Consider the following 57,671-nt stretch of genomic DNA (forward strand, 5'->3'; position numbering starts at 1 on the left):
CTGATTTTCGATGACTGCCTTTTACCTCTTACCCTTATCACGACAATCGTGTGGGTATTCTACAAAAAGTAGTGTAGCGGTTTCCCCGACTCTTTCTCCACGATACATGAAAAATTTCCTGCTCTTAGCTTGGCTGTTGGTGCTGACTGGTGTTGTGCGGGCCCAGGTGGTCTCAACCGCTCCGGCTTTCTTTGCGGCGACTGACCCAGTTACTCTGTCCTTTGATGCCACGCAAGGCAACCAGGGCCTGAACAACTTTACCGGTGACGTGTACGCTCACATCGGGGTTATCACTAACCTTAGCGCTTCACCTTCGGATTGGAGGTATGTGAAATTTACCAATTTTACCGCTCCTGACCCCTCGGTGCTGCTTACCCGCACCGGCCCTAATACCTACGCGTTAAGCATCACGCCCAGCGTGCGGGCCTGGTTCAACGTGCCGGCCGCCGAGCAGGTTCTGAAGTTGGCCATGGTGTTTCGCAACGCCGCCGGCACCCAGGTCGGCCGGGCCACCGGTGGGGCTGATATCTTCGTGGACGTAAGCCAGAGCAGCGCCCTGGCCGTGCGCCTTACTGCCCCAGCAACGGGTCAGAACCCCATCTTTATCAGCTCGGGGGCACCGGTGAACGTGGCGGGTGTCGCCTCTCAGGCCGCGACTCTAACGCTGCGTCTTAATGGCACCCAGGTCGGCCAGCAATCCAATGCCACGAGCTTTACCGGCAGCGTGACGCCCACCCGGGCGGGCCGCAACGTCATCCGCCTCACAGCTACCCTGGGCACCACGTCCGTGTCGGACTCGGCCATTGTGTACGTGCGCCCGGTTGTAACCACTGCCGCCCTGCCCGCCGGCGTACGCGACGGCATCAACTACTTGGCTGGGGGAGCTTCCGCCGTGCTGGTGCTCACGGCCCCGGGCAAACAGTTCGTGTACGCCCTCGGCGAGTTCAACAACTGGCAGCCCGACCAGCCGGCCTACATGAACCAGACGCCCGACGGCAACCAGTGGTGGGTGCAGCTCAACGGCCTGACGCCGGGGCGCGAATACGCCTACCAGTACCTGGTGGATGGCAGCCTGCGCGTGGCCGACCCGTACGCTGAGAAAGTGCTCGACCCCAATAACGACCGCTTCATTCCGGCCGTAACCTTCCCCAACCTAAAGGCTTACCCCACGGGCCAGACCTCGGGCATCGTGTCGGTGCTGCAAACCAATCAGCCGGCGTACACCTGGCAGGTGCCTACCTTTCAGAAGCCGGCAAAAAGCAAGCTGGTCATCTATAAGCTGCTGGTACGCGACTTCATGGCCCGCCACGACTACCAGACCCTGGTGGACACGTTAGGCTACCTGCAGCGCCTCGGGGTCAACGTCATCGAGTTGTTGCCGGTGGGCGAGTTCGAGGGCAACGAGTCGTGGGGCTACAACCCCTCCTTTCACCTGGCCCCCGACAAGTACTACGGCCCCAAGAACGAACTCAAGCGCTTCATCGATTCCGCCCACGCCCGCGGCATCGCCGTGACGCTGGATATGGTGCTCAACCACGCCTTTGGCCAGAACCCGATGGTGCAACTGTACTTCGACGGGACAGCCGGCAAGCCGGCCGCGAACTCACCCTGGTTTAATGCTGACGCCACGCACCCCTTCAACGTGGGGTACGACTTCAACCATGAAAGCGCTTTCACCAAAACGTACGCCAAACGGGTGATGGAATTCTGGCTGCAGGAATATCACCTGGATGGATACCGCTTCGATCTGTCCAAAGGCTTCACCCAGACCGTTTCCGGCACCAACGTGGGTCAGTGGAGCCAGTACGACCAGTCCCGGGTGAACATCTGGATGGAGTACAACAATTTCATTAAAACAGTGGACCCGAATGCGTTCGTTATTCTGGAGCACTTTGCCGATAATACCGAAGAACGGGTGCTGGCCAACGCGGGCATGCTGCTGTGGGGCAACCTTAACTACAACTACAACGAGGCTACCATGGGCTTTCTGCCCAACTCCAACTTCAGCGGGGGCTACTACGGCAGCACCGCCCAGGGTGGCCGCGGCTGGGCGCAGCCGGGCCTGGTGACCTACATGGAAAGCCACGACGAGGAGCGGCTGATGTACCGCAACCTCACCTTTGGCAACCAATCCAACCCCGCCCACAACGTGCGCGACCTCACCACTGCTCTGGCCCGCAACGAGGCCGCGGCCGCGTTTTTCTTCACCGTACCAGGCCCCAAGATGCTGTGGCAGTTTGGCGAGCTGGGCTACGAGGTGAGCATCGACTTCAACGGGCGCACCGGCAATAAGCCTATCCGCTGGAACTACTACCAGGAACCCGCCCGCCGTAAGCTCTACGACACCTACCGGGCGCTGATAGCCCTGAAGAAGAGTCAGGCCGTGTTCGACAACCCCACCAGCTATACCCAACAGCTGGCCGGCGCGGGCAAATCCATCCACCTGGGCGATGCCACGCAGCAAGTGACCGTTCTGGGCAACTTCGACGTGACCAGTATCACCATTGACCCAGCCTTTCAACGGCCCGGCAAGTGGTACAACTACCTCAGCGGCGACAGTATTACCGTGACCAACGTGAATGCCCAACTAAACCTGCAGCCCGGGGAGTACCGCGTGTACACCACGCAGCGGGTGCGGCGTGCCGGTATAGTGCTCAGCACCAGGGGGGCGCAACAAGGCACCGCGCTGAACTTGAGCGTCGCCCCGAACCCGGCCGGTACTCGGGCCACCGTGCGACTGACTACGCCTGTTACGGCCCCGGTGACGGTGAGCGTACGTAACCTGCTCGGCGGTGAAGTACACCGGGTACAGTTGTCCCCGCGTCCTGCCGGCACGGTCGTGGAAATACCGCTGAAACTCGATAGTTTGTCGGCTGGAGTATACTTAGTTAACGTGGTAAGCGGTAACCTTACGGCCACTACGCGACTTTTGATCCAACCCTAACAAACAGGCTTTTCTACTACCTTATGGAATGACCATCACAATTTGGTGGCACTGTTCGTAGGGGATTAAACTAGACTCACGGGGCTGAAAAGACTCCAACTACTTGATCCTAACGAAATAGTTCATGGTATGAACTCTCCTGCAAATCATATAAGCCCGAAGCGCAATTCTGTACCCCTGGCGCCGCACTGGGGTCTATTTTTGTGCGTTGTACACCCAGTACCGACTAGCTCGGCGACCTTACTTCTTCTTCCCATGAAAACTCTGCAATTCAAGACCAACATTAACTGCGGCGGCTGCATTAAAGCCGTTACGCCGACCCTGAACCAAGAAGCTGGCGTGGGTAACTGGCAAGTGGACACGACTAGCCCCGACAAGATTCTCACCGTCACCTCCGACCAGCTCACGGCGGAGCAAGTGGTTCAGGCCGTTGAGAAAGCCGGCTTTAACATTGCGGCTGCTTAAGCGCCTTCGTTGTCTGCACGTAAAACGCCCGGTTCTGCCGGGCGTTTTTGGTTTTCAGGGTGCCTAGCACTGGAAAGCATGGAAATTATGTAGGCTGCGCGCGCAATAGCAGCAAACACGCCCCCACCCACTCTGCGTAAAGCGAACCGCCGGTCACGTCCTGCTAGCCTGCTGGCACAGCAACACGACTTCTCTGATTTGCTTCGTCGTGGCCGGGAAAAAGCGGCGCTGCACTACCGGAAAATGTTGCGGCGCCGGGAATCCGGAAAGGGCTCCGCTCTTTCGGCGGTTTTCTGCTGTTCAATTCTTTGCCTGCCTCTATGTTCTCAGATTTTCCCAACCTGCACCCCCTGGTGGTGCATCTACCTATTGTCCTGCTGCTGCTCAGCGCGGGCCTGCAGGCGCTGAACGTGTACAAGGACTGGCCACCGGTGAAGTGGATTACCATGGCCGTGATGGCCGGCGGCTTTCTGGGAGCTCTGGCCGCCAGCACCGTGTTTCATGCCATGCCCATGGGTCTGGCACCCCGGGCCGCCGCCGTTTTTGAAGCCCACGAAAAGTTCGCGGGCTACACCCTGTGGCTTTCCGGCATTACCTTGCTGCTGACCGGTGTCGGCACGTTTTTCAAGATTCAGCGGCGGGCCTACGAAATCCTGGTGCTGGTGTTGGCCATAGCCACGGCCGGGGTATTGTCGGTGGCTGGGCACCGTGGGGCGCAGCTGGTGTACGTTGAGGGCGTGGGGCCACAGGGCCGCCTGCTTGATAAAAGCCACGGCCATGGGGGCGGGGAAGCCATGCCCACTATGGAGATGAAGGCCGATACGCACAACGAGGCGGCAGGGGGCAACGACCACAACGCGAACCAGACTCCCGCTTCGCCCAACCCACTCGCGGCCCCGGCTTCAGCTGATATGCCCGGCATGGATATGAACGGGCCCGCCTCCACCAGCAAGGACAGCCGCCCGGCCCCGGGCGCGATGGACAACAGGGCTATGCCCGGCCGCCAGCCGGCTGGTCCGCCAGCCCCCGCTAACAGCACCATGCCGGACATGCCGGGCATGCGCATGCCCGCTGAAAAGATGACTCAGCCCATGCCCGCGGGCATGGATAGGAGCCGCCCGGCCCGGCAGAAACCCATGAACGATATGCCCGGGATGGAGAATATGCCCGGCATGAGCCCGCCGAAATCAGGTGCCAAAAAGCCAGCCAAAGCCCCATCCGGCATGGCGGGCATGGGCACTATGGCCGATATGCCGGGCATGAAGGCGCCGGGTTCAAAGCAGCCCAAGCAAGCCACGCCGCCAATGGACAACATGAGCGATATGCCCGGTATGGAAAAAGGCCAGCCCATGCCCGCCATGGGCCCGATGCCGGGCATGCGCATGCCCACCAACCCCCTGGACAAGTTCCGCTTCGAGGACAACAACCCCGCCCGTAACAAACCCAAGCATGCTAACCAGTAGCGACCCGATGAGATTATTTGCCCTTCTACTCTTTCTGCTTGGTTCGCTTTCCCTGGCCGCCCAAACGCCCCAGCACCAGGCCATGCCCAAAAGCAAGGCCGCCAATGGCCCGGCCACCCCGCCCCCGGATCAGGACCTGCGGGGCCACGTGGTGGCGCCCCGCACGGGCCACGCCGGCCACCGGGTCGAATATGACCTGTACGTGGATGAGCGGGAGGTAAGCTACACCGGCAAAACCCGCCTGGCTATTGCCATCAACGGGCAGATTCCGGCCCCCACGCTGCGCTTCACTGAGGGCGACACGGCTATCATCCGGGTACACAACCAGATGAGCGTGGAAACCAGCATTCACTGGCATGGGCTGCTGCTGCCTAACGACCAGGACGGGGTGCCCTACCTTAACACGGCCCCCATTGAGCCGGGCGGCATGCACACCTTCACGTTTCCGCTGATCCAGAGCGGCACCTATTGGTACCACTCCCATACCATGCTGCAGGAGCAGAACGGGCTGTACGGCTCCATCGTCATTCAGCCCAAGCAGGTGAAGTACGAGCTCAAGGAGTACGTGCTCCTGCTCTCCGACTGGACCGACCACCCACCCAAGGAAGTGCTGCGCTACCTCAAGCGGGCCGGCGAGTGGTTTGCCGTGCAGAAAGGCGCGACGCAGAGCTACGGGGAGGCTATTGCGGCCGGCTATTTCAAGGACAAAGTCCGGCAGGAGTGGGGCCGCATGCCGGCCATGGACCTCACCGACATCTATTACAACAAGTTCCTCACCAACGGCCGCGAGCAGAGCTACTACCCTGACGCCAAGCCCGGGGAAGTGGTGCGCCTGCGCGTCATCAACGGCAGCGCCTCCTCCTACTTCTACCTGCAGTATGCCGGCGGCCCCATGCAGGTCATCGCCGCCGATGGCATCAACGTGGAGCCCTTTCCCGTCAGCAAGCTTGAAATTGCCACGGCCGAAACCTACGACCTGCTGGTGACCATTCCACCCGCGGGCGCGGCCGAACTGCGAGCCACCGCCAACGACATCACGGGCTACTCGTCCAGCTTCTTTGGAGCCGGCGAGCCGATGAAAGCGCCCGATTTGCCGCGCATTAACTACTTCCAGATGATGCGGGAAATGGGCAGCATGGGTAATATGACCGGTATGGACATGGGCGGCAACGGCCAGATGGACCCTAACGGCGGCATGAAGGGCATGGATATGAAAGGGGGCAGTGGGGAGATGAAAGGCATGAACATGCCGGCCGGCCGGCAGTCTACGCAGCCCGCGGACCCCTCTATGAAAGGGATGGATATGAAAAACGGAACCATGCCCGCCAGCACGGCCCCCTCTCCCCAAAACCGGCCCATGAACATGCAGGAAAAGAGCGGTAAGAGCATGGGCAATACGCAGGACATGGGTAGTATGGCCGGCATGGACATGGGCGGTGGAATGGCCGGCATGAGCATGGGGGGCGCGGGCGGCGACTTTAACTACAACCAGTTGCGGGCCCTGAATCCGACCACCCTGGATTCTACCCGGCAGTGGCGCGACATCAAGCTTACGCTCACCGGCAACATGCTGCGCTACATCTGGTCGTTTGACAACAAAACCTTGTCGGAAGCCGACAAAATTCCCATCCGCCGGGGTGAGAACGTGCGCATGACCTTCACCAACCTGACCATGATGCGCCACCCGCTGCACCTGCACGGGCACTTCTTCCGCCTGGTCAACGCCCAGGGCGCTTACTCGCCCATGAAGCACACCTTCGACATCCCGGCCATGGGCACGGTGACTATCGAATTTGAGGCCAACGAGTACCAGGACTGGTTTTTCCACTGCCACATCCTCTACCACATGATGGCCGGCATGGCCCGCATCATCAGCTACGACGCCAGCCCCCAGAACGAGTACGCGAAGGGAAATTACAAGATGCTTAAGCGCGAGGACAATGCGGTCTACCCCTGGCTCGATTTATCGGTCCACTCTCAGGGGGCCTTCCTGGAAGGCAATCTTTCCAATAACCGCAACGCGCTGGAATTCGAGGGCCGGGTCAACTACCTGGGGAACTACGAAACCGAAACCCACTTGCTGCGCTACCTCGATAAGCGGCAATTCTGGGCGGCCTTCGTGGGCTATGATTTTCGGGACAACAAGACGTTACGTGGGTCGCCCCTGGAAAAAGGCCGTCCTCGAGACAACAACATCAATTTCCGCCGGCAAACCGAACTCGGCGTGTACTATCTGCTCCCCCTACTTGTGCGCGCAGAGTTACGCTCTGATCTGACTGGTCAGGTGCGTCTGCAACTCGAGCGCCGGGATTTGCCCCTGAGTAATAATGTGTTCATGGACATCCGGGGCAACACGGACCGGGAGTTTACGCTCGGCTTCCGCTACATGGTCAGCAAGTACGCCTCGCTGAGCACCAACTACGATAACCAGTATGGCTGGGGCGCCGGTCTGACCTTTCATTACTAGCAAAGCGCCCCTCAAGAGCGTTGCTTTGCCCGCTGCCTCCTGAGCCGCTACTTGAGTGGTCTATCCTGGCGCGGCTGATTTACCCCATTATGTATATTCGCAAGCACATTCATTGGCGCGTTATCTGGCGCCATTCCTGGAAGGACGTGCTCCTTTTCCTGACTTACGATCTGCTCTTGGCCGTACTCTACGGACCGCTGCACTGGCATTGGCTGGACGTGCCCTGGCAGCTGGTCAGCATCGTGGGCGTGGCCGTGTCGTTCTACGTGGGCTTCAAGAACAGCAGCTCATATAGTCGCTTTTCCGAAGCCCGCCAGCTGTGGGGCGGGATTGTCAACCGCAGTCGCAGCTGGACGATGCTGGTGCTGGGCCATACCCAGCCGGCCAACCTGGTGACGACCACCCTAGCGCAGCTGGCGTTTCAGCGACAACTGGTGTACCGGCAGCTGGCCTGGGTCAATGCGCTACGCCTGCACCTGCGTCGTCAGCCTGAGCGCTGGCAGGCGGAGGTGGCACCCCTGCTCGACCCGGCCGAGGCCACGCAGCTGCAACAGCTGGCCAATCCACCCGCTCAGCTGCTGCTGCGGCAAACGCAGGCCCTGCGCGAGGCCGAAGGGCTGTTCAGTGAGTTGCAGCTGCGTACTCTGTGTGAAGAGCTACGCGAGATGACCAACCTGCAGGGCGGCTGTGAGCGCATCAAGAATACGCCGTTTCCCCGGCAGTATGCTTTTTCCAGTCTGGTGTTCGTGTGGCTCTTTATTGCCCTACTGCCCCTGGGCTTGCTGGCCGAATTCGAGAAGCTGGGTCATGGCCACTACTGGCTGACCGTGCCGTTCTCCGTGCTGGTATCCTGGGTGTTCATCACCATTGAGCTGGTGGGCCACATCAGCGAGGACCCGTTTGAGAACCGCATGAACGACGTGCCCATGACGGCGCTCTGCCGCAGCATCGAGATTGATTTGCGCCAGATGCTGGGCGAACAGCAGGTGCCCGCGCCCGTGCAAGCTGAACACGGCATACTTTACTAGCCGCCCGTACTACACCCTGCTTTCTCCTTGCGCCTGACAGTAAGGCCCATATCCCTACGGACTGTAGCTACTCCACCTGCTAAAAGCTGTTTAAAGTCCGAAGATTAACCACAGAGGGACGCTTGCCAAAGCAAGCCGGTTCACCGGTCCGGCTTCGGGTACGTCGGCTGTTGAGGCCAGGGCTTGTAAGCCGGTCTACCTGCGGTGGCAATTAGCGCAGGCAGGCCTGGTATCGGATACACCATCCCCGGAATTTGTTGCATAGTTTATCGTTAGGCAACCGGGAAGGGAGCGTAATGCGAGTAGCTCTATAGCAGGCTTCCTTTTCCGCGTACTCTCCTTACTATTGACCCTTCCCTGTATGAAGATCAAACAGCTTGAAAATGTATTGTATAGTCTGGCTGCACGGGAGGCCAACGTATCAAGGGCAGAGATAACCAATGGTTGGCAGCAGTTAGAACCCCGCCTCGATGCACTGCAACTATCTACTCAGAATGGTGAGCAGGTAACTCAACACTACGTGGACCGCCCAGGGCCGCACGGCAGTCTGTCGAGTAAGGAAAAAACCGGTGCTGGTACCCCTTACCCACTGAATGCAGGCAAGGGGTGGAAACCTTTATTGACAGGACTGTAGCAGTGCCGTTACGCTGAGCGTAGCGGTTGCATCGGTCGTATAGTTGTCATTGTTCACGCACACGTAGAGGCGACGGGTACCGGCCGGCAACGCAAGGGGGCGGGTTTCCTGGGGGGTATTATCTGCTGCCCGAAAGCACACTTTGTCCTGGGTAATGGTGCCCTTGGTAGCGAGAAACTGCTGGGCCGCGCGCTCGTCGGGGGTAATATACCAGTGGCACTTGGTGCTAACCGTGGGTGGAGCATTGTTGCCTTGCTTGGTCAGGGCCGTGGCTGCGGTGCTCAACAGGGCGGGAGCCGCGGTTCCTCCACTGCCGGCTACCGCTGCCACCGCCAGTGCCGTTGACCAGGAAATAGGAGGCTGGCCTTCGTCGCGTACGTCCAGCTTATAGATAATACCGACTGTGCCGACCGGCAGGTCTACCGTGAATACTTTCCGGCTGGTGTGCATGCAGTTGCTGCAGTGGATGGAAGCTGTGCTCAGGGGCAGCGCGTCCTGCAGCACGGATGTACACTTGATTTCGCGGCCGTCCTCATGCCAGCTGCGAAAATCAGCTTGTTGTAGGCCATTTATGTACGTTCCGCGAAAACTCATCTGGCCGTTTTCGTGCCAGCCGCAGCACAGCCCGGTGGGCTTGTCCGGGGCTTCACTGGCCATTTTTCCTTCCCACTGCTTTTTCCAGGAAGGATAGAAGTAGTCGCGCACGGTGCCCACCGTTTTGCCGGCAGCATCATGGCGGGCAATCCGAGCATAGGAAATCTCTTCCAGGGTCTCGGTGCGCTCCCAGTCACGGTCAAAATACACGGTGTCGGCCGGTGGTAAGCTGACAGCTGCCGGCTTGGGCCGCTGCGCCAGTGCGGAAGTCAGCGATAGAAGCAGAAGAAGGACGTACAGAGCGCAGCGTTTGGCCATAGAAAACCGGAGGATGGATAGCAAATAGAATTACGCAGGGTAAAGATAAAGCCTTGATCACCGCTACCAAATCCACACAGCCAGCCAGCAGCTTTTAATAAAAACAACAGCATGTAGCTTCCCTATTTATTTAGATCCTTTACAAAAAAACTTTGCCCTTATTTGGAATAATAACAAATAAGCTATTTACCTTTGGGTACCATTTGACCTCCTTCGCTAATCCCGTTCCCATGACGTTTAAGTACGTTCCTGCTACGCTGCTGGCCCTGACCGTAGCTCTGAGTTCCTGCGACAAGAATGACACCGAGTCGGCTCCAGTACTGCGCGCCAAAATGGACGCCGGCACGCTGACGGCCTCTTCCAAGTACACGGAATCATTCAAGGATGCCAGCGGGCAGTCGACGGTGGAGTTGACAAGCTCGAACCAGCGCCTGGATATGTTTTCGGAGCTGAATTCGTACATGGCGCTGGTGGCTGTGGCCGCTCCTGCCACCCCTTCCACGCTGGACGTGACCAAGCTGCGCGGTTACTACGCCAACACCGGCGGCTACTTCACCGGCACCGGCCTGAATGCCTCGGGCCTGTCGTTGCGAACCACCACGGCGGCCTCCTTCCCCGCCACGAACGCCGAAACGGTGCGCACCTACGTGGACACCAAGCTGACTCAGCTGGCCACGGCCAGCCAGTCGGTGAATAACGTGGCCACGCCCGGCTCAGCCGGGCGCCTGGGCCGCTACCTGGTAGACGGCAACGGCATCGAGGTGAACCAGGTCATTCAGAAGGCGCTGATTGGCGCGTTGCTGCTCGACCAGATTGACAACGTGCTGCTGACCGACAACGCCCTGAAGGCAAACAACAGCAAAGTAGTAGACGGCAAGTCCTACTCCGAGCTGGAACACAACTGGGACCTAGCCTACGGCTACCTGACGGCCAACGCCATCATGACCACTGACATCAGCCTGACGCCCCGCGAGCGGTTCCTGGCCGGCTACCTCAACGAGAAAAACCCCACGGCCTCGCCCGCGGTGTACATGGCTTTCCTAAAGGGCCGTGCGGCCATCGTCAACAACGACGCGGCCGGCGTGAAAACCCAGGCCGACCTTATCCGCACGGAGCTGGAGAAAACCATTGCACTGGCGGCGGTGTCTTACCTGAGCAACTGGAAGTCGGCTTCCACGCTCGACGTGAAAGCCCACGCCCTGGGCGAAGGTCTCGGCTTCATCTACTCGCTGCGCTTCTGCACCAAGTACGGCGCCGACGCGGCGTTTTCCGACAACCTGCTCACGGACCTGACCTCGGGCACCAACGGCACCTGGAGCCTTACCAACGCCCAGGCCGACGTGGCCATCAACGCCATCAAAACCAAGTTTAGCATTTAACATTTTTTGGCCCGCTTGCCGCAAGCGGACCCAAGGCCAACGAATCAGGCAGCCCCGGCTGCGTGGTCCGTTGGCCTTCGCCACGAAAAATTGCCCCGATGAAAAAGACCGCTTTGTTTGCGCTGCTGCTCCTATTTACAGCCGTGGGCATCTTCAGCTGCCAGAAAGACTCCGGCGTGGACCCGGCCGGATCCGACGCGACGGTGGACCGCAAAGCGCTGCTCACGCAGTGGGCCGACAGCCTGGTAAAACCCGGCTACCAGCGCTTTAACGACAAGATGGCGGTGCTCAAAACCAAGACGACGGCCTTCACGGCGGCGCCCACCCCGGCTACGCTGCTGGACGCGCGCCAGGCCTGGCAGACGGCTTACCTGGAGTGGCAGAAGGTGGAGCTGTTTGAGTTTGGCCCGGCCGAGTCGGTGAGCCTGCGTAACCACTTCAACATCTACCCGGCCGACGCGGCGGGCATCAACCGCAACATCATCACCGGCACCTACGACTTTGAGGTGGCCACGGCTATTCCCCAGCAGGGCTTTCCCGCGCTGGACTACCTGCTCAACGGTGTGGCCATGGGCGACGCGGCCATCGTGCAGCAGTACGTGGCCTCCGCCGGCCACCGCCGCTACCTCACCGACGTGGTGGCCAAGATGGACCAGACGTTTGGCACGGTCTACTCCCAATGGAACAGTTCCTACCGGGACACCTTTATCAACAACGCCGGCACCGACGCCAGCTCATCGCTCTCGCGCGTAATCAATGCCTATTCGCTCTACTTCGAGCGCTACCTGCGCGCCGGCAAGGTGGGCATTCCGGCCGGCACCATGACCGGCACGCCCCGCCCCGAAAAGATTGAGGCCTACTACCTCAAGGGTACGCTGCCGCTGCAGCTGGCCACCACGGCCCACGCCACCGTGCAAAGCTTCTTCAACGGCCGTGCGGGCCGGCCCTCGCTGAAAAGCTACCTCGATGCGCTCGGCGCCAAGGACAGCCGCTCGGGCCAGAGCCTGACGAGCATCGTCAACACGCAGTTTGGCGTTTCGGCCCAGCAGCTCAGCTCCCTGGGCCCCGACTTGTTCACCACCATCACGGCCCGCAATGCCGATGCGGTGGCTTCCTACAACGAGATGCAAAAGGCCGTGCGCCTGATTAAGGTGGACATGACCTCGGCCCTGGGCATCACGGTGACCTACGTCGACAACGACGGCGACTAATGCAGAGCAGTCCGCTGCAGCGCTACCTCCACCGCTATACCCCAGCTGCCCCGCTGGCTACGTTCCGGATGGCCTTTGGCCTTTTGGTACTGGCCAGCGTGGTGCGTTTCTGGGCCAAGGGGTGGATTGCGGAACTCTACCTGAAGCCTAAGTTTTTCTTCGCCTACTACGGCTTCGAGTGGGTGCGGCCCCTAGGTCCCTACACGTACGGGCTGTTCGTTTTCTGCGGGGTGTGCGCGCTACTCGTAACCCTGGGCTACTGGTACCGCACGGCCGCGGCGGGCTTGTTTGTGAGCTTCACCTACATCGAGCTCATGGACAAAAGCACCTACCTCAACCACTACTACTTCGTGAGTGTGGTGGCCCTGCTGCTGCTGGTGCTGCCGGCCGGCCGCTACTTTTCCCTGAATGCCCACCTGAATCCGGCCCGCTGGCGCAGTGAGGTGCCCCGCTGGACGGTGGACGCGCTACGCCTGCTCATGGGCATTGTGTACTGCTACGCCGGCCTGGCCAAGCTCAACTCCGACTGGCTGGTGCATGCCATGCCGCTGCGCATCTGGCTGCCGGCCAAAAACGACTTGCCCATTATCGGCCCGTTGCTGGACCGGGTGTGGGTGGCCTACGCCTTCAGCTGGTTTGGGGCCTTCTATGACCTGACGGTGCCGTTTTTCCTGCTGAACCGCCGCACCCGGCTCTGGGCCTACGTCACGGTGGTGGTCTTTCACGTGCTCACGGCCGTGCTGTTTCCCATCGGCATGTTTCCGTATGTGATGATGGTGGCGGCGCTGGTTTTCTTTCCGGCAGAGGCTCATGAACGGTTTCTTGCCCGGCTGCGCGGCTGGTGGAATACGACCCCGGCGGCCCGACCTTCGATGTCCCTGGTGTATGCCCCGCGGACCCGGCAGGCCCTGCTACTGGTACTGGGCGTGTTCTTTGTGGTGCAGCTGCTGCTGCCCTTTCGTTACCTGCTTTATCCGCACGAACTGTTCTGGACCGAAGAGGGCTACCGCTTTTCCTGGCGGGTGATGCTGATGGAAAAGATGGGGCAGGTGCAGTTCAAGGTCGTGGACTCCGCTACCGGCCGGGCCCGACTGGTGAATAACTACGAGCACCTGAGTGTGCTGCAGGAAAAGATGATGAGCACGCAGCCCGACATGCTGGTGCAGTTTGCCCACTACCTGCGCGACTACTACGCCCGGCGCGGCGTGCACAACCCAAAAGTTTACGCCGATGCTTACGTGAGCCTGAACGGGCGTCTGGGCAAAAGCTTTATTGACCCCACCGTAGATTTGGCCCGCGTCACCGACGATTTACGGCCCAAGCCCTGGATTTTACCCTTTGACGATGAGATTTCCGGTTTATAGCGTGGCCCTGGCCGCGAGCGTGTTGTCCACCCTGACGGCCGTGGCCCAGCAAGCCAGCCTGCAGGGCCGGGTGCGCGAAACCGATACCGGCCGGCCCGTGGTGGGCTGCGAGGTGTACGTGCGCGGCTCCCGCCAGATTGCCCGCACCGACTCGGCCGGTCTGTTCACCATTGCGAAGCTCCCGGCCGGCCGCCAGCAGCTGCAGTTTTCCTCCATCGGCCACGAGCCGTTGAAAACGGAGGTGGACGTGCCGGCCGACGGCAGCCTTGTAGACTTTACGCTTCAGCGCCGCGAGCGGCAACTCAAGGAAGTGGTAGTGGCGGCACCGCAAACACGATTTGGGCCGCAGCGCCTGCGTGAGGTGGAGGGCACGGCCATTTTCGCGGCCAAGAAGTCGGACGTCATCGTGCCCGACAACTTAGTGGCCAACCTGGCTACCAACAACGCCCGGCAGGTGTATGCCCGGGTAGCGGGGCTCAACATCTGGGAAAGCGACCAGGGCGGCCTGCAGCTCAGCATCGGGGGCCGGGGCCTTGACCCCAACCGCACCAGCAACTTCAACGTGCGGCAAAACAACTACGACATCTCGGCCGACGCGCTGGGCTACCCCGAGAGCTACTACACGCCGCCCGTGGAGGCCATCAAACGCATTCAGCTGGTACGCGGAGCCGCCTCCCTGCAGTACGGCACCCAGTTCGGCGGCCTGCTCAACTTCGAGCTGCGCGCGCCGGAGCCGGATAAGACCGTCAGCGTGGTGTCGCGGCAGACGGTGGGCTCCTACGGGTTTTTCAACTCGTTCAACAGCGTGAGCGGCACGGTGAAGAAGCTCAGCTACTACGCCTTCGCCCAGTACAAGGGCGGCGACGGCTGGCGCCCCAACTCGCACTTCGACTCCAAAACGGCCTACGCCGACGTGCGGTACCAGTTCGCCGAGAACTTCAAAGTCGGCGCTCAGGTCACCCACATGGACTACCTGGCCCAGCAGCCGGGTGGGCTGAGCGACGCGCAGTACGCCCAGAACGCCCGGCAGTCCAACCGCGAGCGGAACTGGTTTGCCGTGGACTGGAACCTGTTCAACGCCTCGGCCGACTGGAAGCTGACGCCGCAATCGAATATCAACGTGCTGGCTTTTGGGCTGCGGGCCACGCGCAAGTCCCTGGGCTTTCGGCCCAACCAGGTGGCGCTGCCCGACAACAACACCTACCTGCGTGACCTGATTACCGGAGAGTTTCAGAACTACGGCGTGGAAGCCCGCTACCTGAACCGCTACGCCCTGGGCACCGGCAGCAAAAGTGGCGTGCTGCTGCTGGGCAGCCGCTACTACCACGGCTATAACCATAGCGTGCAAGGGTTTGGTCCCACGGGCCGCGGCGCGGACTTCCGCTTCGTGGGTCCCGAGGGGGTGACGTTCGCCAACGGCTTCTCGGACTTCGAGTTTCCCAACCAGAACGTGGCCGTCTTTGCCGAAAACATCTTCTACCTGAGCGATAAGGTTTCGGTGACGCCCGGGGTGCGCTACGAGTACATCCGCACTACCTCCAAGGGCACTTACGGCACCGTGATTCGCGACAACGCCGACAACATCGACGCCATCACCCAGAACAACGAGCAGCGCCTGAGCCCGCGCGGCTTCGTGCTGGGCGGCATCGGCGTGAGCTACAAGCCCGTGGAAACGCGGGAGCTCTACGGCAACATCTCGCAGAACTACCGTTCCATCACGTTCTCGGACATGCGCATCGCCAACCCCTCGGCCGTCATCGACCCCAACCTGCAGGACGAGCGCGGCTACTCAGCCGACCTGGGCCTGCGCGGGGAGCAGGGCCAGTGGCTGACCTACGACGTGAGCTTGTTTGCCCTGCAGTACGGCAACCGCATCGGCGAAGTGCAGACCTACGACGCCGCCGACCGGGTGCTGCGCCGCCGCAGCAACGTGGGCCGCGCCCTGATTCTGGGGGTGGAGTCCTACGCCGAAGTGGACCTGCTGCGGGCCCTGCGCCCCACGGCCGAGCCGGGCTGGTGGTCGCTGGCCACCTTCGGCAACCTGGCCCTGATTCGGGGCCGCTACACGCAAAGCGACATAGCAGGGGTGAAGGGCAATCCGGTCGAATTTGTGCCCGCTATCAACCTCAAGGCCGGTGCCCGGGTGGGGGTTGGGCCGTTCAAGGGTTCATTGCAGGCCACCTACTTGTCGAAGCAGTATACCGACGCGACGAAAGCCGAACTAGGGGGCGTATCGGCGGTCGTGGGCCGCATTCCGGCTTACACGGTGCTCGATGCCTCGGTTTCCTGGGAGCGGCGCTGGCTCAAGCTGGAAGGCAGCGTGAACAACCTGGCCAACGCCGTCTATTTCACCCGCCGCGCCACCGGCTACCCCGGCCCCGGTATCCTGCCTTCCGACGGCCGCAGCTTGTTTCTGACGGTAGCCGTAAAGTGGTAACGGATAGCCAGGCCTTACGCACATGAAACCAGCAACTATACCGATAGACCGGGTGCTGCGGGCGTGGCCCCAGCTGCGCGGCCACTTTCGCGACCGTCCGCAGATTTCGGAAATGGAGCTGCTAGCCTTTTTCCAAGGGGCGGTGCCCGAGGTCACGGCCGCCGTTTGGCCAGCGGTCCGGCAGAGACTCATACGCAGCCAGCTATTGCACGAAGCAGCACCGGGCCTGCTCTCGTTTGAACCAACCCCCATTGCCAATGCCCTGAAACCGATGCTGGCGCCCGAATGGCTGGCGTTGTGGCAGCAGCTGCAAGCTAGGCTGTCCTTGCCAGCGGGTTGCCTGTGGTCTACCCGCTGGCTGCAGCCGTTTCTCCCCAATATGCCTGCCCTTCTCGTGGTGGAAGTGCGCTGGGCCGAACTCCGCTGGGCTGAACGCCTGCTGACTACTTTCCCGCTGCCAGACCCCGTGGTAGCACGGGCCTGGCAGCGGTTTTCACCCGTGCGGCAGGTGCGGGGCATTCCCACGGCCCGCCTGGAAAAAATGCTCGTCGACGCAGCCCTGCTGCCGGAGCTGGCCGCGGCTACTTCGGATATGGCACTTACGGCGTCGCTGGCCACGCTACTCCCCCATCAGGGCCTCAACCAGCCGCTGCTGCTGCAGTACGCGGCCCGCTGTGGTATCGAACCCCGCTGGACGGCGTTGCTGAATGCGGCCTTAAACCCGGCTTGAGCGCGCCGGCGGATTTTCGCGGCGCCCGGAAATGCTGCTGCGCCTGCGGGCCGACCCGATGAGAGCGGGAATTGGTATCCTGTTTAGTCGTCCACCTTACGGCCCAGTAGCTTTCGCATTCCCTTGCGCAACGAGTAAATACGGGAGTTGAGGTAGCACGCGTGACAGTGGCTGAAGTTCCACAAGCAATCCACCGTATCCGTGAATAGGTGGAACAGCAGGCCTACAGCGGCAATCCGCGTGACTGGTAGCAGTAGCAGCAGCGCATACACCGGGATGGCATAAAAAGAGTGGAGCGGGTGATACCCGATGCTGCAGCGCAAGGGGTCGAAGATAGGCTTGGCCAGCAGGTGATCTAGGTCCATGATCATGGTGGCAAGCATGATCAGGTAGGCGGTTTGCCACACCGCGGGAAAGAAAACAAGCGCCAACACAGCCGGAAAAAGAAAGTGCAGCCCATAATGCACCAACGTTTGGACGCTGAAGAAATTGGGGGAGGCGTACTGCCGGGGCCTGCGCGAAACCAAGGGCTGAGTGGTGCCACTTACCGTGTCCCTAATCGTTGGCTTGGGCTGAAAGCTACCCAGCCGATTCGGCTGCCCCCTTTTTTTCGGAGGGGGGTGGGCCGAAGTGTTTGTGGTCGCAGGTTGGACTTCAGGCTGTACCCGCTTCTGCGGCGCAGAGGGGAGTTCAGGAGCTAGGAGGGAGTTCGCCGTGTCGCAGTGCTGTACCGGCCGCGGGGAGTGGTACCCGGCCGTAGCCGCAAACTTAGGGGGCAGAGCGGATGACCGGCAACCAGCAAGTGCCAACATCAGGCCGGCGGCGCTATAGCGAATAAAGCTGAAAACAGGCAAGAGAAGCAAGGAAGCGTGTTGGGGACGAGTAAGCAGGCTTATCCCGAGCAACCATCCTGCGGGCGGCCTCGTGGCTCGGCACCATCGAAGCAGCATAGTTGAAGATGGAATCATCCGTTTTGAGCGGGGCATCCAATGTTGTTACCCTGCTTGCTACGATGCCTATATGGAAACTCTTGTGCTTCAAAATGTCCTTACCGGGTTTAAAATACCCAGGTTGTGAATAGATTGCTGCTATCCCCTCCGGGCAGGAACGGCAACACAGAGTCGGCTATTCGGTGGGAACGACCAGGTGAGCTTACGCACTTCGCCCGTGCATCGTGTGGCCGATTTACTTGCATAATTTCCAGGTCCTGAACTGCCTCGAGGCAGCGTGGCGGTTTAAAAAAAATATTCGGCCAAACTGAGAAGTATACACGAACAGGAAAGGCGGTGATTAAGCACTGCACTCCTCTCACGGATGGAGTTTAATTCACCGTTGCTCGATAGATAGGCCTGCAAACAGTGCTCTTCGTCTGCCAGCCGGTCAGGCAACGGGTTGTCGCAGGTGGCAATACCCCGAGCAATACGGGCAACACTAGGAGCAGGCTACCATGGGCCTCCACTCATAGCATGAAGTGTTGCCAGAAACATATTTTATATTTTTAGAAACGATTTTTAATATTTTAGAAACGATTTTAGTATATTTGAGTACGTATAAAGCACTCATGTTCACAGAAATCATAAAAATCATTGAGGGTGGCCTCACCAAGGACCCGCAGAAGGTGCTTAGTTACGCCACGCTACTAGCCGAAAACCTCCGCAAAGCCGGTGACACGAAAGCGGCTGACCGCATCCTGCGCGCCTTGCACAGCAAGCAGGCCCAGCCTGTGTACCTCGACCAGCTTTTGACTGCTCCGGTTGATCAAGAGACCCGCATGAACATTGCTGACCTGGTGATGCCCCAGCCAGGGTTGGATCTTCCAGTTATTCTTTCTGATAACCTGCGCCATAAGCTCGACGGCTTTGTGAATCGATTGCAGCATCGTTCTGAACTCCAGGCCGCAGGCATAGCTCCGCAGGCTTCTCTTTTGCTGTACGGCCCCCCCGGCGGCGGCAAGACTACCATCGCCCATTACATCGCTCAGCAAATGCAGCTCCCGCTGGTGGTGGCTCGGCTCGACTCGCTGGTTTCCTCGCTGCTGGGTAATACGGCCAAAAACATCCGCAAAATTTTCGAATTCGCCAGTCGCCAGCCCTGCATCCTGTTTTTGGATGAGTTTGATGCCATCGCCAAGGCCCGGGACGACCAGCACGAACTCGGGGAACTGAAGCGGGTGGTCAACAGCTTGCTGCAAAACATTGATGAGTTTGTGGAATCCAACATCCTGATCGCGGCCACCAACCATCAGGAATTGCTGGATAAGGCCATTTGGCGCCGGTTTAACAGCATCATCGACGTGTCCCTGCCCCAGCCGACCGACATTCAGCGTCTGCTACAGCTATTTCTGAAGTCCGTGGAGTTGGGATTTGACCTGGACAGCAAAAAAGGGGAGGCCCTGGCCGAACTGCTACAGGGCAACAGCCCGGCCGACATCAAGTCCATCTGTCAGAATGCCATTGCTCAGAACGTGCTGGCCAAAAAGCCAAAGCTGGAGTACGAACACCTGCTGCTGCAATTCTACTACTACAAGCACCATGAAGCAGCCTCTCAGGAAGCCCTGCTCGGCTTTTTGAGTGCCCATGGGGTATCACAGGCCGCTATTGCGGAGTTACTCGACATTTCTCTACGCCAGGTGCGCAACTACTTTAATCCGAAAGGCTAGGTATGGAACCCAAGAATCTTCCCATTAAGCTGTTCAGCAAGCGCGGCACCCAGGACGAGCGCAAAACCGAAGCTGGGGGCGGCGGCCCCCAGCCCAGCTGGCTATTGCCCGAAGACATGCTGGAAGCCCGGGCCACCGAGTTTCGGCAATCATTGGGCGCTACGGCCCAATCTATTGCTGCGCGGCGGCCGGAGCGCAGCTTTATTCCGGCCGTGGTACAGGTAACAGTGCGGGAAGATGCCATGGCCAAGTCACACCGGGGCGAGGTAGGTAAACTCTTCAACCGCAAGGAAGAATACAACTTTATCGGGCTGTCCGAAGACCTCGACTTTCTGGTTAAAGTGGACTCGCCGGAGCACGTGGCCTTTATAGAACATAACCTGGAGCGCCCGCTGGCTTTCTCTATTGGCTTATCCGCCATTGACGAGATTCGACCTTTCCAACCGCGCATCGATTTGCCCCAGGACATCGCCACCCCACTGAAGGTCAAGTTGGTGAACTACCAAGACCGGCAAATGAATGCCCAGGTGGAAAGTGCCTTTGAGCAGACCCTGCGTGAGGGCCAGATTGCCTACCGTAAAACCCGCTACACTTCCGGGTTGACCGTTTTCAAGCTGGAGCATGTTCGGCCCGATTCCCTCGTGACGGTGCAGGAATTTGAGGCGCTGTATTCGATCGACCCCATGCCGGCTTACCGCATCACGCTCGACGAGCTGAGCAGCGGCCTGGAACTGCCGGTAAAAACCCCGGTGCCGGGACAGGATTACCTGACGGTAGGCGTGCTGGATTCTGGCATCGCCCCCATTCCGCACCTGGCCCCGTGGCTGGATACGCGGCGTTACTCGGCCTACAACGAACCGGAAGTGGACCGTTCCCACGGCACCTTCGTGGCTGGTGTGCTGCTCTACGGCGACGAGCTGGAGCAGCGCAGCTGGGTGGGGGTGGGAGAATTCAAGCTGCTCGACGCTACCGTGTTTCCGCGGCCGGGGCTGGAAATTGACGAGGATGAGTTGCTGGAAAACATTCAGAACGCGGTGCTGGCCCACCCCGACGTGCTGCTGTGGAACTTGTCGGGCGGGGGCACGATGGAATGCAGCGCCCGGGACTTCTCGGACTTCGGCAAGTCGCTCGACGAGCTGCAGCAGCGCACGGGCGCCCTGATCTGCAAATCGGCGGGCAACTGCACCAACTTCGTTTCAGCTGCCCCCAAGCGACGCATTCCTGTTTCGGCCGATTCCGTGCGCTCCTTAGTGGTGGGCAGTGTAGCACACAGCCAGGGGCCGGACGACCTAGTGCCCGAAGGCCACGCCTCGCCCTTCTCGCGCTCGGGATTTGGTCCCAACAAGCTCATCAAGCCCGAACTGGTGCACTACGGGGGGAATGGTGGCGTCACGGCCGGCGGGCGCATGAAACTGACCGGCGTCAACTCCTTTTCCCTCACCGGGGGCGTGGTGCAGCAAGCCGGCACGAGTTTTTCCACCCCCCGGGTGTCAGCGCTGATGGCCGGCCTCTCGCACCGCGTGGCCGGCGACTTCAACCCCCTGCTGCTGAAAGCCCTGGCCATTCACTCGGCTAAATACCACCCGGGCCTGAGCCTGAGTCCGAGCGACCGACTGCGCGAATTGGGCTTCGGCTTGCCGGGCTCCGTGGACGACATCATCTTCAATTCGCCCCACGAAAGCACGCTGATCCTGCAGGACAACATCGTGCGCGGGGGCTACATTGAGATCCTCGACTTTCCATTTCCCGACGTCTTACTCAACGACGAGGGCCAGTTCTACGGGGAGGTTACGGTCACCTTGGTCACCGACCCGCGCCTGGACGGCAACCAGGGCGCCGAGTACTGCCAGTCCAACATTGACGTGTCTTTCGGCACCTACGACCGGATTCGCCTGCGCGACACGACCAAGCGTACCGTCTCCAACCCCATCGGCAAGCTTAATCCCTACAATCTGCTGCTCTCCAGCAACTACGCCGCCAAGTTCCAGCGCTACATCGACCACCCGTTCACGGCCGAGCGGCAACTGCGCGACGACTTGGGCAAGTACCACCCGATTAAGAAATACGCCATCAACCTGCAGGAAATGACCGAGGCGCACCGGGTACGCGGGCTGACGGCGCCCAAGAAGTGGTACCTCGAGCTCAAGGGCCTGTTTTCGCACGCGGCGGAAGCGGCGGCCGCGGCCGACGGCGAGGTGCTCTCCCAGGAGTTCTGCCTCATTGTGACCATCCGCGATCCCCTGCAGCGCCACGACGTGTATAGTTCCGTCACCCGCAGCCTAACGCTTAACAACTTCCAGCATAACAACATACAGCTGCGCAACGAGGTCAGTTTGAACTTACGCAACACCAGTGGCGGTTCGGCTCCCGAGCCAGCCCCCGAATAAGCCAAGTCAATACCTGCATTACTTAAATGCCCTGGCTAATCCACCAACTCATGTGGAGGCATAGGATTTTTTTCACTGTTCATATTTTTTCTAGTTATGGCAAACGCTACCATAAAATACTACCCCGTCGGCAACGGCGATTGTTCGCTGGTTACTCTTGTTGACGGTACCACGATGCTCGTCGACTGCAACATCCGTGAATCAGCTTCGGGTGACACGGACGATACCAAGTTTGATGTAAAACAGGACTTGCTGGCCTCGCTCAAGCGTAATACAGCGAACAATCCTTTTGTCGATGTGTTCGTGCTCACCCACGGTGACCAAGATCACTGCCGGGGTTTCGCAAAGAACTTCTTCCAAGGTGACCCAGCTACCTATAGCGCCGACGATCGTGAAGCTGGTCGCATTCTTATCGATGAAATTTGGTTTTCGCCAATGGTTGAGGAAGTAAGCACCAACCCAGACGAGGACGTATTCGAAGCCGAGGCCATGCGGCGCGTCAAGCTCCACCGCGACAAAGCTGCGAACCGGGACGAGCCCGGCAATCGCGTGGTCATCATAGGCTACGATGGGCGCGGCAGCTTCAAGGACCTGAACCACTTGCGCCAAACGCCAGGTAATATAGTTACCCGGTTTAACCAGAAGGAACAAACTCTATTCTCAGTATTTTTGCATGCACCCTTTAAAGAGCAGTTATACGACGAAGAAAAGGATAAAAACTTTGCCAGCATTGTGTTCCAGGCTCGGTTTAAACAGCGCGCAACGGACACTGATTTTGCTTGCTTAGCACTATTCGGCGGCGATTCCGACCACTGGGCTTGGTGCGTTATCCTGGACAAAACTACCCGACACAAAAATGATGTAACGCATAAGGCCCTGGATTGGGATCTATTTCTTGCGCCTCACCATTGCTCGTGGTCTTACTTCAATGACCGGCCTCAAGCCGACAATCCTACCCCAAAGGCCGAACCTTTAGCCGTACTAGATTATGCCCGAACTGGGGCACGCGTAATCGCGTCCAGCAAAGAAGTGCTGGATGATTCTAGCAACCCACCGCACTACGAGGCCAAGCTGGAATACATCAAGAAAGTGGGCAAAGCCAATTTCCTCAACACGGATACACACAAGAAAAAGGGCAATACTCCCCAGCCCATTGTGTTTGAGGTAACTTCCCAAGGGCCGGTGCCCGCTAAACTGGTAGAAAGCACCGCTACGGTAGCAGGTACGGGGGCGCTGGGGGCGTTGCATAAACCATCAGGCTATGGCGCGGAAGCTATTTAGCCATTTCTTGCGCCGTGACAAGCGTCCCATCACGAATCCCCGGCTGGAAGCCTCGTTGCGTGAGTTGGCAAGTCACTTAGGCGTGGCTGTACTGAAACCGCTGGCTTGGGATAACGACCATATTGGCCTGGCCTTAACCGTAGCGGTTGAATTACCTCCCCGGGGCAACTACGCAGGGATTGACATTCGGGCCCAGGAACCGGTGCTGCTAGTGCTTAGCCGCACCGGTTACCCCACTGCGACGCCGGTGGTATATGCTGACCGACTTGATTTCCCTAAAGACCAACTTGCTCATTTGTACGTGGCAGTGCCGGGTAAACCGCCAGCATTTTGTCTGGTGCGTGGCGACTTCACGGAATGGTATGCTAACCGCCGGCTCCCCGACGTCGTAACCCGCACCCAAAACTGGCTACGCGACGCGGTTACTGGCGAGCTGGCTGTTGACGGGCAGCAGTTTGATCCGCTTCGGTTGGAAGGGTACCAGGGCTCCGTTATTTATCCCTACGACCATCTGGCCCAGGTTGTGTTAACTAGGCCAGCGTCTGGAGTGGCCAATTTTTCCGTAGCTCTGTTTGAGAATACAGCCCCAGTCGGGACTTCTCCCGCTTTTAGGCTTGACAGGTTGGTCACGCCTGAAAATATAGAGGAAATCGTAGAAGAGTTTCTGCGCGGCATGCGGGCAGTGGCCGCCAATTCCTTACAGGCCCGCCGCTACCACGCCGGTTACGTGGTGTGGTCACCTGCAGACACCACCTATTCCGATTACTGCGTGGATTTGCCCCGCAGTTGGCAAAAATTACTGGCCTTTGGTCAATCATTTGGCATTGACTTTGGTCCCTTGGAACGGCACTTAGCCGTGCACGACATCAATTTCTTCCCAGAAGTACCCGTGCTATGTGCCCTGAAAAGGCCCAAACCACTCATTGGATTTACAGCAAATCTGGAGTTTGTCAACTTTTACCTCACGCTGCAAGACACCGACAAGGATCCAACTACAGGTCGCATTATAAACGATCTGCCTGTAAGCTTTCAGGTGCACAATGAGCCCTTAACCCTGCAGAAGGCCCAGGTGGTCTCTGGGGCGGCGGTCGTACCTGTTGGCTCGATCTGGGTGGCAGGTTGCGGGGCCTTAGGTTCGAAAGTGGTGATGCATTTTGCTCGTGGTGGCATTACCGATTTTGTGCTACTGGATCCCGACAAGCTCTCCCCTCATAACCTAGTTCGCCACACTTTATTTGCCCAGCATGAGGGCCTGAACAAAGCACTTGCTTTAGAGCAAGTCATTCGGGAAATGTATAGATATGAAACCGGTTTGGGTCTGATTGCCCTTGCCCGTTCAGCTGATTTCGTGTTAGCGCCCGTCGTGGGGAATGTGCCTGTTACTATCCAACGAGTATTTGACTTCACTGCATCGGAAGCCTTTTTCCATACCCTTTTGGCTAGTCCAATACTTGCTCAGACAGTAATAAGCCGAGGGCTTATTTCGGACCAGGGGCAGCTCGGCATTCTATCCTTGGAGGGGGCCAACCGCAATCCGCGATTGGATGACTTGCAAACTATGCTTTACGCCGAATATGCCCACCGTCCCGCAGTGGCCGCATGGCTGGCGCGGGAAGTGGCTTTAGCTCAAACCGACGGTCCGCTGTTAAGCGTAGGGATAGGCTGTAACTCCGAAACCACAGTCCTAGCCGATGAAACCATCTCGACCCACGCAGCCTATTTCGCCGAAGTGCTCAAGCAAGACGCGGTAGTTAGGGAGCGGCCCGTTCACGGCCAAGTGTTTCTTAGCCGCGTCGCCATCGAAGACGGCTACCCCAGTATTTCCACCGAGCGCTTGGTAGTAGAGCCCATGCATGTGTTCAACGCGGTGAACGACGCGAGTTGGCAGGTGCGCATGACGGCAGCGGTGCTGCAAACTATTAAACAAGAGTTGGCGCTTGCAGCCCCTCACGAAACGGGCGGCGTATTTATTGGAAGGGCTAATTTTAAAACCAAAACCATCCACGTAGTAGGGGTGGTGCCAGCGCCACCCGACAGCCGAGCCAACTCCGTGTGCTTCTTTCGCGGCGTACAGAATCTGCCGGAAACGGTAAACAAGATCAACCAGGCCAGTGGCGGGCAACTCGGCTACATTGGCGAGTGGCATACTCATCCAGTTGGGCCTGAGTGCATGAGCCCAACCGATGCGGCCACGGTGCAACGCTTCCAGCAAGAGTTTGCTGACCTTACAAGCCCCTTACCAGTTTTCTTGCTTATTGCCACGCCCTCTGCCATCCTGCCTTTTGTCTACTGAAACGCGTAGCGGAAACTCCTCACAGGTTATGGACTACCCGCTTGACCCGGTCAAGGCACGATTACTTCATTAGTGGCTTGTTTGTTAGGCGAAGCGTTAGGCCAGAATTAGAGCCCGCCGGCAGTTGGCTGCCCCTTTGGCTGCCATCTATGCTATTTTTCAGGTAGAGGAGCAGTCTTCGAGGATCTTCCAGATTTCCTTCGATCAACTTGGAGGACCTTCGTGGTACCATAGAGGATTTGGCTCGATATACTTCTACTGCGTTTCCTTCCCCAATGGCCCGGTGGCAAATGCCACGCATATAAAAGGCGTTGAATTCTCCTTCCGCAAAAATCAGCGGTGCATTCGCCGGTACTTTCCGTAATACGATTCCATGCTTCTCGTGCGTCTGAAAGCAATTATGCTGTTGCAGTGCTGTGGCCAGTGTTTCTTCATTCCCATCTATCACTGCTTGGCGCAGAAGTTTTGGGTAAAGAGCCTTTCCCTCTTCGGTGAACCGCATGCTAATGTAGAGTTGGCTGGTTTTGATGGCAGCCTCTACTTCGAGCAGCATGTAGTCTCTGGTTTTCTGGTCTAGATTATCGAACTGAAACATATCGTTCCTAAAAAGCGTGGGCCCACTAGCCGGATGTTGTGAGCAAAATGGAATGCTGGATTGAGAGGTATTCCCTACACTGGCGCAGGTTATGAAGCACTAACCGTTAGCCTTTCCAAGGCAGCTGCTACGTTGACGGGCTTGTAATCGGGTAGGGCTCTTATTCGCTGCAGTACACTCTCATCAATTGTTTCATTGCTGCCCTGACCGACACCGATTTCACGCACGTGCGTGCCCAGCAGCCGGTAGAGCCACGTCATGGAATTGCGCAGTTGGTCACCATACCACGGCTTGTAATACGCCAAAAAAGCTTCGTCGACCTCTAGGCCCAAAGCGGTAGCTTTTTCTTTAAGCCAATGCAAAGGAATATTAGCTAACCCATCTTTCTCATAGCCACCTCCTACGTTGGTATGTACGCCAGCGAACCAGCGTTGCTCCAATACCTGTGAGGTTGTTACATGTTCCCACAGCGTTGGTCGAAACGTTTTTCGCTGCTCATCCACTGCCAACGCTTGGTAGGCGTGCTGGATGCAGGGGCTGAGGCTGGAATCGTGGAACATATAACGCCGACGATTGAAAAGATTGAACAGGTTCAACGGCAGGCCCAGGGCTCCTACAGTATCCCACACGCCAACAAAATGGATAGGAATGGGTTGGGCATGGTGCCTTGTTCTAAACGCAGCAATTTGGTGTTGCCACGCTTCCTGTGGGTCCCCTTTGGTGGGCCGCTGCCGATACAGACCGTACGCTTCCGGCACATAGAAGTCCTCCTGCTTGGGTAGCAAACCAATGTGCTGAATCAATCCGGCCAAGCTACGGACCGTGTAAGCCCCCCGGCTAAAGCCGAACAGAAATATCGCATCCCCGGGCTCATAGTTGTAGAGCAAAAACCGGTACGCTTCAACGACGTTTTTAGATAATCCCAGCCCTAAGCCGCCCCCAAGAAACCGGTCCAGTCCCCAATGATTGCCCACGCCCTCGTCGTAATAGGTTACTTGCACGGTGTTATCAGCGGTTAGCGGTTTGATTGACCGCACCATCTTCATCACGTTGGTAGGTTTGCGCTTGCGGTTATCCATGTTTTCGGCCCGATTCCAGGTGCCGTCACAAAGGACAATTAGGCGTTTTGACATGAGATGTAAGATTGGAGCCAGCAAACTTGGAAAAGGCGTGTAGCAAGCTGCAAGTGAAGATTAGTTAAAATTATTGTGCAAAGCTGCATATTACCTTTTCATTGCAGCTGGGTGCCAGTTGGCCACTTTGGCGCTTGGCGCCCTGAGAATATTACTGCCAGCACACTCCAATCACTTCGAATAGCGCTTGGCAATGGCCATATAAACAGCTTTTAATCAATGTCTTTACCAATCCAACATCGCCCGCGCATCGCGGAACCTGGGCACCGAAGTTTACGGGCGTACAGCTTCGATCCTTCGTTGTCTCTGCGCTTGGACACAGTGGCCATAAACCGACTTACCTATCAGGTGGATTGGGAATCTGTGACACCGGGACCGGTGGGTGAGTACCTGGAGGTATTGGACTACGATCCTACCGTGCGACGGTTCTATTTACCGGTCGATCTAAACGACCGGAACTTGCTCGCTCAACACGGGTTAGAGCCCAGCGAAAGCAATCCGCAGTTTCACCAGCAAATGGTGTACGCGGTGGCCATGACAACAATTAAAAATTTTGAAAAGGCTCTTGGCCGTAAAATTCAGTGGTCCCCGCGGCGCACGCTTGATGGCCCCGGGTACGAAGAGTATGTGGCGCAACTGCGCATTTACCCGCACGCGATGCGAGATGCCAATGCGTACTACAGTCCTTTAAAGAAGGCTATTCTTTTCGGGTACTTTTCCTCCACCCCTGCGGATGATACCCAGCAAATGCCCGATTCACTGGTTTTTACCTGTCTGAGCCATGACATCATCGCCCACGAGGTGACGCACGCCATTCTCGACGGCATCTACACGCATTACAACGAGCCAACCAACCCCGATGTGCTAGCTTTTCACGAAGCTTTCGCGGACATCGTAGCCCTGTTTCAGCACTTTACTTTTCCGGAGGTGCTCAAACACCAGATTGCTCGCACGAGGGGTGATTTATCCGCGCAGAACTTACTGGGTGAATTGGCACAACAGTTTGGTACGGCTATCGGCGGCTACGGCAGCTTGCGCGACGCCATTGGACGCCAGGACCCCAATACCCAGCAGTGGCGGCCTTTGGAGCCTAACAGTGACGAATATCGGCAGCAAACCGAGCCGCATGCCCGCGGCAGCATCCTGGTAGCAGCAGTTTTTGAAGCCTTTACCTCGATTTATAAGGTGCGGATCGCGGACCTGTTGCGCATCGCCTCGGGCGGCAGCGGCATCTTAGCCCAGGGCGAACTGCATCCGGATTTGGTCAACCGCCTAGCGGATGAAGCGGCTAAGGCTGCGAATCATGTGCTGGGCATGTGCATCCGGGCACTTGATTATTGTCCGCCCGTAGACATCACTTTCGGTGATTACCTGCGAGCCATCATCACGGCTGACGTTGACTCCGTACGGGACGACCGGTATGAATACAGGCTGGCTTTTATTGATGCTTTCCGTCGACGGGGCATTTATCCGCAGGGCATCAAGACGCTGAGCGTGGAAAGCCTGCGTTTACCCGGAATAGGAACTATTGCGGAGTACAATTCAGATTCAGCTTCTCAGAAGGTGTTGACGAAACTCATCGGACGACTGCGGGAATACGCGATAGGAATCAAGTACGAAAACGACCGGGCTAAGATAGATGCCTTCACCCGAAATTTTATTGGTAAGCTGCGGAAGGAAGAGACGGGAGAAACGGAGGGGATTCACCAGTATATCAGTGAGCAATTTGCCACTTCTAAGGAGTTTACCAGCTTTACCGGAATAGCCTTTGTGTTGGCTGACTCGCTTCACGCAGCTGTCGTCCACCAAACTACCTATTCGTCACGCCCCTCTTTTCAAGTTCAAAACCTGCGGCTAGTCAGCCGATCCGGACCAGATGGTTTACAAATTAACCATGTTGTTTTTTGCCTGGTGCAGCGTAGCGGCGTTGTATTTAGAGAGGGTAAAGTGGTAGGACATTACAATTTGAAAGAAGGCATCCGCACCAATCCGGGCGACACGGAGCAGCGGATGGAGTTCCGCGGGGGCTGCACGCTTATTCTGGATCTGGACACGCTCAGTCTAAAGTACGTGGTGAACCGGCCTTTGCTCAACATGCAGGTGTGGGAGCAATCGGGAGGTGAAATAGCCGTGCTCGACACAACCCGGGCTGAGCGGCAGTACCGCTATACGCGCCAAGGGCAGCACCACCACCACAATGCCTATACCCAGTACTTCGGCCAGCAAGTGCAGCACCTGAGCGAGCCGTTTGCCTTCTTGCACCAACACTAGCCGTCGGCATGGAACATAATAGAAACACTACTGCTCTAGAAGGGGCATCCATGTCGCCAGCCGTGCCCACTACCCGGGTTGACGTGCGCATGTACTGTCTGGGTACAGGCGATTGCTTCGTGCTCAAATTCTTTGCGCAGGAGGAATTGCAATTCACCATGCTGATTGACTGCGGAAGTTGTATGGGCACGCGGGCCGACTTTTTACCCTACATCGAAAACCTAGTTGACTACGTCGAAGGCAAGCTGGACTTGCTGGTCATTACTCACGAACACCAAGACCATGTCAATGGGTTTGACAAGTGCCTAGAGGAGTTTGAGCAACTTGAAATTGGGGAGGCTTGGTTTGCGTGGACTGAGGATCCTGATGACCCACAAGGACGGGCCCAAGACCTGCTCCAGAAAAGACAAAAAATGCGCCTGGGTCTCCGAAATGCCATCACCCAGCTGCATACGAACAGAGGTGCCATTCACGCCGAGCAAACCAATCTGAAAGCCAATGAGCAGGCACTGTTGGCTCTAGATGCTTTTCTTGATGGGATGGACACGCTCGGAGCCGTGAATTTAGACGAAGCGCTGCCTGCTGCGGGGGGCCTGGCCGGGATGCGAAAAATCAAGCAACTGCTGAAAAACAAGCAAGTGCGTACCCGCTACCTACTGCCCGGAGCTTCGCTTCCCATGCCCCAGGTGCCTGGCGTCCGGTTTCATGTATTGGGCCCGCCACTAGACAAGGCGCATATTTTTGCCGATGGCAAAGAGGGCCGCGATACGCACCCTCGCCACACCACTCCAGGGGAAGGTATTCTGGCGATGAACAGCTTTCTTACTATTGATGGAGATATCTCTCCAGGCGACCTACCATTCTCGGATAAGTATGCTGTGGGGGCTCAGGGACTCGTCCAATCGGAACTCGATCACTCACCCGCCGAGAGCGCAGTGTACTTGAGCCAGGCCCGAGACTTGTTTGACCGTTACGCGGCCTTCGACAATAAGTGGCGGGATATTGAGCAGGAATGGCTATACACGGCTGGTTCATTGGCCATTCGACTGGACTCTCACATCAACAACACCAGTTTGGCCTTGGCCATTGAGATCGGAACAGGTGGCCCCGTACTGCTGTTGCCCGGTGATGCTGAGTACGCCAACTGGGAGAGCTGGCACCTGATTGAGAAATGGAATGGCACAGGCCCCAATCCTAAACATTTCGTGACGGACTTACTGAGCCGTACCGTTTTTTACAAGGTCTCACACCATCTAAGCTTCAACGGCACTCCATTGGACAAAGGCATTCAGTTACTGAACAACCCGGATTTGGCGGTCATGGTCCCCCTGGATCTACGACGTATCTCATCCCGTTGGCGAACTACGATGCCTAATTACCGCTTGCTTCGAGACTTGATGGAACGCAGCCAGGGTAAATGTATTATTATGGACGAAATTGAAATCATTCCGCGCCCCTCCGCGCAATATGATTTGACAACCCTTGGCGAAGCCCGGTATAGAGTCATCACCAAGGATGGTCAAACGCTAGCCAAGCAATACACTGTATTTGTATAGAGAATGGGGGGCTTAGCGTGCAATGTTACCATCCTAAGCAAAAGACTACTTTAGTAAAACTTGAAATAACCTTTTTCTTAAAACAAAGCTCACTTCCCTTTCCTTTCATGGAGATTATCCATTTTCTTAACGTGCTTGAGGGCGATTGTAATATAATACAGCACAACTCAGGTCGAACTACAGTAATTGATGTCAGCAATGCTTATAATCTGGTGGATACACCAGAAGAAAAAGCAGTAAAAGCCTCGAAAGAAAGAGAGGAACGGCGTACTCGAACTTCTGTCCCATCCGGAAAAACCAACTACTATCAGAAGCTGAGCCCCGATAACCCCGTTGATTATATAAAAGGGTTAGGTGTTAAGCAGATTTGGCGCTTCATCGTGACTCACCCAGATATGGACCATTTGGATGGTATCCGGGATTTGTACCAGGAGTTCTCAATTCCTAATACGTGGGACACAGACAATGATAAATATTGTGACGAGAACGGCTTTGGCGGAGGCTACAACAAGGAAGACTGGAAATTTTATCAAGAAGTACGTCATGGCCGATATTCGGCCACACGTCGCTTATCCCTGCTAGCCAATCACCAAGCCGATTTTTGGAACCAGGATAACGTTAAAATACTGTGTCCAACCGCAGCGTTGGTTAAAGAAGCGAACGACAAGAAGGATTATAATGAGTCTTCTTACGTGCTGCTATTCACCCCTCCTAAAGCAGGGGGAGGGCATTGGAAAATTCTGTTCGCTGGCGACACGCACGATGCAGCTTGGGACTACATTCTTACCACTTATCAGACTGAAGTAAGCAACGTGGATGTCCTCTTTGCCCCGCATCACGGCCGAGATTCTGGGCGGAACTATGATTTTCTAAAAACATTAAAGCCCAGACTTACGCTTTTGGGTAATGCCAGCAGCAAGCACCTAGCGTATACGAGCTATCCTAAAGTTAGAATCACGAACAATCAAGCAGGCTTCGTAGTGCTGAAAGTGACTGACTCAGGCATTGAGGTATATGTTAAACACTATGACTTTGCTCGAGACTTTCGCCACAAACGCGGCTGGAGTGTTCCTGTATTCTACAATACTTTGAACGCTTGGCACCTGATAACTTTCAGGTAGACAGGCCGCCATTTAACAATAAGGCAATGAGAATGTCAGTAAAAGCGAGATGGTCTAGCTAAAACGGACAGGACGAAGTCTACGTTTACTTAATCCGAAGGTGTATTAGGAAGCACTAGCACAAGAACAAAAATTCCCGCTAAGCGTACAGTACCTGCCTTTCATTCTACAGCCGCACCACGGCAAGCAGCCCGGTGACCCCACCCTGGTAGAAAGGCACCACCCCGCCCGGTCCTGCAAGCCCCGCAGCAGCAGGCGTTGGACCGTTGGATACACCCAGTACGCCAGCTCTGTAGACGCCAGGCCTACCCCCGCCCCCGCGACGACGTCCGACAGCCAGTGCTTGCCGTTGATTAGGCGCAGGGCCGCGACGCTGGTGGCCACGGTGTAGCCACTCACCCGGTACCAGCCGCTGCGCGCCCCGTACTCGCGGTCCAACAGCCGGGCGGCCGAAAACGCCGCGCTGGCGTGCTGGCTCGGGAACGAGCTGTAGTCACCGCCGCCGTAGGGACGCTCCACCCGCGTCAGGCGCTTGAGGTTGCTGGTGAGCGTGTTGTTGATGGTGTAGGTCAGGGCAAACAGCAACGCTTGGTTCACCGTGCTGTGCTCGCCCCGCACGCCGGCCAGGCTGAGTCCCAGGGCCGCGACGGCCGGCACATGGCGCAGCTGGTCGTCCAGGGTGGTGCGCACGGCCGGCATATGCTCACCCAACTCCTCGCGCACCGCCCAATCGGTCCTGGACTCCAGCGTGTGGTGGGTCGTGAGGGCCCCGGCTCCCACCAACAGCCCTGGCACCAGCACGCGCCGGAGCGGCGACGGCCAGGCCTCTGCCTCCAGGCGCCGGCCCACGGAATCAGGCGCAGCAGGGGAATGCAACACCTGCCCCGCGCCGGGCACCGGCGTCAGCAGGCAGACGGCCACGCCGACAGCGAGCCAGCAAAGACGAACAGGGAGCATACAGTGGGGGGGGGCAACACCGGAAGATACACAAAGTAGTGGCACTGTTGGCCAAGGCAAGTTACGTTGTGCATCCGGTCCCTGCGTAGCGCATCCCCAAAAACCGCCCGGCGTATTTCGGCTTAGAAACCGCCGGCCTGGGTGTAGAGGATCCAGGCGCCGACCGCCGCGTAAAGGCCCAGTCGGAGCAGTTTTCGGGTCGGAGTATGATGTGCACACATACCCGCCTAACCAGAAAGGGAGCGGATGTAGTTCCCCTGGCGCACCGCAGCACGCAACACGCCCTCCACAACGAGCTGCCGCCGCTGGGGTTGCGCTTGGGCCCCGTAAAGCCACGGGCCGTGTAGCCGTGCCGGGCCGCGTGCTCGTGGCTGCCCTGCCGCGCGGTACTGCTGGACCGCTACAAGTTTCTGGCGTGCTGCACTGGTATGAAACGCTGACTCTTACGCCGGACTTCATCGGCCGGCAGGAACAGGATCCAGAATAAGCGCATCATAATTGCCGACGCTGTCCTGGGCGTAGAGCGTAAGCCGCTCCAGCTGTGCCCGCCTTGACAACCCCTGGCCCCGGTCGTTGCGCAGGCTGTCCAAGGAAAGTTGCCGGTGGCCACCCGGGGCAATGGTGCCCAACGCGGCCGCAAAGGCATCATTTACTTCCACTTGCGTGTGATAGTACGTCGCCCGGGTGGGATTATGGATCCGGATGGCCGTGCTGTCGAACGCAACCTGCAAGCGGAGGGCCAGGCTATGCGATCCCAGATTGCCACAGCCGGGCAGCAGCAGCGCGGCTGCCATACAAGCTGCCAGACCAATGAACCGATCAAAGGGCAGATACTTCTTCATGCCGTACGAGTTGAAAATGAGCAGTGCCCCGGTCAGTAGACGAAGGGGGAACTGGCGGTAGGAGAACACCCGGGAAGGGGCGCGAATCCGCCCGGGTAGCGTTAGTAGTAGAAGCCATGGCCATGCCAGCCCCGCCGGACGTTCCATTCCAACGCCGGGGCGGGCAGGTGCACGAGGCTGGCCACGTTGAACACGCGCCGTAGCACCTGGGAGCGCGTGGGCACCCGGCGCAGGTCCACGTCCACCGAGAGGTAATACTGGCGGTAGGCGCGCAGTCCGGCCGCCTGGTTGCGGGCCGGGTCGTTGTAGAGCAGCTGGTCGGCCCCGTAGCCGACTGCCGGCTGGAGCCAGCGCGGCCAGCGGCTGTCGGCCGGCAGCCACGCACCCACGTCGGCACACACCCAATAGGTCTGGCCGTTGTAGTCCTTGAGCAATCGCTCGGGCAGGTTACGGCCTAATACGTCGGGGCGCAGCGCGGCGTAGGGACTGCGGTGAAACGATACCTTGGGCATCAGCCGCACCTCGCCCCAGGCCAGCTGCTGGGTCAGCAGGCCCACCGACCCGGCCAGGTTGGCCGCCAGGTCGCCGGGCGAGGCGCCGTAGGCAGGAGAGCGGCCGTCCAGCAGCTCAATCGGGCTTTGCAGCAGGAATCCCACGAAGCCCCCGTACCACATAGCGCGGCGCTCGGTCACCCCGGCCCAGCTCAGCAGGTCAACCGCGGCGCGACTTTCATGAAACGCGGTCCAGAAGTGGCCGGCTTTGTCCAGCTGCTTCCATTCGGGCCAGTCGTTAAACCAATGCAGCGGAACCCGCTGCCCGGTGTACCAGCTTCGCCCCAGCAGGTACAGCCCCGTGGGATAAACCACCGCCACGCTGCCGGCCAGCACCGGCAACCGAGCGGCGTGACGACTGGAGTCGGCCAGACTGGGGACGTACTCGTTCTTTAGTCGGGGCACTTGGGCGGCGGCGGGGGTGGGCCGCAGCAGGGCCACGCTTAGCCAGGCCACACTCAACAAAGGCCCACCTGCGGCCCGCCGCCACCCCGCCCCGCGGGGTAGGCGGCCAGTCAGGTTACAGCAGTACATCCTCCACGGGCTGTACGGGCGCGGGCACTTCGGATTCGCCCAGCATCTGGCGCAGGTCAATCTCGATGGTGCGGCAGAGCGCCGTCATGGGCACGTCGTTCATGCGGTTCTCAAACGGGTCCTCGCTGATGTGGCCAACCAGTTCCATGGTCACAAACACCCAGGACACCAGCACCGAAAACGGAATTGTCATCCAGTACTGCCCGTGGCCCAGCTTCTCGAATTCGGCCAGCAAGCCCAGGGGCAATAGGGCAATAAAGAGCCAGACGAACACCAGGCTGGAAAAAGCATACTGCCGGGGAAACGGGGTGTTCTTGATGCGCTCACAGCCGCCCTGCAGGTTGGTGAGCTCCCGCAGGTCTTCGGTGAGGGTGCGATGCTGTAACTCGGTGTAGAGGCCGGCTGCTTGGCGCAAGTCATGGGTCTGCCGCAGCAGCAGCTGGGCGGGCGGGTTGGCCACCGCCTGCAGGTGGGCAGACTCATCCGGGTCCAGGAAAGGGGCCACCTCCGCCTCCCAGCGCTCAGGCTGACGGCGCAGGTGCAGGCGCAGGGCATTGACCCAGGCCAGGTGCCGGTAAATCAGCCGCTGCTGTGCGGCCACCTGCGCCGGCATCAGGACCGGCCCCAATGGGTCGGTATTGCCCAGCACCAGCATGGCCCAATTGCGGCTGCGGTTCACGATACCGCCCCACAACTGCCGGGCCTCGGAAAACCGATTGTAGGAGCTGCTGTTTTTGAAGCCCACGTAAAAGGAGACGGCCACGCCAAGGATGCTGACTAGCTGCCAGGGCACGTCCAGCCAGCGCACCTGCAGCGGCCCGTGCAATACGGCCAGCAGGGTATCGTAGCCAAGAAAAATCAGCACGTCTTTCCAGGAATAGGCCCAGATAACCCGCCAGTGAATGTGTTTACGAATGTACATAAGCATGTAAAGAGGAGATGATCAAAGGAGCAATTGCTGTTTCAGAAGTTGCTGTTTCAGCAGGTGTGTGATGCTGCGGATAGCCCGAGCAAAAAGAGGTAGTCACTCTGCTGCTGGATCGTCGCGCTGGATAAGCCCCGCACTACTCGCGGGCGCAACAACCGTTAACAGGTCCGGCGAACTAGGGTTGTACGCGTCGAGCCTCATGGCGCTCCACAGCGTATCAGGCGTAAACTGCGATTCACGACGCACAACGCAGAGCCAAAAAGACACTTGATTCAGCACAAACGCCTACGAGGACAGCACGCGGGCGTCCGCCGTCCTGGCACCCGTAAGGACTAGACGTGCGGCGGCGAACCAAAAAATAAGCGGCGGGTGCAGTCAGTGGGTAGAAGATAGCATCTGCGGCTGACTTGCGTGTGGCGGGACTTGGTGCTTTGCAGTGGGCCATGGCTCGCTTACCCCTTGCCTAAACGCCGTAGCCAAGCCGAGAAGCAAGTTCCCCGGCCAGCAGGAAGTCGAGTTTTGGGCCATGGCCGCAGACGGGTTACGCATAGTAACCATCACGGCTAGCCTGTAACCACTCAACAAACTGTCCCAGTCCGTCCATCAGGGTCGTGCGTGGAGAGTAGGCAAGCAGGCGGTGCGCTTTCCCGATGTCCGCATACGTCAGGTTAACGTCGCCAGCCTGAGTGGGCCGGAAGTCGAGACGGGCCGTTGTGCCGGTAGCGCGTTCCAGAGCCGCCACCAAGTCGAGCAGGGCTATGGGGCGGCTGTTGCCCAGGTTCACCGTATCGTAGGCGTCAGGTGTGGCGCGCAAGTATGCCAAGCCCCGCACAATGCCGTCCACGGTGTCGGTCACGAACGTGTAGTCGCGAGCTGTGCGGCCGTCGCCGTAGATGGGTAGGGGTTGGCCGGCTTGCAGCCGCCGCGCAAATTTATGAATGGCCAGATCGGGCCGTTGTCGGGGCCCGTACACCGTGAAGAAGCGGGCGTTAAGCACCGCTAGGCCGTAAAGGTGATGGTAGGTGTAGGTCAGCGCCTCGCCGGCCAATTTAGTGGCAGCGTAGGGCGAGATGCCGCGTGCTAGCAGTGGCTCGTCTTCCCGGAAAGGACGTTGCGGCGTATTGCCATACACCGAGGAAGACGAAGCGAACAGTAAGCTGGGGACAGCTCGCTGGCGCATCCATTCCAATAGATGCGTGGTGCCGAGCACGTTGTTCTCGACGTAGTCAGCCGGCGCACGCACCGACGGGCCCACACCTGCTTTGGCCGCCAAGTGCACCACGGCCTCGTAGGGGGCTGCTGGCAAGGCTGTCAGCGCCGCGCTGTGGCGCAGGTCCAGTTCGAAGAATTGAAACTTCGGGTGAGCCCGTAGTATGGCCAAGTTGGCTTCTTTGGCAGCGCGGGCGTAGAAGTCGTCAAAGTTGTCGAGCCCGACTACGGCTTGCCCTTCGGCTAGCAGCCGCTCAGTCAGGTGCGAGCCAATAAAGCCGGCGCAGCCGGTAACTAACACAATGGACATAGGCAAATGGGTGTCAAGCGAAGAGCATCAGGGTAAGAACGAAGTAAACTTTTCTCACAGCAGCCCGGCTAGCAGGTTAATGGCCAGCGCCACGATGCTGGTATTAAAGGCAAAGGCCAATAGGCCGTGCAGCATCACCAGCCGCCGCAGGCGGGCCGAGGATACGGCCACGTCGGCGGTCTGAGCGGTCATACCCACGATGCAGGCGAAGTAGGCAAAGTCCCAGTACGAGGTGGGCGGCTCCCCGGGAAACTCCAGTCCCCCCAGCGTATCCGGCGGGTCGGTGGCCGGATTTTCGCTGAAGTAGGCGTGGGCGTAGCGCAGGGCAAACACGGTGTGCACCAGCAGCCAGGCCCCGACCACTGCCCCGGCGGACAACCCCACATGGTAGCTCACTTCGGGCCCGCGCATGGAAGCCAGCCCCGAAAGCAGCACCACCACGGCCAGCAGCGCGGCACTGCTGCTGGCCAGCACGGCCACAAAGGTCCAGTTCCGGCCGGGGTCCTGCCGGGTGGCGACGCGCCGGATATGACCCGCGTCGGCCCGGTACATGGCAGCCCACAACAAACTCAGAATCCCCGCGCAAAACACGTCCCAGGCGGCTACCAGGCGGGTGGCCGCCTGCAAGGAAAGTGGCAGCAGCAGCAGCCAGCTCAGGCCACCCAGGCCGGCGGCCAGCAGCAGGCGCTGCCGGGCCGAGAGGTGGCGCAGATGCGCCAGTAGGTGCCGGGGGCGAAGGAATCGGATAGGGCACATAACCGGAGGGAGTAGAAGCGGGGTAGCGGGAAAGCAGGACGGGGTCACCGGGAGGTCCCGACCGGGCGGAGCAGGCGAGCTATCTCCCGCAGGCGCGGGTCCTGACCGTAGCGCAGCTCCAGTTGCCCCAGCCGGGCCGCGCTGGCGGCGTAGATTTGCCAGGCGGCGGCCAGATCCCCTGCCGGGTCCGGGGAGGCCGGGAGCGCGGCGCGGCGAGTGCGTAGATCGCGGCGCATAGTGGCCGTCGCCCGGGCAAACGGCGTGGTCGGGTCCAGGCGGTGGTTGGCATGCAGACGGTGCTGGCGGGACGTGAGGGCTTCCAACTCGGGCAACAGCCGCTCCTGGCCGGGGCGCACCCGCCGGGCCAGAGCCCGCAGGGAATCGGATGTGCTCCGCTCTGCCGTCAGGTTGGCCAGATCCAGGCCGGCGTGGGTGTACTCCAGCGCCAGGTGGGCGAAGTCATGGTCGGCCCGGCCGTTCAGCGAGAGGCCGTCCAGGCTCTCCTGCAACCGCTGCAGAATGCCGGTGGCGGTGGCGTGCTCCACGGGTGCGTCTACGTGGCCCGAATCGGCCGGGGCCGCGGCCGGACGCGCGGGTTCCGCGTGCTGCTCGTTGCGGGGGTGACCGCAAAAACCCAGCAGCAGGGCCCCGGCCCCCAGCAACAGGATGCGTACCCGGCGCAGAGGTGCTAAGAAAGCAGGCATGGCAAGAGGGGGCTAATAGTTGATGTGCACGCCGTAGCTCTCGTCCCGGAGCACGTCTTTCCACTGGGCAATCAGGCGCTGGTAGGCCCGGCCCACGGGCCGCATATTGCGGCCCAGGTCGTAGAGGCCCAGCGGGTTGACGCGCCCGTTGTTTTCGCGCAGGGCCGTGTCCCAGTCCACCTGGTCGAGCAGCGAATACCAAGTAAAGCCCACCAGAGGAATGCCGTCCTGCTTGAGGCGGTAGGCGTTGGCCCACTGCCGCCACAGCCAGTTCACGGCGTCGGGTTCCCAGAGGTTGGTTTCGGTGTGCATCAAGGGCATGCGGTAGCGGTCAAAGTACTGCTTGGCAATGACGTAGTAGCCGAACACGTCGCCGGCCGGGTAGGTGCTGCCGTCTTCGCGCACCATGCGCTCGTTGGTGCGGTAGTAGTCCGTGCCCATGATGCACTTGGCCTTAATGTTATGGTCGTCAAACCAGTGGTACTCGGCATCGGTCATGCCGTTTTTGAGCAGGAACTCGTACATGGCCACGCTCACGGGGTAGCCGTAGGTTAAATCCAGGCTCAGGAAGCGCTTTTGGTTGAGGAAGTTGGCCAGGGGCCGGGCGGCCGGCGTTTCGGGGTGGAAGTACTCGGCCGACTCGCTTTGAATAAAAGTAGCCCCCGGCTGCACGGCCAGGATGGCCTGCATGGCCAATACATTAGCCCGGCACACGTGCTTGAGGGCCGTGACGAAGGCCTGGTCGCTGGCCAGGCACTCGTTCCACCAGCCGTACTGGGCCGAGAACATGGTGGTGACGAAGATTTCGTTGATGGGTGTGTAGAACTGCAGGTCGGGGAACCGGGCGGCAAAGGCCCCGGCGTAGGCGGCGAAGTGCTCGGGGAAGGCCGGATTCTGGAAGTTGCCCAGCCAGTCGGGCAGCCCGAAATGCAGCAGGTCCACCAGGGGCGTGATGCCCAGCTCGCGCAGGGCCCCGAAGGTCTCGTCGGTGAAGGCCCAGTCAAACTGACCCGGCCCGGTGTGCACCCGGTAGTAGGGCGGGCCGTAGCGCAAGAACTCGATGCCCATCTCCTTAACCAAGGCAAAGTCCTCGCGCCAGCGCTCGTAATGGCCGGTTTTTTCCAGCTCATCTACCCGGTGCATCGTGCCGTCCGGCAGCCGGATGGTGGGGTAGCTGTTTTCGATGCCGGTGGCAAACATGAAGGCACTCATGGGCTAGGCGTTAAGGTGAAATGGAAATGAAAAGGTGAGTGCGGCAAAGCGGTTACAGAATGCTGAGCCGGCCGCCGTCCACGACCAGGGTGGTGCCGTTGATGTAGTGGGCCTCAGCCGAGGCCAGGTAGCAGATGGCGCCGGCAATGTCTTCGGGGTGGCCTACCTCCCCCTCAATCTTCTCCTTGCCGCTTTTCACGTTGGGGTTATTCCAGAGCATGGGTGTGTCCACGGCCCCCGGGGCCACGCAGTTCGTGCGCACGTGAGCGGCTGGGTACTCCTGGCTCATGCCTCGCGTGAAAGCCTCCAGGGCCCCTTTGCTGGCCGCGTAGGGAATCACGTTGGCCGTGGTTTCCTGCGCGTGCACCGAGCTGATGTTGACGATGGCCCCGCCCCGCATGTGGGGCAGGCAGAGTTTGCTGAGGTGAAACACGGCCCGCAGGTTCACGGCCATGACCAGGTCCCACTCATCAACACTCAATTCTGAAATCGGCTTGAAAGTCATCATGGCCGCGTTGTTGACCAGCACGTCCACCCGGCCGTAGGTGGCTGCTACGGTGCTCATGGCCGCTTCTATCTCGGCTGCTAGGCCCAAATCCACCCGGATAGCCCGGGCCTGACCGCCGCCTTTTGTAATCAGGGCCGTGGTGTCCTGGGCCGTGGTTTCATCGCGGTCCAGGACCACGACGGTTCCGCCTTCGGCCGCCAACTGCAGGCAGGCCGCCCGGCCGATGCCGGAGCCGCCCCCGGTGACGAGGCATATTTTATCGGTAAAGCGCATCAGGTTAGCGTTTAGTGGGGTTGGGGTGAGTGGACATCCAGGCCTGCACCTGCCGCAGGTGGTGGAGCTGGTCGTGGTGAAAGCGGTGGGCCAGGGCAATCAGGGGCGGGTCGCTGCCGTGAGCGATGCCCTCCTGTACCAGCAGCAGGCCGGTGCGTAAATGAGCGGAGAGAGCGGCGGCAAAATCGGCGTCGGGGTCGCCCGTCGGCGGGCTGGCGTACCGGGTCACCGAATCGTAGGCAGCCTGCACGCCGTGGAAAAATTCCTGGTAGAGGAGAGTAGATTCTTCGGAGGCCGTATCGTGCGTACGCGCCAAAAGCCGGCCCAACGTCTGGCTTTCCTGTTGCCACTCCCGGCGTAGCGTATCGGCCAGCGCCCGCAACTCTAGGTCCCGCCCGGTGGTTAATTCTACGGCGGCCAGCTCTTGGGTCCCACGGTAGTGCTCCAGCAGCAGTGAGGCCACGTCGTGGTCGATGTTGCCCGAGCGGGCCACCGTGCGCAGGCGCTGCTGCGCCCGGGTGGCTACGGCCGGGGCAGAGTTTGCTTCTGCTTGGGCCGGGGCAAGTTGGCGCTGGGGTGTCTCAGCCACGTGCGCTGGTGTTTCGCGCGGCGCCTCCCGGCACGCGCCCAGCAGCAGCAACGTGAGCACACCTACAAGGAAACGAGATATCATGCAGCGAGCGAATTAGCATATCCCCGTCAGGGCATAAGCCAAGTGGAGACAAAACGTGAAAAAAGCGGGAGCTAAGGGCTACACAGTCGTGCGCACGATGTTGCTATGCCCCTCGTATACATCCTGCTGATCGAAGTGCTGTACGTGGTATTCCAAGGTGGTGCCAGCCGGAAAGGCTTCCGTGTCCACATAGGGCGAGCGGGCGTTGGTGGCGATTTGCTCCCAGCCGTCCCCTTCGCTGAGCAAGCGGCGGTACACGTGCGCTTTCTCCAGCATCTGCTTGGAAAAAGCAATGTGCCGCCCGCCGGCTGGGGTCAGGGTGAGTTCAATCTTAATGGTGTGCATGAGCGGGAAGCCTGTTGGAATAGAAGGAGTGGAAATAGCAGTCAGCGTGAAAAAAGTCTGCGGCTAGTGGACCTGGCGGGGCGCGTCGGGCAGGCTCAGACCTGCACTCAGCAAGTAGTGTGAAAACTGACCGGGGCCGCCGAACGGCACGTCGCCCTGCCAGGCGCGGTATTGGCCCCGCAGGGTTAGCCACGGCGCATCAGCCTTCCGGGGTTTGTAGGTAGCCGTCAGCCCGATTTCGGAAACCGGATTCCAGGTAGTGTCGAGGAGCTTGGAGCGGGTGGCACTCTGGCAGCCGCACCGGCCTTGTCCCCGCACTATTACCTGCTGATCCTTGTCGCGTAGGTTTAGCCAGCCGATACCGACACCGGCCAAGGCACCCACGCGCCAGCGGGGCCGGTCCACTAGCAGCAGCGCGTTACGCCACGTCAGGCTGAAAATTTGCGCCTGTGGCCGACCCGTGCCTTCGTAGCCGCCCGAGGCCAAGGCCGGGATGCGTGCCGGCCTTGTGAACGTGCCCCGCAGGCCGGTGCTCCAGCGCGGAGACAGGAAGTAGCTTCCTTCCAGGTCGCCGCCAACGTAGCTAGTGCCGCTACGGTCCCGCAACCCCAGTACCCCCCCAAAGGCCCCTACCCGCCCCGGTTCAAACGGCTTTTTAACTACACCCGAATCTTGACGGGCCGCCGCCCGACGATGGTAATTCGCGTAGCCGATGTGGCTGCGGCATTGAGCATTGGCGGGCGCAATGCCCAGCCTGACGATGCCGGCGAGCAAAAGCAAAAAAAGAGTTTTCATGGCTTCGCAAAGGCTGATAACTGACGTGTAAGCTCTCCTCATGCATCACACGAGCATGCCCAGAAGTAGAAAGACCAGAAAACCCAGGAAAAATGCGGAGGTTAGCCAGGGCGACTCCGGCTCCTCGTGGGCCTCGGTCAGCAGTTCTTCCGTGACCAGGAACAGCAGCGCGGCCAGGCCGAAGGAGAGCACCAGCTCCATGACGTTGTCGGAAGCGCCCTTGAGCACGGTAATGCCTACGCCGGCCCCCACGACCAGCAGGGCCGAAAGAGCGGCCACGATGCCCACGGTGCGGGCCTTGCCCTGGCCTTCCTGGCGCAGCTCCACGGCCGTGGCCAGCCCCAGCGACAGCACTTCGATGGTCAGGGCAATGGCCAGCAGCAGGCCTTCCTCCGCCCCGGCGGCAAAGCCGATGCCCAGCAGCAGCCCGTCGATGAGGATGTCGATGCCGACCCCGGTGAGCAGGCCCATGGGCAGCGCGCCGGGCCTGGCGGCCTCGTCCGGCGCGGTCTGGGAAGCCCACAGCACCCCGGGCGGCAAGGCCGGCGTAGGTACGGCTTTTTCCTTTTCGGCCGCCTTGCGCGTGAGCGAGCGCAGAACCAGCATGACCCCGACCCCGATGGCGAAGCCCAGGCCAACTTCCAAGGGACGGTGGCGGGCCACGATGTCGGGCAGCAGCTCGACGGCCACTACGGAAAACACCACCCCGGCGGCGAAGTGCAAAATGGCGCTGCGAATGGCCGCGCCCGGCGGGCGCAGCACGGCCACAACGGCCCCCACGACCATGATGGCGGCGGGCACCAGGGAATACAGCAGCACCTGACTCCAGGAAGGGGGCGCGTCCGGCGTAACAGCCAGCAGAAAGGCGAGTAGCATACGGGGTTACATATTGAGGGCCCCGATGCCGGCCGCGTTCAGGCAGGCTTCCTTGAAGGCTTCGGCGTAGGTGGGGTGGGCATGCGATATCAGGCCCACGTCTTCGGCCGCGCCCCGGAAGTGCATGATGCCCACGGCCTCAGCAATGATGTCGGCAATGCGAGCCCCGATCATGTGCACGCCCAGAATCTCGTCGGTCTGCGCGTCGGTGAGCACCTTCACCAACCCTTCGGTGTCAGCCCCGGCCAGCGCCCGGCCGGAGGCGGAATACGGAAAGGAACCCACCTTATAGGTTTTGCCCTGCTCCTTGAGCTGCTCCTCGGTGTAGCCCACACCGGCTACTTCGGGCCAGGTATAGACCACACCCGGGATAAGCAGGTAGTTCACCTCCGGGGCCTGGCCGGCAATGAGCTCAGCCACGTACACGCCTTCATCGGAAGCCTTATGGGCCAGCATGGCCCCGCGCACCACGTCGCCGATGGCCCAGATGCCCGGCACCGTCGTCTGCAGGTCCTCGTTGACTTTCACGCGGCCCTTCTCATCCAGCTCCACACCGGCCGCGGCCAGGTTCAGCCCGTCGGTGTAGGGCCGGCGGCCCACTGATACCAGGCAGTAGTCGCCTTCCAGCTGCAGCTCGGCCGATGGCCCGCCCTGGGCCGTGAGCTTCACCGTGTCGCCGGTCCGCTCCACGGCCGTCACCTTGTGCGAGAGGTAGAACTCCAGACCCTGCTTCTTGAGGGAGCGCAGCAGCTCCTTGCCCAGGGTACGGTCCATGGTGGGAATAATAGCGTCGGTATATTCCACCACCGACACCTTGCTGCCCAGCCGCGCATACACTGAGCCCAGCTCCAGGCCGATAACTCCGCCGCCCACGATAATCAGGTGCTGGGGCAGCTCACGCAGGGCCAGCGCCTCGGTGCTGGTGATAATACGTTCCTTGTCCAGCGTGATGAAGGGCAGGGTGCTGGGCTTGGAGCCGGTGGCAATGATTATGTTTTTGGCCGTGAGCAGCTGTTTTTCCCCACTGCCCCCGTCGCTGGGCTCGACCTGCACGGTGGTGGCATCCACGAACGAGGCTACGCCGTGGAGTACGTCCACCTTGTTTTTCTTCATGAGGAAGACCACCCCGTCGCAGACCTTTTTCACCACCCGGTCCTTGCGCGCCATCATGCGGGGCAAATCGGCCCGCAGGTTGTCGGCATCAATACCGTGCTCCGTGAACTGGTGGGTGGCTTTCTGATACAACTCGGTAGATTCAAGCACGGCCTTGCTGGGAATGCAGCCTACGTTGAGGCAGGTGCCGCCCAGGGTGGGGTACTTTTCGATAATGGCCGTTTTCAGGCCCAGTTGGCCACAGCGCACGGCGGCAATATAACCGCCGGGGCCGGAGCCGATAATGAGAACGTCGTAGGTAGTCATGAGCAGGGGGAAGTAAACAGTGCGGAGCGGGCGAGTTGGTCAGCGCGGCGAATCTCAACAGCAGGCCAAGCCCTGCTGAATGGGTGGGCATTTCACCGTGCCGTAGGAGCAGAACACGCAGCAATCGCCAGGCGTGGGCTTAAGCACGGTGCGGCAATGGGGGCACTCGTAGAAATACTGGCAGGCATTCTGCGCCATCGTTTCCACTTGCTCATGGCCGCAGGCGGGGCACGTAAGCCGGGATTCCAGGATAAGGGGTTGAAGCGGTTTCATGTGGGTATAAGTCCAGTGGTTGAGGCCCGCTGCCAGGAGCAGGCCCATCATGCCCGCGTAGACAAGCGGCTGCGAAAACACGAGGTAGTAGGCGGAAAAGATGAGCACCGCGCCCCCCAGCGCCACGGCCAGCGGCCCGGCCCGGCGGTGCTGCCGGTACGAAACTGCCGTGCCGAGCACTGAGAGGAGCACTAGGCCTTGAAACACGTACATGGTCCAGCCGCCGAAGAGCTCAAAAGAACCCAGCCCGAAAGCAGACGCCAGCGCGGCAAAGACTGGAAAGCAGCAGGGCGAAGCCAGGGCGGTAAGCCACAAGCCTGCTGTGCCCAGGGTGGAAAGAACAGGCGTTTTCATGTCCGAGGGAATTGCATTGAATAAGTCGAACGAACAGCGGCCGGCCTACAGATGGGTTTCATGCCGGGCAACATCGCCGCGCTCCACTTGAATGGTCGCGTGCTGAATGGGGTGCTTGCCGGTGACGTACGCCTGGGCGCGGGTCAGTACTTCCTCGTGCCCGGCGGCCCCGGCCAGCACAACGTGCGCACTCAGGGCATTGACGCCGGAGGTCAGCACCCAGGCGTGCAGGTCGTGCACGGCCGCCACGCCCGGCACTTGCAGCAGGCCCTGGCGCAGCTCCTCCAGGTTCACATCGGCCGGGGTACCTTCCAGCAGCACGTTCACCGACTCCTTGAGCAGGGACCAGGTGCGGGGCAGGATGAACAGGCCAATACCGGCCGAGAGCAGCGGGTCGGCGTAGTACCACTTGGTGGTAATCATGATAGCCCCCGCGGCCATGACGCCCACGGAGGTGAGCATATCCGACAGCACCTCGAAATAGGCGCCCTTCATGTTCAGGCTCTCGCCCGAACTTTTGCGCAGCAGGTACACTCCGTAGAGGTTGACCAGCAGGCCCACGCCGGCCACCCACATCATGGTCGTGCTTTCCACCTTGGGCGGGTTCAAAAACCGCAGATAGGCCTCGTAGAGAATATACATCGAAATCAGAATCAGCACCACCGCATTGGTGAGGGCAGCCAGAATCTCGAAGCGGTAGTAGCCGTAGGTACGCGCCGGCGTAGCCGGTTTCTCGCCGAAGCGGATGGCCAGCAGCGCCAGCCCGACGCCGGCCACGTCGGTGAGCATGTGGCCCGCATCGGCCAGCAAGGCCAGGCTGCCGGTCCAGAACCCGCCGATGACTTCAGCCACCAAATAGGTCAGCGTCGTGAAGAAGACGATGGTTAACGCGCGCTTATTGCGCGAAGCGGCACTGCCGCTCATGCCGTGGGACCCGCTCATTTCGTTTGGTCGTTAGAGTGGTGCGGGCCTTCACGCAGTTCGCGGGGCATGGACTCAACCACTGACAGGTTTTCTGTAACGGACGGGGCAGCGGGAGCAGCAGGCGACGGGCCACTGATATTCGGCGTGGAATAATCCATGCGCTGAATGCGCACGGCATTCAAAATAGCCAGCAGGGCCACGCCCACGTCGGCAAACACGGCCTCCCACATGGTAGCCAGGCCGCCCGCGCCCAGCACCAGCACGATGCCTTTTACCACGAAGGCCAGCCAGATATTCTGCCACACCACGCGGTGGGTGGCGCGGGCAATGCGCCGGGCGGTGGCAATCTTGCTGGGGTGGTCGGTCTGAATGACGACGTCGGCCGTTTCAATGGTCGCATCCGAGCCCAGCCCGCCCATGGCAATGCCCACGTCGGCCAGGGCCACCACCGGGGCATCGTTTACCCCGTCGCCCACGAAGGCCAGCTTCCGCCCTTCGGTTTTGTACTGCTGCACGTAGCGGGCCTTGTCCTCGGGCAGCAGGCCGCCGTGGGCCTCGTCGATGCCCAGCTCCCGGGCGACGCGCTGCACGATGCTGTCCTTGTCGCCCGAGAGCATGACCAGCTTGCTGATGCCGTCGGCGCGCAGCTCCTGCACGGCGCGGGCCGCGTCCTCTTTCGGGGCGTCGGCCACTGTCAGGTAGCCCGCGTACTGCCCGTCCACGGCCCCCACCACGATGCTGTCCACCACCTGGTCTACTTCGGCCGGGTAGGCCACGTTAAACTTGCGCAGCAGCTTGGTGTTGCCGGCCAGCACGTCGCGCCCATCCACCCGGCCCCGTAAGCCGTGGCCGGCTATTTCCTCCACGTTCTCTACTGCCACGCCGGCGGTAGCCGCGCCGACGTGGGCCACGACGGCTTTGGCAATCGGGTGCGTCGATTTGGTTTCCAGCGCCCCGAGCAGCCGCAGCAGCTGGGCCTTCTCCAGTCCCACCGCCTGCACCTGCTGTACAGCAAACACCCCCTCCGTGAGGGTGCCGGTTTTGTCCATCACCACCGTATCCAATTCGCGCATGGCATCCAGGAAGTTAGAGCCCTTGAACAGGATGCCCGCTTTGGAGGCCGCGCCGATGCCGCCGAAGTAACCCAGCGGAATGCTGATGACCAGCGCGCAGGGGCAGGAAATGACCAGGAACACCAGGGCCCGGTACAGCCAGTCCCGGAAGACATAGTCCTCTACCACGAAGGAGGGCACCACGACCAGCAGCACGGCCAGCGCCACTACAATGGGCGTATAGATTTTGGCGAACTTGGTGATGAACTGCTGGGTTTTGGCCTTGCGGCCCACCGCGTCCTGCACCATAGCCAGAATCTTGGCCAGCTTCGTATCCTGGTAGGTGGCCGTCACGGCCACCTGAATCAGGCTTTCCAGGTTGACCATACCGGCCAGCACTGGCTCCCCCGTTTGTTTGGTCTGGGGCACGGATTCCCCCGTCAGGGCCGCCGTATTAAAGGAAGCCGGCCCTTTGGTCAGCGTCCCATCCAGAGCTACCTTCTCGCCGGGCTTCACTTCAATGGTATCGCCTACCTGTACCTGTTTGGGATCCAGCACCAGGGACTGACCGGCACGCAGCACTGTGACTTCCGTGGCCTGGATTTCCAGCAGGGCCTTGATGCTGCGCTTGGCCCGGTTCACGGCCGCGTCCTGGAATAATTCGCCGACTGTGTAGAACAGCATCACGGCCACCCCTTCCGGGTACTCGCCAATGGCAAACGCTCCCAACGTGGCGATGCTCATAAGCAGAAACTCGTTGAACACGTTGCCCGAGGGAATGCTTTGCACGGCGGAGCGGATGACTTTCCAGCCCACCAGCAGGAAGGCCACCCCGTACCAGAGCAGGCGCACGTAGCCGGTAAAAAAGCCCACCGTATAGTAGTCGAGCGCAATGCCGGCCAGCAGCAGGGTCAAGCTCACCCCGGGCCATAGGTAGGGGTTGTCCCCGGCCGGACCGTGGTCGTGGTCGTCGCCGTCCCCGTGGGAGTGGCCGGCGTGCTCGTCGGCCGGTTGGCCGGCCAGGTCCACGACCTGTTTGCCGGGGGGATGGTGGTGGCCCGTGTGGTCGTGGGTGGCGTGGTCGTGGCCGGGCACGTCGTGGCCCTCGGGCGCGGCGGCGGCCTCAGGCGTGAGCTGGTCCCGGCTCAGGGCGCCCACGTTGTCGAGCTGCACCTGCTTGGCGGTGTTGAGCTCTTCGTCGGTATTGGAAGAGGTTGGATCAGGCATAGGAAAGATGCATCGGGTGAAAAATGAAGACAGCAGCCGGCCGGCCGCTACCAGTCCACGAAAAAGCCGGCCAGGCCCACCAGCACGAGCACGGCCCCGGTCAGGCGTCGCTCGTGGTGCGCCAGCCCGTCCAGGTTCAGGCGGCCCAGCCCCCGGTGAGCCAGCGCGACCAGCGCGCACATGGCCGAGACCGAAGCCAGCAGGTACACCCCCATGAGCAGGGCCAGCGCCGCCGGGCCGTGGGTGCCGGCGGCCAGAAAAAAGGTTTGAATTTCCAGGCAGGGCGCCAGAAACATGGTTGCCGCCAGCCCCAGCACCACCCGGCCGCGGGACCGGGTCGGGGCCGGGTCCGGGTGGGCGTGCCCCGGCCCCGACAAGGCGTACAGCACGCCAATGAGCACGAGCAGGGCCGGGGCCGCCCCGTGGGCCAAGTGGGAGAACTGCGCCGACAAGCGCCAGCCCAGCAGCCCCAGCCCCAGGCCCAGCAGCACCGTGCTCAGCACGTGGGCCAGGCCGGCTACCAGCGTCACGCCCACGGCCCGGCGCAGGGGCCAGCGCTCGGCGCGCGCCACGGCCAGCACCGGCGCCCAGTGGTTGGGAATCGCGGCGTGCAGCAGGCTTAACAGCAGGCAACCGGTGAGCAGATGGAACATGGGCAGGGCGAAAAGCCGCGACAGGAACGCGGCCGAACTAGGGGAGAAAATGCGCGGCTATTCTTCTTCTTCCGCGTTTTTGAGCTTGGCCAGCAGCGAGTACGCGCCCTCCACCACGACCTGCGCCGCCGCAGTGCCTTGCGGCAGGCGGACTTCGGTGTAGCCGTTTTCGCTTACCCCCGCCGTCACGGGCACCATGCGGTAGTGCGTTTCCTGGTTTTTTCCTGCCGGACCTTCGGCCACGAACACGTAGCTCTTTCCCCCAAACTGCACCAGGGCCTTGTCGGGCAGGGAGGGCAACGTGGCCGAGTTGGTTTCGATAGTGGCCCGCACGTAGGTGCCGGGCAGGCGGCTGGCGTCTTCCCGGCTCAGGTGGGCGTACACGCGCACCGTGCGGTCCTCGCTTACGGCGCGGCCAATCACATACACCTTCGCCCGGTGCTCGGCCCCGGCCGAATCATTGGCCAGGGTGTAGCGCACGGTCTGGCCCACGCGCACCTGCGGCACGTCCTTCTCGAACACAGTGAGCACCACGTCCAGGTGGGCCGGGTCCACGATTTCAAACAGCACGTCGGTCGAGGTCACGCTTTGCCCGGCGCTGGCATTCACGGTTTTTAGGAAGCCGCCGCGCGGGGCCCGCACCGGGGCCGTCGTGGTAATCTTACCGCCCACCGGCAGGCCCGCCAGGCGCAGGCGGGCGGCTTGCGCCGCCACCTGGGTCTGCATAGCCCGGTATTCGGCGCGGGCCCTTTGGAAATTTTTCTGCGGGGCTACTTCCTGGCGGTACAGTTCCTGCTGGCGCTCGTACTCGGCGCGGGCAAACTCCAGCTGGCTGCTGGTTTCCAGGTAATCCTGCTGGAGCTGCACAAACTCGGGGTTGCGCACCGTCGCCAGCACCTGCCCGGCCTGCACGCGACTGCCCTGCAGCAGGGTCGTCCGCTCCACGATGCCCCCAAGCAGGGCGCTGACGGCCACCGCGTTTTCCGGGGGCGCGTCGAGCGTGCCGTTGACTTTGAGCGTGCCGCTGAGCACCCGGTCTTCCACCCGGCCCAGCCGGATGCCGGCCGCCCGCTGCTCGGCAGCCGACAGGGTGGTTTCGGTGGCGTTTTCTTCGGCGGCGGCTTCGTTGCCCGCGGCCTTGGCGCCGCCAGCCGCTGTTTCCGTGGTGGCCCCGGCCGCTTCCGGTGCCGCCGTATCCGTTTTCTCCTGACCGCAACCGGCCAGCGTCAGGCCCAGCAGGGCCAGCAATGCGTATTTTGTCATGAAAGGGGAGGCAAGAAAAGTCAGGGATGATTACTGGGGGGTGCTGCCCAGCAGGTAGTCCAGCTCGATGACGGTCTGGTTGTGTTCCAGCAGCACGTCCAGGTAGGCGGTGCGCAGGGTCAGGGCCCGCTCCAGGTTGAGCAGGTATTCGGCGTAGCCGGTTTCACCGGCCTTGAAGGCCCGCGTGCTCAGGCGCACGATGACGTCGGCCTGGGGCAGGGCCGTCTGCTGGTAGAAAGCCAGACGCTGCTGCTGCTCGGCGTGCCGGGCCACCAGTTCGTCCAGCCGGCCCGAGAGCTCGGCCCGCAGGCGTTGGTAGCCGGCGTCGGCCACCTGCTCCTGCAGACGGGCGGCCTGGACCCGACCCTTCTGCGGCCCGCGCAGGAGGGGAATGCCCACCGAAGCCTGCACGCCCTGGAAGCGGTCCGACCCGGCGTAGTACCGCTCCGCGCCGCCCACGCCGCCCATGGTCTGGGGGCCAATCAGCGACTGGTTGAAGTAGCCCAGCGTCACGTTGGGTAGTCCCAGGGCCTGCTCGGTGCGGGTGGCCGCCTGGCGCTGGGCGATGAGTTGGCGCTGCACTTGCAGCTCCGGGTTCTGGGTCAGGCGCGCCGTGTCACCGGTGGCGGGCAGCACCACGGGTTCCAGCGGGCGAAGCAGGCTGTCGGCCACGCCCACCGCCTGGCTTTGTTGCAGCAGGGCTTGCAGCTGGCGCTGGGCCACCTGGTAGCCGGTGCGGGCCTGGGCAATCAGGGCGCGGGTTTCGCCTTGCTGCACCAGGGCGGTGGCCGGCTCCAGGCGGGCTACTTCCCCGGTTTTAAAGCGCAGCTGGGCGGCCCGCAAAAACTCGCTGTAGAGGCTGTCCTGCCCGCGCAGCACCTGCACCCGGTGGCGGGCGTACACGGCCTGCTCATAATTCAGGCGCACCTGCCGCCGCAGCTCGGCCTGCACCTGGGCCAGCGTGAGCTGCTGCCCGCCGACCTGCGCCTCCAGCAATTGGCGCTGGCTGCGGTACACCCGCGGCAGCGAAAAGCTCTGGCTGACGTTGAATTGGTTGTCCTTGCGGTAGGAATTGTACTGCCCGTAGGTAACGCCCACGGTGGTGCGGCCCACGTCGGTAGCGGTGCGCCGCAGGGCCTGCTGGGCCTCCAAACTGCGCTGGGCAGCCGTTACCGTGGTGTTGGCCTGCAAGGCCTGGGTCACGGCCTGCTGGGCCGTGAAGGGCGTGCCACCGGCCGTCAGCTGCACTTGCTGGGCCCGGCCGGTGCCGGGCACCAGCAGTGTCAGCAACAGCACGGCTGCGCCGCCGGCCAGCAGGGGTGCCGACCGGGTGCCGTGGTGGGTTGGATCCTCGGGCTGCTGGTCCGGCCCGGCTGCCGGGGTGCGTTCCGACAGGGCGTAGAGCACCGGCAGCACCAGCAGCGTCAGCAGCGTGGCCGTGACCAGCCCGCCGATGACGACCGTAGCCAGCGGGCGCTGCACCTCGGCCCCGGCCGAGGTGCTCAGGGCCATCGGCAAAAAGCCCAGCGAGGCCACCGTAGCCGTCATCAGCACCGGCCGCAGGCGTACCTGCGTGCCTTCCAGAATTCGCTCGTGCAGGTTGGCCCAGCCCTCGTCCTTGAGCTGGTTGAAATAGCCGATGAGCACGATGCCGTTGAGCACGGCCACGCCGAACAGGGCAATAAAGCCCACGCCCGCTGAGATGCTGAACGGCATGCCCCGCAGCCACAGAGCCGCCACCCCGCCAATGGCCGATAAGGGGATGGCCGTGAAAATCAGCACGGACTGCTTCAGGGAGCCGAAGGTGAAGAAGAGCAGCACAAAAATCAGGGTCAGGGCCACCGGCACGGCCACGCTCAGGCGCTGCGAGGCCTCGCGCAGGTTCTCGAACTGCCCGCCGTAGGTGGCGTAGTAGCCGGGGGCGAACTTCAGGCGCTGGTCCACTTTGCCCTGCAGCTCTTCCACTACACTTTCCACGTCGCGGCCCCGCACGTTGAAGGCCACCGTGATGCGGCGCTTGGCGTCGTCGCGCTGCACCTGGTTCGGGCCCTCCTGCAGGGCCACGGTGGCCACCTGCTCCAGCGGCACCTGCTCGCCCCGCGGGGTGGCAATGAAGAGCTGGCGCACGGCGTTGATGTCCTGGCGCAGGTCCGGGCGCAGGCGCAGCACCAAATCAAAGCGGCGCTCCTGCTCAAATATCTGCCCGGCGGCCTGGCCGGCAAAGGCAGTCTGCACCGTGCGGTTCACGTCCTCGACGTTCAGACCGAATTGGGCCAGCTTGTTGCGGTCCAGCTGGACCACAATCTGGGGCAGGCCCGTCACCTGCTCCACGTACACGTCTTCGGCTCCCTGCACCTGCCGCACCTGGGCCGCGGCCCGCTGGGCGTAGTCGGCCAGCTGCTGCAGGTCTTCGCCGTAGATTTTCATCACCACGTCCTGCTTGGCCCCGCTGATGAGCTCGTTGAAGCGCATCTGAATGGGCTGCTGGAACCCGAAGGTGACGCCCGGAATTACGCTCAGGGCGTGGGCCATTTTCTCGGCCAGCTCCTCGCGGGACTTGGCCGAAGTCCACTTGCTCTGGTCCTTTTCCAGAATTACCATCACGTCCCCAGCTTCCACCGGCATGGGGTCGGTGGGAATTTCGGCCGCGCCAATCTTGGCTACCACTTCCTTGACCTCCGGAAACTGCTGTTTGAGGATGGCCCCGGCCTGCTGGCTTTTTTCGATGGTGTAGCTTAGCGACGAGCCCGTGAGCACGCGCATCTCGATGGCGAAGTCGCCTTCCGAAAGCTGGGGGATAAACTCCCCGCCCAGAGTGCGGAACACGAGCAGGGCCCCGACGAACAGCCCCACGGCCGAAGCCAGCACCAGGGCTTTGCGGCGCAGACCCCATTCCAGCAGGGGCCGGTAGCGGGCCTCCAGCCAGCTCATCATGCGGTCCGAGAAGTTGCGCTTGTGCTCCGTGTTGCGGCTCAACCCCAGTGCCGCCATCATGGGCACGTAGGTGAGCGAGAGAATGAAAGCGCCGATAATGGCGAAGGCCACCGTCTCGGCCATGGGCTTAAACATCTTGCCCTCAATGCCGGCCAGGGCCAGCAGGGGCAGGTACACGATGAGGATGATGATTTCCCCGAACGCGGCTGAGGCGCGGATTTTGGAGGCTGCCTCGTAGGTGGCCTCGTTCATCTGGTCCTGGGTTAGCTTGCCGTGGGCCCCGTCGGGGTGGGCGGCAATTCCCGAGTGGGTGTGCAGGCGGTGCACGATGGCCTCCACGATAATCACCGCCCCATCCACTACCAGTCCGAAATCAATAGCCCCGAGCGAGAGCAGGTTACCCGACACGCCGAACACGCGCATCAGGCTGATGGCAAAGAGCATGGCCAGCGGAATCACCGAGGCCACCACCAGCCCCGCGCGCAGGTTGCCCAGGAAGAGCACCAGCACAAAAATCACGATGAGCGCTCCCTCAATCAGGTTTTTGGTTACCGTATGAATGGCCCGGCCCACCAGTTCCGAGCGGTCCAGGTACACGTCCACGGTCACGCCTTCGGGCAGGGACTTGCGCACGGTCTCCATGCGCTCCTTGACGGCCTTGATAACCTCGTTGGCATTGGCGCCTTTGAGCATGAGCACGATGCCGCCGGTGACTTCGCCCTCCGCGTTACGGGTCATGGCCCCGTAGCGCACGGCCGAGCCCAGGCGTACCTCGGCTACGTCGCGCACGAGCACCGGCAGGCCGCTGCTGGTGGAGCGCACCACGATGTTGCCGATGTCCTGAGCATTCTGGGCCAGGCCCTCGGTGCGGATGAAGTACGCCGTCGGGTTTTGATCCAGGTAGGCTCCGCCCGTGTTTTGGTTGTTGCGGCTGACGGCCTGGTACACCTGGTCCACGGTTACGTTCAGGGAACGGAGCCGCTCCGGGTCCAAGGCCACCTCGTACTGCTTGAGCTGGCCTCCGAAAGAGCTGACGTCGGCCACGCCGGGCGTGCCCAGCAGCTGACGGCGCACAATCCAGTCCTGAATCGTGCGCAGCTCCCGCGCCGTGTATTTCTTCTCGTAGCCGGGCTTGGCGCGCACCAGGTACTGGTAGATTTCACCCAGGCCGGTACTGACCGGGGCTAGTTCCGGCCGGCCCACGCCGGCCGGAATCTGGCTTTCGGCCTCGCGCAGGCGCTCGGCCACCTGCTGGCGGGCCCAATAAATGTCGATGCCGTCTTCCAGGACGATGGTCACGACTGAGAGGCCGAAGCGGGAAAAGGAGCGTACTTCCTCGCGCCCCGGAATCGTGGCCACGCTCTGCTCAATGGGAAAGGACACCAGCCGCTCGATGTCGCCGGCCGACAGCGAGGGCGCCACGGTGTAGACCACGACCTGGTTGTTGGTAATGTCGGGCACCGCGTCAATGGGCAGCCGACTCAGCGAGTAGCTGCCCCAGGCAATCAAAGCCAAGGTCAGCAGCCCAATAATGAGCTTGTTGTGAATGGAAAAGTGAATGAGCCGGTCGAACATACTGGCTAAGGGGTAAGACTAGAAATCCTGAGAAAAGGGCGGTCGGAGCCCGCGGGGCTCGACGACGGCAGGGTTCGACAGCGCACAGAAAGGTGCGTATGCGCCGACGGGACCGGGCACGGCAGCGTGCCCGGTCCCGCGGACGGAACCGAAAAAACAGGAAACTAGGCTTGGGGGGGCTGCCAGACGGCAAATGCCCGCTGCTGCGGGGCCGGGCTCGTCAACGTTGCAAACGGCCGGGCAGCATCGCCTACCGGGTGGGTGGCCGGAAGAACCACGGCCGTAGCGGCGGGCAAGGAGGTACCAGCGCAGCAGTGGCACTGGCACAGGGGAGTACACCAATCCTGCTGGTGATGCGCGGCAGCATCAGTCTGCGCCGTAACGCGGGCGCGCGCCGGCTCCGATGGGTTCACCGTCCCGTCAGCACAGGGCAGACAGGCCAGCACCAGCAGGTAGAGCGCAAAAAAGACCGCGACAAATCGCATAGCAGAAAGGGGCAAACGCTGCAAACATACGTACTCGTCGCCAAATAGATTCCTCTACCGGGTAATTAACAGGCGTAGCAGATCAGCATGATGGGTTTAGGTTGGGGAAATAGACCTGAAAAACACGGCATGAGGCTGGCTTCGACCCTAATCGCTGGTTATAAAATAAGCTGAAGCAACCAGTTTTTCGACGGGCACACCACCGGGCTAAAATCTTCGTAACCGGCAGTATACAGGTGTTGAGTTCGCTGAGCGAACTAACGTCAGGGGCAGCGGCAGCAAACAGAATGCATTCAGTGTTAATTTCTCTGACCCCAGCAGCTGTCCACGCAAAATCACGCATTATTCCCGCGTCCTAACGCCGAAAACTTACACCCAGAAAGTACGTTGTTTCTGTGTCCTTAGTCAGCGGGTAGTTCAGGCCCAAGTCCAGCTGCATATTATCCGTCACCCGCCAGATAGGCCCGCCGTTGAGCGTCGCAGCCCAGCCTCTTTCCCGCCAGTCCCAGGCCCCAGCCACTTCCACAAACCCACCCAGCGTTTTGTACAGGTCGTGGCCCACGGTCAGGGTGGGGGCCAGTTCCAGGCAGTGACGCGTCGTGGCTTCGTCGCGCACCCAGGTAGCTTGCAACTGGCTGCCCAGGCTCCAATCGTGGGGTAATTGGCAGGCAAACGGTACCACCACGCCGCCTTCCCAGTAGTGGTTGCCGGTGCGCTGACCCGTCGGCAGCTTCACGAAGGGCATCAGCGCCAGCGCCGTGCGGCCCCCGTCGTTGCCCCACAAGTTGCGCTTGACTCGTAGCGTCAGGTCCCCGAAGCCGGCCCGTGCCCCCGGATGCTCGCCCCGCTCCGTCTGCGCTGTATACGATTCCACCACCAGTTGCACATCTATCGTGCGCGTCAGACCTAGTTTCAGGTTGGCATGGTTCAGCCCCAACTCCTGGTGTGTGTCCTGCCTGCCAAACCGCTGCCGCCCCAGCCGCAGCACGTCGGTTTCCACCTGAAAATGCCCCGCGTCCACCGAACAGGCACTTTCCGTCGCGTCGGGCCGGTCCGTGCTCATTGGCCGCAGCCGGGCCCGGGGCACCGGCTGAAAAAGCGAGTAGCGGGGGAGCTGTGAATCAATGAGTCCGGCGCCATCCCTTGGCCCTGCGCCAATAAGGCCACGGGCAGTAAACAGAATACCACGCAGTAGAAGAAGGACATACGGATGTTTTAGACAAGACTAAAAATATTTTTAGTCTTGTCTGCATACTCGCTTGTCAACGAATTGGTTTTCTATGTTAGCTAGTGATACCGGCATCAGCCACCACGCTCACCCGCGGCAAGTAGTAGGTATCCACGGCCCGGCGGTCAAACAGATTCCGCTGGCTATCCAGCGTGTACCAGCGCTGGGCGGGAGCTAGCAGCCCGGCTAGAGGCCGCCGCGTGGGTGGGATAAGGAATTCCAGCGTCACCAGGGCCGTGTCGGCTACTCCGGCCAATGCCCGCAATGTGCCCAGCTCGCGGCGGTAGGCCAGGCGATTCTGGTCAACGGTCACTTCCTGCGTGCGCACTGATAGGTAAAAGCTCAGGTACTGGGTTTGCTTGAAAATACCGGCTTCCACCAGTTGGCGCAACTGGCGGTCCTGCTGGCGCAACTGGGTGAGCAGGCCACGGGCAAAATCTAGCTGCAATTGGGCGGCGTAGGCCGTCAGAAACTGGTCCGT

45 protein-coding genes (1 of these 45 cut by a window edge) are annotated in these 57,671 nt (G+C 60.6%); 18 read left to right on the forward strand and 27 right to left on the reverse strand.

Features of this window, described 5'->3' with window-relative positions; translation table 11 throughout:
- Window positions 1-106: 106 nt before the first annotated feature.
- From EI290_RS19600 to EI290_RS19625, 6 genes are all read left to right on the forward strand, one after another.
- The gene (locus tag EI290_RS19600) at window positions 107-2,944 is read left to right on the forward strand and encodes an alpha-amylase family glycosyl hydrolase (RefSeq protein ID WP_125433345.1); all 2,838 of its coding nucleotides are present in this window, start codon (window positions 107-109) and stop codon (window positions 2,942-2,944) included.
- A 255-nt stretch (window positions 2,945-3,199) separates the two neighbouring features.
- Window positions 3,200-3,409 (forward strand): heavy-metal-associated domain-containing protein, encoded by a 210-nt coding sequence (locus EI290_RS19605; protein ID WP_044019248.1) that lies wholly within the window; start codon window positions 3,200-3,202, stop codon window positions 3,407-3,409.
- A 320-nt stretch (window positions 3,410-3,729) separates the two neighbouring features.
- Entirely contained in the window at window positions 3,730-4,872 is a 1,143-nt protein-coding gene (locus EI290_RS19610; RefSeq protein WP_125433346.1) for a DUF2231 domain-containing protein, read from the forward strand.
- A 7-nt stretch (window positions 4,873-4,879) separates the two neighbouring features.
- A complete protein-coding gene (locus EI290_RS19615; protein WP_125433347.1) occupies window positions 4,880-7,339 on the forward strand; it encodes a multicopper oxidase domain-containing protein in 2,460 nt (819 codons plus the stop codon).
- A gap of 89 nt (window positions 7,340-7,428) precedes the next feature.
- Complete coding sequence (locus EI290_RS19620) at window positions 7,429-8,367, forward strand: bestrophin family protein (protein ID WP_125433348.1); 939 nt, start codon at window positions 7,429-7,431, stop codon at window positions 8,365-8,367.
- Window positions 8,368-8,728: 361 nt separating this feature from the next.
- On the forward strand, window positions 8,729-9,001 hold the full coding sequence (locus EI290_RS19625; protein ID WP_125433349.1) for a hypothetical protein: 273 nt from the start codon (window positions 8,729-8,731) through the stop codon (window positions 8,999-9,001).
- Here the strand turns inward: EI290_RS19625 and EI290_RS19630 are convergent.
- Complete coding sequence (locus EI290_RS19630) at window positions 8,984-9,913, reverse strand: toxin-antitoxin system YwqK family antitoxin (RefSeq protein ID WP_125433350.1); 930 nt, start codon at window positions 9,911-9,913, stop codon at window positions 8,984-8,986. The two genes, EI290_RS19625 and EI290_RS19630, sit on opposite strands and share 18 nt — an antisense overlap.
- Before the next feature lie 230 nt (window positions 9,914-10,143).
- Between EI290_RS19630 and EI290_RS19635 the strand changes: the two genes are divergently transcribed.
- The 5 genes from EI290_RS19635 (at window position 10,144) to EI290_RS19655 (ending at window position 17,034) form a co-directional block, all read left to right on the forward strand.
- Window positions 10,144-11,292 carry a DUF4856 domain-containing protein gene (locus EI290_RS19635; protein ID WP_125433351.1) on the forward strand — a complete coding sequence of 383 codons (1,149 nt, stop codon included), beginning with the start codon at window positions 10,144-10,146 and terminating at the stop codon, window positions 11,290-11,292.
- Window positions 11,293-11,390: 98 nt separating this feature from the next.
- The gene (locus EI290_RS19640; protein ID WP_125433352.1) at window positions 11,391-12,503 is read left to right on the forward strand and encodes an imelysin family protein; all 1,113 of its coding nucleotides are present in this window, start codon (window positions 11,391-11,393) and stop codon (window positions 12,501-12,503) included.
- Complete coding sequence (locus EI290_RS19645) at window positions 12,503-13,867, forward strand: HTTM domain-containing protein (protein WP_125433353.1); 1,365 nt, start codon at window positions 12,503-12,505, stop codon at window positions 13,865-13,867. The genes EI290_RS19640 and EI290_RS19645 overlap by 1 nt, the downstream gene beginning before the upstream one ends.
- Entirely contained in the window at window positions 13,848-16,304 is a 2,457-nt protein-coding gene (locus tag EI290_RS19650; RefSeq protein WP_125433354.1) for a TonB-dependent receptor, read from the forward strand. The genes EI290_RS19645 and EI290_RS19650 overlap by 20 nt, the downstream gene beginning before the upstream one ends.
- Window positions 16,305-16,683: 379 nt before the next feature.
- On the forward strand, window positions 16,684-17,034 hold the full coding sequence (locus EI290_RS19655; RefSeq protein WP_125433355.1) for a DUF6577 family protein: 351 nt from the start codon (window positions 16,684-16,686) through the stop codon (window positions 17,032-17,034).
- An 83-nt stretch (window positions 17,035-17,117) separates the two neighbouring features.
- Here the strand turns inward: EI290_RS19655 and EI290_RS22625 are convergent, their stop codons facing one another.
- Complete coding sequence (locus tag EI290_RS22625) at window positions 17,118-18,020, reverse strand: DUF6122 family protein (RefSeq protein WP_317127482.1); 903 nt, start codon at window positions 18,018-18,020, stop codon at window positions 17,118-17,120.
- Between the two features lie 575 nt (window positions 18,021-18,595).
- On the opposite strand from EI290_RS22625, the gene EI290_RS19665 reads away from it, so the two are divergent.
- From EI290_RS19665 to EI290_RS19680, 4 genes are all read left to right on the forward strand, one after another.
- Window positions 18,596-19,693: an AAA family ATPase gene (locus EI290_RS19665; protein ID WP_125433356.1), complete on the forward strand. Its 1,098-nt coding sequence runs from the start codon at window positions 18,596-18,598 to the stop codon at window positions 19,691-19,693.
- 2 nt (window positions 19,694-19,695) lie between these two features.
- On the forward strand, window positions 19,696-22,080 hold the full coding sequence (locus EI290_RS19670; protein WP_125433357.1) for a S8 family peptidase: 2,385 nt from the start codon (window positions 19,696-19,698) through the stop codon (window positions 22,078-22,080).
- A 96-nt stretch (window positions 22,081-22,176) separates the two neighbouring features.
- Window positions 22,177-23,361, forward strand: coding sequence for a ComEC/Rec2 family competence protein (locus EI290_RS19675; protein WP_052381925.1), 1,185 nt, complete (start codon window positions 22,177-22,179; stop codon window positions 23,359-23,361).
- 7 nt (window positions 23,362-23,368) lie between these two features.
- Window positions 23,369-25,654 (forward strand): ThiF family adenylyltransferase, encoded by a 2,286-nt coding sequence (locus tag EI290_RS19680; protein WP_185817082.1) that lies wholly within the window; start codon window positions 23,369-23,371, stop codon window positions 25,652-25,654.
- 61 nt (window positions 25,655-25,715) lie between these two features.
- Here the strand turns inward: EI290_RS19680 and EI290_RS19685 are convergent, their stop codons facing one another.
- Together EI290_RS19685 and EI290_RS19690 are read right to left on the reverse strand one after the other, a co-directional pair.
- A complete protein-coding gene (locus tag EI290_RS19685) occupies window positions 25,716-26,249 on the reverse strand; it encodes a hypothetical protein (protein WP_044019254.1) in 534 nt (177 codons plus the stop codon).
- Between the two features lie 89 nt (window positions 26,250-26,338).
- Window positions 26,339-27,382, reverse strand: coding sequence for a DUF2235 domain-containing protein (locus tag EI290_RS19690; protein WP_044019255.1), 1,044 nt, complete (start codon window positions 27,380-27,382; stop codon window positions 26,339-26,341).
- Between the two features lie 399 nt (window positions 27,383-27,781).
- On the opposite strand from EI290_RS19690, the gene EI290_RS19695 reads away from it, so the two are divergent.
- The 3 genes from EI290_RS19695 (at window position 27,782) to EI290_RS19705 (ending at window position 32,330) form a co-directional block, all read left to right on the forward strand.
- Window positions 27,782-29,653, forward strand: a complete 1,872-nt coding sequence (locus tag EI290_RS19695) for a gluzincin family metallopeptidase (RefSeq protein ID WP_125433358.1) — start codon at window positions 27,782-27,784, stop codon at window positions 29,651-29,653.
- A gap of 50 nt (window positions 29,654-29,703) precedes the next feature.
- On the forward strand, window positions 29,704-31,209 hold the full coding sequence (locus EI290_RS19700) for a ComEC/Rec2 family competence protein (protein WP_044019256.1): 1,506 nt from the start codon (window positions 29,704-29,706) through the stop codon (window positions 31,207-31,209).
- A gap of 107 nt (window positions 31,210-31,316) precedes the next feature.
- Entirely contained in the window at window positions 31,317-32,330 is a 1,014-nt protein-coding gene (locus tag EI290_RS19705) for a ComEC/Rec2 family competence protein (protein WP_052381927.1), read from the forward strand.
- 105 nt (window positions 32,331-32,435) lie between these two features.
- Here the strand turns inward: EI290_RS19705 and EI290_RS22515 are convergent, their stop codons facing one another.
- The 23 genes from EI290_RS22515 to EI290_RS19820 form a co-directional block, all read right to left on the reverse strand.
- The gene (locus EI290_RS22515; RefSeq protein ID WP_221766289.1) at window positions 32,436-33,287 is read right to left on the reverse strand and encodes a phosphatase PAP2 family protein; all 852 of its coding nucleotides are present in this window, start codon (window positions 33,285-33,287) and stop codon (window positions 32,436-32,438) included.
- 455 nt (window positions 33,288-33,742) lie between these two features.
- Window positions 33,743-34,129, reverse strand: a complete 387-nt coding sequence (locus tag EI290_RS19715; RefSeq protein WP_125433361.1) for a hypothetical protein — start codon at window positions 34,127-34,129, stop codon at window positions 33,743-33,745.
- A 101-nt stretch (window positions 34,130-34,230) separates the two neighbouring features.
- The gene (locus EI290_RS19720) at window positions 34,231-35,214 is read right to left on the reverse strand and encodes a DUF2279 domain-containing protein (RefSeq protein WP_125433362.1); all 984 of its coding nucleotides are present in this window, start codon (window positions 35,212-35,214) and stop codon (window positions 34,231-34,233) included.
- Window positions 35,201-36,136 (reverse strand): bestrophin family protein, encoded by a 936-nt coding sequence (locus EI290_RS19725; protein WP_125433363.1) that lies wholly within the window; start codon window positions 36,134-36,136, stop codon window positions 35,201-35,203. The genes EI290_RS19720 and EI290_RS19725 overlap by 14 nt, the downstream gene beginning before the upstream one ends.
- A gap of 547 nt (window positions 36,137-36,683) precedes the next feature.
- Window positions 36,684-37,661: a GDP-mannose 4,6-dehydratase gene (locus EI290_RS19730; protein ID WP_125433364.1), complete on the reverse strand. Its 978-nt coding sequence runs from the start codon at window positions 37,659-37,661 to the stop codon at window positions 36,684-36,686.
- Window positions 37,662-37,715: 54 nt separating this feature from the next.
- Window positions 37,716-38,417, reverse strand: coding sequence for a DUF1345 domain-containing protein (locus EI290_RS19735; protein WP_125433365.1), 702 nt, complete (start codon window positions 38,415-38,417; stop codon window positions 37,716-37,718).
- Between the two features lie 44 nt (window positions 38,418-38,461).
- Complete coding sequence (locus EI290_RS19740; RefSeq protein WP_125433366.1) at window positions 38,462-39,121, reverse strand: hypothetical protein; 660 nt, start codon at window positions 39,119-39,121, stop codon at window positions 38,462-38,464.
- Window positions 39,122-39,133: 12 nt separating this feature from the next.
- Window positions 39,134-40,333 (reverse strand): family 1 glycosylhydrolase, encoded by a 1,200-nt coding sequence (locus EI290_RS19745; protein WP_125433367.1) that lies wholly within the window; start codon window positions 40,331-40,333, stop codon window positions 39,134-39,136.
- A gap of 52 nt (window positions 40,334-40,385) precedes the next feature.
- A complete protein-coding gene (locus EI290_RS19750) occupies window positions 40,386-41,114 on the reverse strand; it encodes an SDR family NAD(P)-dependent oxidoreductase (protein WP_125433368.1) in 729 nt (242 codons plus the stop codon).
- Window positions 41,115-41,118: 4 nt separating this feature from the next.
- A complete protein-coding gene (locus tag EI290_RS19755) occupies window positions 41,119-41,787 on the reverse strand; it encodes a DUF305 domain-containing protein (protein ID WP_125433369.1) in 669 nt (222 codons plus the stop codon).
- Window positions 41,788-41,865: 78 nt separating this feature from the next.
- Complete coding sequence (locus EI290_RS19760; RefSeq protein WP_125433370.1) at window positions 41,866-42,132, reverse strand: hypothetical protein; 267 nt, start codon at window positions 42,130-42,132, stop codon at window positions 41,866-41,868.
- A gap of 63 nt (window positions 42,133-42,195) precedes the next feature.
- Window positions 42,196-42,927 carry a hypothetical protein gene (locus tag EI290_RS19765; protein WP_125433371.1) on the reverse strand — a complete coding sequence of 244 codons (732 nt, stop codon included), beginning with the start codon at window positions 42,925-42,927 and terminating at the stop codon, window positions 42,196-42,198.
- Window positions 42,928-42,972: 45 nt separating this feature from the next.
- Window positions 42,973-43,803 carry a ZIP family metal transporter gene (locus EI290_RS19770; protein ID WP_246009010.1) on the reverse strand — a complete coding sequence of 277 codons (831 nt, stop codon included), beginning with the start codon at window positions 43,801-43,803 and terminating at the stop codon, window positions 42,973-42,975.
- 6 nt (window positions 43,804-43,809) lie between these two features.
- Window positions 43,810-45,222 (reverse strand): dihydrolipoyl dehydrogenase, encoded by a 1,413-nt coding sequence (gene lpdA / locus EI290_RS19775; RefSeq protein WP_125433372.1) that lies wholly within the window; start codon window positions 45,220-45,222, stop codon window positions 43,810-43,812.
- A 54-nt stretch (window positions 45,223-45,276) separates the two neighbouring features.
- A complete protein-coding gene (locus EI290_RS23105) occupies window positions 45,277-45,849 on the reverse strand; it encodes a MerC domain-containing protein (RefSeq protein WP_125433373.1) in 573 nt (190 codons plus the stop codon).
- Window positions 45,850-45,894: 45 nt separating this feature from the next.
- The gene (locus EI290_RS19785; protein WP_125433374.1) at window positions 45,895-46,791 is read right to left on the reverse strand and encodes a cation diffusion facilitator family transporter; all 897 of its coding nucleotides are present in this window, start codon (window positions 46,789-46,791) and stop codon (window positions 45,895-45,897) included.
- The gene (locus EI290_RS19790; protein ID WP_125433375.1) at window positions 46,788-49,052 is read right to left on the reverse strand and encodes a heavy metal translocating P-type ATPase; all 2,265 of its coding nucleotides are present in this window, start codon (window positions 49,050-49,052) and stop codon (window positions 46,788-46,790) included. Before EI290_RS19790 ends, EI290_RS19785 begins: the two co-directional genes overlap by 4 nt.
- 47 nt (window positions 49,053-49,099) lie before the next feature.
- Window positions 49,100-49,705, reverse strand: coding sequence for a hypothetical protein (locus tag EI290_RS19795; RefSeq protein ID WP_125433376.1), 606 nt, complete (start codon window positions 49,703-49,705; stop codon window positions 49,100-49,102).
- 57 nt (window positions 49,706-49,762) lie between these two features.
- Window positions 49,763-50,968: an efflux RND transporter periplasmic adaptor subunit gene (locus EI290_RS19800; RefSeq protein ID WP_125433377.1), complete on the reverse strand. Its 1,206-nt coding sequence runs from the start codon at window positions 50,966-50,968 to the stop codon at window positions 49,763-49,765.
- Window positions 50,969-50,998: 30 nt separating this feature from the next.
- Window positions 50,999-55,477, reverse strand: a complete 4,479-nt coding sequence (locus tag EI290_RS19805) for a CusA/CzcA family heavy metal efflux RND transporter (protein ID WP_125433378.1) — start codon at window positions 55,475-55,477, stop codon at window positions 50,999-51,001.
- Between the two features lie 164 nt (window positions 55,478-55,641).
- On the reverse strand, window positions 55,642-55,962 hold the full coding sequence (locus EI290_RS19810) for a DUF6660 family protein (RefSeq protein ID WP_125433379.1): 321 nt from the start codon (window positions 55,960-55,962) through the stop codon (window positions 55,642-55,644).
- A gap of 355 nt (window positions 55,963-56,317) precedes the next feature.
- Window positions 56,318-57,025, reverse strand: coding sequence for a transporter (locus tag EI290_RS19815; protein ID WP_125433380.1), 708 nt, complete (start codon window positions 57,023-57,025; stop codon window positions 56,318-56,320).
- Between the two features lie 220 nt (window positions 57,026-57,245).
- Window positions 57,246-57,671: the 3' portion of a TolC family protein gene (locus EI290_RS19820; protein ID WP_125433381.1), read on the reverse strand. The gene runs 216 nt beyond the window's last position; only the last 426 of its 642 coding nucleotides appear in the window; its start codon lies beyond the right edge, outside the window — the gene reads right to left on this strand; it ends in the stop codon at window positions 57,246-57,248.

This window comes from Hymenobacter metallilatus (assembly GCF_003944705.1).
GTDB lineage: Bacteria > Bacteroidota > Bacteroidia > Cytophagales > Hymenobacteraceae > Hymenobacter > Hymenobacter metallilatus.

Excerpts from the sequence above, each read along its gene's own strand:
- EI290_RS19750 (WP_125433368.1), bottom strand. The coding sequence starts at position 41,114 with ATGCGCTTTACCGATAAAATATGCCTCGTCACCGGGGGCGGCTCCGGC.
- EI290_RS19610 (WP_125433346.1), top strand. The coding sequence starts at position 3,730 with ATGTTCTCAGATTTTCCCAACCTGCACCCCCTGGTGGTGCATCTACCT.
- EI290_RS19805 (WP_125433378.1), bottom strand. The coding sequence starts at position 55,477 with ATGTTCGACCGGCTCATTCACTTTTCCATTCACAACAAGCTCATTATT.
- EI290_RS19685 (WP_044019254.1), bottom strand. The coding sequence starts at position 26,249 with ATGTTTCAGTTCGATAATCTAGACCAGAAAACCAGAGACTACATGCTG.
- EI290_RS19600 (WP_125433345.1), top strand. The coding sequence starts at position 107 with ATGAAAAATTTCCTGCTCTTAGCTTGGCTGTTGGTGCTGACTGGTGTT.
- EI290_RS22625 (WP_317127482.1), bottom strand. The coding sequence starts at position 18,020 with ATGCCCCGCTCAAAACGGATGATTCCATCTTCAACTATGCTGCTTCGA.
- EI290_RS19765 (WP_125433371.1), bottom strand. The coding sequence starts at position 42,927 with ATGAAAACTCTTTTTTTGCTTTTGCTCGCCGGCATCGTCAGGCTGGGC.
- EI290_RS22515 (WP_221766289.1), bottom strand. The coding sequence starts at position 33,287 with ATGCTCCCTGTTCGTCTTTGCTGGCTCGCTGTCGGCGTGGCCGTCTGC.
- EI290_RS19720 (WP_125433362.1), bottom strand. The coding sequence starts at position 35,214 with ATGTACTGCTGTAACCTGACTGGCCGCCTACCCCGCGGGGCGGGGTGG.
- EI290_RS19815 (WP_125433380.1), bottom strand. The coding sequence starts at position 57,025 with ATGAGCACGGACCGGCCCGACGCGACGGAAAGTGCCTGTTCGGTGGAC.
- EI290_RS19715 (WP_125433361.1), bottom strand. The coding sequence starts at position 34,129 with ATGAAGAAGTATCTGCCCTTTGATCGGTTCATTGGTCTGGCAGCTTGT.
- EI290_RS23105 (WP_125433373.1), bottom strand. The coding sequence starts at position 45,849 with ATGAAAACGCCTGTTCTTTCCACCCTGGGCACAGCAGGCTTGTGGCTT.
- EI290_RS19755 (WP_125433369.1), bottom strand. The coding sequence starts at position 41,787 with ATGATATCTCGTTTCCTTGTAGGTGTGCTCACGTTGCTGCTGCTGGGC.
- EI290_RS19605 (WP_044019248.1), top strand. The coding sequence starts at position 3,200 with ATGAAAACTCTGCAATTCAAGACCAACATTAACTGCGGCGGCTGCATT.
- EI290_RS19730 (WP_125433364.1), bottom strand. The coding sequence starts at position 37,661 with ATGTCCATTGTGTTAGTTACCGGCTGCGCCGGCTTTATTGGCTCGCAC.
- EI290_RS19790 (WP_125433375.1), bottom strand. The coding sequence starts at position 49,052 with ATGCCTGATCCAACCTCTTCCAATACCGACGAAGAGCTCAACACCGCC.
- EI290_RS19630 (WP_125433350.1), bottom strand. The coding sequence starts at position 9,913 with ATGGCCAAACGCTGCGCTCTGTACGTCCTTCTTCTGCTTCTATCGCTG.
- EI290_RS19635 (WP_125433351.1), top strand. The coding sequence starts at position 10,144 with ATGACGTTTAAGTACGTTCCTGCTACGCTGCTGGCCCTGACCGTAGCT.
- EI290_RS19700 (WP_044019256.1), top strand. The coding sequence starts at position 29,704 with ATGTCGCCAGCCGTGCCCACTACCCGGGTTGACGTGCGCATGTACTGT.
- EI290_RS19800 (WP_125433377.1), bottom strand. The coding sequence starts at position 50,968 with ATGACAAAATACGCATTGCTGGCCCTGCTGGGCCTGACGCTGGCCGGT.
- EI290_RS19670 (WP_125433357.1), top strand. The coding sequence starts at position 19,696 with ATGGAACCCAAGAATCTTCCCATTAAGCTGTTCAGCAAGCGCGGCACC.
- EI290_RS19735 (WP_125433365.1), bottom strand. The coding sequence starts at position 38,417 with ATGTGCCCTATCCGATTCCTTCGCCCCCGGCACCTACTGGCGCATCTG.
- EI290_RS19645 (WP_125433353.1), top strand. The coding sequence starts at position 12,503 with ATGCAGAGCAGTCCGCTGCAGCGCTACCTCCACCGCTATACCCCAGCT.
- EI290_RS19760 (WP_125433370.1), bottom strand. The coding sequence starts at position 42,132 with ATGCACACCATTAAGATTGAACTCACCCTGACCCCAGCCGGCGGGCGG.
- EI290_RS19690 (WP_044019255.1), bottom strand. The coding sequence starts at position 27,382 with ATGTCAAAACGCCTAATTGTCCTTTGTGACGGCACCTGGAATCGGGCC.
- EI290_RS19795 (WP_125433376.1), bottom strand. The coding sequence starts at position 49,705 with ATGTTCCATCTGCTCACCGGTTGCCTGCTGTTAAGCCTGCTGCACGCC.
- EI290_RS19705 (WP_052381927.1), top strand. The coding sequence starts at position 31,317 with ATGGAGATTATCCATTTTCTTAACGTGCTTGAGGGCGATTGTAATATA.
- EI290_RS19615 (WP_125433347.1), top strand. The coding sequence starts at position 4,880 with ATGAGATTATTTGCCCTTCTACTCTTTCTGCTTGGTTCGCTTTCCCTG.
- EI290_RS19810 (WP_125433379.1), bottom strand. The coding sequence starts at position 55,962 with ATGCGATTTGTCGCGGTCTTTTTTGCGCTCTACCTGCTGGTGCTGGCC.
- EI290_RS19770 (WP_246009010.1), bottom strand. The coding sequence starts at position 43,803 with ATGCTACTCGCCTTTCTGCTGGCTGTTACGCCGGACGCGCCCCCTTCC.
- EI290_RS19785 (WP_125433374.1), bottom strand. The coding sequence starts at position 46,791 with ATGAGCGGGTCCCACGGCATGAGCGGCAGTGCCGCTTCGCGCAATAAG.
- EI290_RS19740 (WP_125433366.1), bottom strand. The coding sequence starts at position 39,121 with ATGCCTGCTTTCTTAGCACCTCTGCGCCGGGTACGCATCCTGTTGCTG.
- EI290_RS19650 (WP_125433354.1), top strand. The coding sequence starts at position 13,848 with ATGAGATTTCCGGTTTATAGCGTGGCCCTGGCCGCGAGCGTGTTGTCC.
- EI290_RS19655 (WP_125433355.1), top strand. The coding sequence starts at position 16,684 with ATGCCTGCCCTTCTCGTGGTGGAAGTGCGCTGGGCCGAACTCCGCTGG.
- EI290_RS19665 (WP_125433356.1), top strand. The coding sequence starts at position 18,596 with ATGTTCACAGAAATCATAAAAATCATTGAGGGTGGCCTCACCAAGGAC.
- EI290_RS19725 (WP_125433363.1), bottom strand. The coding sequence starts at position 36,136 with ATGTACATTCGTAAACACATTCACTGGCGGGTTATCTGGGCCTATTCC.
- EI290_RS19745 (WP_125433367.1), bottom strand. The coding sequence starts at position 40,333 with ATGAGTGCCTTCATGTTTGCCACCGGCATCGAAAACAGCTACCCCACC.
- EI290_RS19620 (WP_125433348.1), top strand. The coding sequence starts at position 7,429 with ATGTATATTCGCAAGCACATTCATTGGCGCGTTATCTGGCGCCATTCC.
- lpdA (WP_125433372.1), bottom strand. The coding sequence starts at position 45,222 with ATGACTACCTACGACGTTCTCATTATCGGCTCCGGCCCCGGCGGTTAT.
- EI290_RS19625 (WP_125433349.1), top strand. The coding sequence starts at position 8,729 with ATGAAGATCAAACAGCTTGAAAATGTATTGTATAGTCTGGCTGCACGG.
- EI290_RS19675 (WP_052381925.1), top strand. The coding sequence starts at position 22,177 with ATGGCAAACGCTACCATAAAATACTACCCCGTCGGCAACGGCGATTGT.
- EI290_RS19640 (WP_125433352.1), top strand. The coding sequence starts at position 11,391 with ATGAAAAAGACCGCTTTGTTTGCGCTGCTGCTCCTATTTACAGCCGTG.